36 protein-coding genes, 1 tRNA gene and 1 other RNA gene (1 of these 38 running past the window's edge) are annotated in these 46965 nt (G+C 54.4%); 14 read left to right on the plus strand and 24 right to left on the minus strand.

Features of this window, described 5'->3' with window-relative positions; translation table 11 throughout:
* The 4 genes from feoB to KG007_RS06945 all read left to right on the plus strand — a co-directional run.
* Positions 1–1173, plus strand: partial view of a ferrous iron transport protein B gene (gene feoB / locus KG007_RS06930; protein ID WP_213347839.1) — the 3' end only. 1380 nt of this gene lie to the left of the window's left edge; 1173 of the gene's 2553 nt are visible here — the last part of the coding sequence; its start codon lies beyond the left edge, outside the window; it ends in the stop codon at positions 1171–1173.
* Positions 1174–1432: 259 nt separating this feature from the next.
* Positions 1433–1804 (plus strand): CidA/LrgA family protein, encoded by a 372-nt coding sequence (locus KG007_RS06935; RefSeq protein ID WP_213347840.1) that lies wholly within the window; start codon positions 1433–1435, stop codon positions 1802–1804.
* The gene (locus tag KG007_RS06940) at positions 1797–2495 is read left to right on the plus strand and encodes an LrgB family protein (RefSeq protein ID WP_213347841.1); all 699 of its coding nucleotides are present in this window, start codon (positions 1797–1799) and stop codon (positions 2493–2495) included. The genes KG007_RS06935 and KG007_RS06940 overlap by 8 nt, the downstream gene beginning before the upstream one ends.
* A 156-nt stretch (positions 2496–2651) precedes the next feature.
* Positions 2652–3839, plus strand: coding sequence for a pyridoxal phosphate-dependent aminotransferase (locus tag KG007_RS06945; RefSeq protein WP_195460527.1), 1188 nt, complete (start codon positions 2652–2654; stop codon positions 3837–3839).
* A 118-nt stretch (positions 3840–3957) separates the two neighbouring features.
* On the opposite strand, the gene KG007_RS06950 is transcribed toward KG007_RS06945, so the two are convergent.
* From KG007_RS06950 to purT, 3 genes are read right to left on the minus strand one after another with little or no spacing between them, the layout of a single operon-like run.
* Positions 3958–5118, minus strand: coding sequence for an acyltransferase family protein (locus KG007_RS06950; protein WP_213347842.1), 1161 nt, complete (start codon positions 5116–5118; stop codon positions 3958–3960).
* A 23-nt stretch (positions 5119–5141) separates the two neighbouring features.
* A complete protein-coding gene (locus tag KG007_RS06955; protein WP_195460529.1) occupies positions 5142–5582 on the minus strand; it encodes a peptidylprolyl isomerase in 441 nt (146 codons plus the stop codon).
* Positions 5583–5595: 13 nt separating this feature from the next.
* Positions 5596–6765, minus strand: a complete 1170-nt coding sequence (purT, locus tag KG007_RS06960; protein ID WP_213347843.1) for a formate-dependent phosphoribosylglycinamide formyltransferase — start codon at positions 6763–6765, stop codon at positions 5596–5598.
* A 189-nt stretch (positions 6766–6954) separates the two neighbouring features.
* Here purT and KG007_RS06965 point away from each other — a divergent pair, with 189 nt between their 5' ends.
* Positions 6955–8820, plus strand: a complete 1866-nt coding sequence (locus tag KG007_RS06965) for an outer membrane protein assembly factor BamB family protein (protein WP_213347844.1) — start codon at positions 6955–6957, stop codon at positions 8818–8820.
* A gap of 155 nt (positions 8821–8975) precedes the next feature.
* Positions 8976–10958, plus strand: a complete 1983-nt coding sequence (locus tag KG007_RS06970; protein ID WP_213347845.1) for an LruC domain-containing protein — start codon at positions 8976–8978, stop codon at positions 10956–10958.
* 47 nt (positions 10959–11005) lie between these two features.
* Here the strand turns inward: KG007_RS06970 and KG007_RS06975 are convergent, their stop codons facing one another.
* From KG007_RS06975 to KG007_RS06990, 4 genes are all read right to left on the minus strand, one after another.
* Positions 11006–12022 (minus strand): acyltransferase family protein, encoded by a 1017-nt coding sequence (locus tag KG007_RS06975; protein ID WP_213347846.1) that lies wholly within the window; start codon positions 12020–12022, stop codon positions 11006–11008.
* Between the two features lie 410 nt (positions 12023–12432).
* Positions 12433–12836, minus strand: a transfer-messenger RNA (tmRNA) gene (gene ssrA, locus KG007_RS06980).
* Between the two features lie 104 nt (positions 12837–12940).
* Positions 12941–16024: an ATP-binding protein gene (locus tag KG007_RS06985; protein ID WP_213347847.1), complete on the minus strand. Its 3084-nt coding sequence runs from the start codon at positions 16022–16024 to the stop codon at positions 12941–12943.
* A 159-nt stretch (positions 16025–16183) separates the two neighbouring features.
* Complete coding sequence (locus tag KG007_RS06990) at positions 16184–19366, minus strand: ATP-binding protein (protein WP_213347848.1); 3183 nt, start codon at positions 19364–19366, stop codon at positions 16184–16186.
* Between the two features lie 225 nt (positions 19367–19591).
* On the opposite strand from KG007_RS06990, the gene KG007_RS06995 reads away from it, so the two are divergent.
* The 3 genes from KG007_RS06995 to udk all read left to right on the plus strand — a co-directional run bounded on the left by KG007_RS06995 (position 19592) and on the right by udk (position 23228).
* Positions 19592–20329, plus strand: coding sequence for a cell division ATP-binding protein FtsE (locus KG007_RS06995; RefSeq protein ID WP_195460536.1), 738 nt, complete (start codon positions 19592–19594; stop codon positions 20327–20329).
* Between the two features lie 119 nt (positions 20330–20448).
* Positions 20449–22407: a DNA topoisomerase (ATP-hydrolyzing) subunit B gene (gene gyrB, locus KG007_RS07000; RefSeq protein WP_195460538.1), complete on the plus strand. Its 1959-nt coding sequence runs from the start codon at positions 20449–20451 to the stop codon at positions 22405–22407.
* A 197-nt stretch (positions 22408–22604) separates the two neighbouring features.
* Positions 22605–23228, plus strand: a complete 624-nt coding sequence (gene udk, locus KG007_RS07005; protein ID WP_195460539.1) for a uridine kinase — start codon at positions 22605–22607, stop codon at positions 23226–23228.
* A 55-nt stretch (positions 23229–23283) separates the two neighbouring features.
* Here the strand turns inward: udk and KG007_RS07010 are convergent, their stop codons facing one another.
* From KG007_RS07010 to KG007_RS07025, 4 genes are all read right to left on the minus strand, one after another.
* Complete coding sequence (locus KG007_RS07010) at positions 23284–24150, minus strand: WG repeat-containing protein (RefSeq protein ID WP_213347849.1); 867 nt, start codon at positions 24148–24150, stop codon at positions 23284–23286.
* On the minus strand, positions 24147–26780 hold the full coding sequence (mutS, locus tag KG007_RS07015) for a DNA mismatch repair protein MutS (RefSeq protein ID WP_213348308.1): 2634 nt from the start codon (positions 26778–26780) through the stop codon (positions 24147–24149). Before mutS ends, KG007_RS07010 begins: the two co-directional genes overlap by 4 nt.
* 157 nt (positions 26781–26937) lie before the next feature.
* Positions 26938–27513 carry a uracil-DNA glycosylase family protein gene (locus KG007_RS07020; protein WP_213347850.1) on the minus strand — a complete coding sequence of 192 codons (576 nt, stop codon included), beginning with the start codon at positions 27511–27513 and terminating at the stop codon, positions 26938–26940.
* The gene (locus KG007_RS07025) at positions 27506–28921 is read right to left on the minus strand and encodes an ATP-dependent DNA helicase (protein ID WP_213347851.1); all 1416 of its coding nucleotides are present in this window, start codon (positions 28919–28921) and stop codon (positions 27506–27508) included. Before KG007_RS07025 ends, KG007_RS07020 begins: the two co-directional genes overlap by 8 nt.
* 47 nt (positions 28922–28968) lie before the next feature.
* On the opposite strand from KG007_RS07025, the gene KG007_RS07030 reads away from it, so the two are divergent.
* The 4 genes from KG007_RS07030 (at position 28969) to KG007_RS07045 (ending at position 30855) form a co-directional block, all read left to right on the plus strand.
* Positions 28969–29604, plus strand: coding sequence for a hypothetical protein (locus tag KG007_RS07030; protein ID WP_195460547.1), 636 nt, complete (start codon positions 28969–28971; stop codon positions 29602–29604).
* Between the two features lie 22 nt (positions 29605–29626).
* Positions 29627–30196, plus strand: coding sequence for a hypothetical protein (locus KG007_RS07035; protein WP_317194927.1), 570 nt, complete (start codon positions 29627–29629; stop codon positions 30194–30196).
* Positions 30187–30723 (plus strand): RsmD family RNA methyltransferase, encoded by a 537-nt coding sequence (locus KG007_RS07040; RefSeq protein WP_213347852.1) that lies wholly within the window; start codon positions 30187–30189, stop codon positions 30721–30723. The genes KG007_RS07035 and KG007_RS07040 overlap by 10 nt, the downstream gene beginning before the upstream one ends.
* A gap of 55 nt (positions 30724–30778) precedes the next feature.
* Positions 30779–30855 (plus strand) — tRNA-Asp (locus tag KG007_RS07045).
* 353 nt (positions 30856–31208) lie between these two features.
* Here the strand turns inward: KG007_RS07045 and KG007_RS07050 are convergent.
* The 7 genes from KG007_RS07050 to KG007_RS07080 all read right to left on the minus strand — a co-directional run bounded on the left by KG007_RS07050 (position 31209) and on the right by KG007_RS07080 (position 35761).
* Positions 31209–31832: an imm11 family protein gene (locus KG007_RS07050; RefSeq protein ID WP_213347853.1), complete on the minus strand. Its 624-nt coding sequence runs from the start codon at positions 31830–31832 to the stop codon at positions 31209–31211.
* A gap of 75 nt (positions 31833–31907) precedes the next feature.
* Positions 31908–32366: a hypothetical protein gene (locus KG007_RS07055; protein ID WP_213347854.1), complete on the minus strand. Its 459-nt coding sequence runs from the start codon at positions 32364–32366 to the stop codon at positions 31908–31910.
* Positions 32367–32655: 289 nt separating this feature from the next.
* Complete coding sequence (locus KG007_RS07060; protein ID WP_213347855.1) at positions 32656–33282, minus strand: hypothetical protein; 627 nt, start codon at positions 33280–33282, stop codon at positions 32656–32658.
* A gap of 208 nt (positions 33283–33490) precedes the next feature.
* Positions 33491–34102, minus strand: coding sequence for an imm11 family protein (locus KG007_RS07065; RefSeq protein WP_213347856.1), 612 nt, complete (start codon positions 34100–34102; stop codon positions 33491–33493).
* A gap of 30 nt (positions 34103–34132) precedes the next feature.
* Positions 34133–34675 carry a DUF4738 domain-containing protein gene (locus tag KG007_RS07070; RefSeq protein WP_213347857.1) on the minus strand — a complete coding sequence of 181 codons (543 nt, stop codon included), beginning with the start codon at positions 34673–34675 and terminating at the stop codon, positions 34133–34135.
* A 12-nt stretch (positions 34676–34687) separates the two neighbouring features.
* Positions 34688–35191: a M23 family metallopeptidase gene (locus KG007_RS07075; RefSeq protein WP_213347858.1), complete on the minus strand. Its 504-nt coding sequence runs from the start codon at positions 35189–35191 to the stop codon at positions 34688–34690.
* A 12-nt stretch (positions 35192–35203) separates the two neighbouring features.
* Positions 35204–35761 carry an RHS repeat domain-containing protein gene (locus KG007_RS07080; RefSeq protein ID WP_213347859.1) on the minus strand — a complete coding sequence of 186 codons (558 nt, stop codon included), beginning with the start codon at positions 35759–35761 and terminating at the stop codon, positions 35204–35206.
* 212 nt (positions 35762–35973) lie between these two features.
* Between KG007_RS07080 and KG007_RS07085 the strand changes: the two genes are divergently transcribed.
* Positions 35974–36513 (plus strand): hypothetical protein, encoded by a 540-nt coding sequence (locus tag KG007_RS07085; RefSeq protein WP_213347860.1) that lies wholly within the window; start codon positions 35974–35976, stop codon positions 36511–36513.
* A 1276-nt stretch (positions 36514–37789) separates the two neighbouring features.
* Here KG007_RS07085 and KG007_RS07090 read toward each other — a convergent pair.
* The 6 genes from KG007_RS07090 to KG007_RS07115 are packed head-to-tail and all read right to left on the minus strand — an operon-like array spanning position 37790 to position 46763.
* Entirely contained in the window at positions 37790–40615 is a 2826-nt protein-coding gene (locus tag KG007_RS07090) for a DUF4906 domain-containing protein (RefSeq protein WP_249413275.1), read from the minus strand.
* Between the two features lie 19 nt (positions 40616–40634).
* Positions 40635–41699, minus strand: coding sequence for a hypothetical protein (locus tag KG007_RS07095; protein ID WP_213347861.1), 1065 nt, complete (start codon positions 41697–41699; stop codon positions 40635–40637).
* Between the two features lie 15 nt (positions 41700–41714).
* Positions 41715–42737: a FimB/Mfa2 family fimbrial subunit gene (locus KG007_RS07100; RefSeq protein WP_213347862.1), complete on the minus strand. Its 1023-nt coding sequence runs from the start codon at positions 42735–42737 to the stop codon at positions 41715–41717.
* 2 nt (positions 42738–42739) lie between these two features.
* Positions 42740–44704, minus strand: a complete 1965-nt coding sequence (locus tag KG007_RS07105; RefSeq protein ID WP_213347863.1) for an Mfa1 family fimbria major subunit — start codon at positions 44702–44704, stop codon at positions 42740–42742.
* 20 nt (positions 44705–44724) lie between these two features.
* Positions 44725–46164 carry a DUF3868 domain-containing protein gene (locus KG007_RS07110; protein WP_213347864.1) on the minus strand — a complete coding sequence of 480 codons (1440 nt, stop codon included), beginning with the start codon at positions 46162–46164 and terminating at the stop codon, positions 44725–44727.
* Positions 46165–46175: 11 nt separating this feature from the next.
* On the minus strand, positions 46176–46763 hold the full coding sequence (locus tag KG007_RS07115) for a DUF3575 domain-containing protein (protein WP_213347865.1): 588 nt from the start codon (positions 46761–46763) through the stop codon (positions 46176–46178).
* Positions 46764–46965 lie beyond the last annotated feature (202 nt).

Consider the following 46965-nt stretch of genomic DNA (forward strand, 5'->3'; position numbering starts at 1 on the left):
GTGGGTTGGATCAGCACCGGGCTGGATACAATATTGCCCGCAGGACCGCTCCGCGACCTGTTGGTCGACGGCATCATCGGCGGCGTGGGAGCCGTGATCGTCTTCCTGCCGAACATCATGATACTTTATCTCTTCATCTCGTTCATGGAAGATTCGGGCTACCTGGCCCGTGCGGCGTTCATCATGGACCGCGTGATGCACCGGATCGGGGTACACGGAAAATCGTTCATCCCGCTGATCATGGGTTTCGGCTGCAACGTACCCGCCATCATGGCCTGCCGGACCATCGAGAGCCGCAGCAGCCGCCTGATAACCATACTTATTACACCGTTCATGTCATGCAGCGCCCGAATCCCGATTTACCTGTTGCTGGCGGGAACGTTTTTCGCCGCCAACGCCGGGATGGTGATGCTGGGACTCTACATACTGGGCGTCGTGCTGGCTGTAATTACGGCCCGGCTGATGCGCAGGTTCCTCTTCCCGGTGGACGAGACGCCGTTTGTGATGGAACTGCCGCCCTACCGCCTGCCGACATGGAAAACCACGCTCAGCCACATGTGGGACAAGTGTGCGCAGTACCTCAAAAAGATGGGCGGCATGATCCTGATCGCCTCGGTAGTCGTCTGGTTCCTGAGCTACTATCCCCGCACGGATGCGACCGCCGGAACCGAAGCGCACTACGAAAACTCCTATCTCGGCCGGCTGGGCAAAGGCTGCGAGCCGGTATTCAGCCCCCTGGGATTCAACTGGAAAGCCAGCGTGGCGTTGCTGTCGGGGCTCCCGGCCAAGGAGATCGTGGTCTCGACGCTCGGCGTGCTCTACTCCGAGGGCGCCATGACGGAAGCCGCCCCCGCAGGGACGGAAAACGTCATCGGCGGCGCAGAGGGTCCTACGCAGATCATCGTCGCAGAAGAACGGGCCGCGGCTCCCGAACCGGCCGAAGACGAGGAAATGGCGTCGCTTTCGCAGCGGCTGCTCGCCAGCGGCGACTTCACGACCGCCTCGGCGCTGGCGTTCCTGGTGTTCATCCTGCTTTATGTGCCCTGTATCGCCACGGTGGTGGCCATCGGCGCCGAAGCGGGGTGGAAATGGGCCACGGCATCGGTTATCTACAACACGGCGCTGGCATGGCTCGTGGCGTGGATCGTTTATCGCATCGCATCGATATTCTAACCGATGGGCTGGCAGAACTATGTTGTATGGGCCATCGGGCTGGCAGTCGCGGCGATCGTCGCGAGACGGCTGTGGTGCTTCGTGCGCGGACGGCGGCGGGGAGGCTGCGCGTCGTGTGCGTCGACACAATGTCCGCTGAAAAAGTTCAACGAAAAGAATTAAACCGTATCTTTGCCGCCGCAAACGACGGCGGTTTTCCGAAGCCGGCTGTAAAGTCCGGCTTCGAATGTATAGGCCGGCCGACGAAGTGCATACGACTATGGCAGGACTCTTCTATATTCTATTTTTCTGGCTGACAGGCAATGCGTTGAGCCTCCTTACCGGAGGTTATGTTTCAGGTAACATCATCGGCATGATCCTGCTTTTCGCGGCGTTGTGCCTCAAGTGGGTGCGGGCCGAGACGGTACGCCCTGCGGCGCGCTTCCTGCTGGGAGCCATGGCGCTGTTCTTCGTGCCCTACGGCGTGGGGCTGATGGACTCCTATCAGGTGATCCTCGAAAACCTCTGGGCCATCGTCGTCTCGGGAATCGTCTCGACGATTCTCGTGCTGATCGTCTCCGGCAAAACATTCCAAAGCCTGAACCGACGCGCCCGCCTGAGACACCTCAAACACCTCCGCCACGATGCTTGACGCCGCATTTCTCTCTTCGGACCTCTTTCTGCTGACCCTCACCGTGGGCCTCTACTGCCTCGGGGCGCTGATTTACCGCTGCGCGAGGCTGCCGCTGCTCCACCCGGTGTTGCTCACGTTCATCGCCGTGATCGTCTTCCTGCGCTGCGCCGGAATCGGTTACGAACGTTACCGGGACGCGACGGGCATCCTCAATTTCGCCCTCGGGATGTCGGTCGTGGCGCTCGGATACCTGCTTTACGAGCAACTCGAACGCCTGCGCGGAAGCCTGCTTCCGGTAGGTGTGGCGACCCTTGCGGGATGCGTCGCGGGGGTGCTGAGCGTGGTCTATATCGCCATGGCGTTCGGGACCGAGCGGCAGATTCTCAACTCCATAGCCCCGAAGTCGGTGACCGTGCCGATAGCCGTATCGGTCGCCGGCCCGCTGGGCGGCAACGTGTCGGTAACGTCGGTCGTGGTCTTCTGCGTGGGGATTTTCGGCAGTATCTTCGGCGAATGGATCCTGCGCCGCTGCGGGGTCCGCGATCCCGAGGCGCGGGGTTTCGCCCTCGGAGCCGCCGCACACGGCATCGGCACGGCGCGGGCCATCGAGATGGGCGCTGCCGAAGGAGCCCTGAGCGGTCTTGCAATGGCCCTGATGGGACTGGCGACAGCATTGCTCATGCCGCTGATGGAGCGGTATCTCTATTGAACCGGAGCGGATTTCGGCAGGCTGAAAACTCGACGAATATCCGGATCGCCCGCTATTCGGGCTCGATAGCGCACAATTTTTCACGCCGATTTATTAATTTTATTAATTATTTCCCTATCTTTGTCCGGAAGCATAATCCCAAACATAACTTATACTATGGCAAAAGCAGTCAACATCGCCCGTTCACACCGGTTGGACGGCATCGGAGAGTACTATTTTTCGCGTCGTTTGCGCGAGATCGCCGAGATTGAAGCGGCAACGGGCCGCCAGATCGTAAAACTGGCCATGGGCAGCCCCGACCTGCCGCCCCACCAGTCCGTGATCGACCGCCTGGCGAAAGAGGCACAGCGTCCCGACGTGCATAAATACATGTCTTACCAGGGTGAGCCCATCCTGCGCAAGGCCTTTGCCGACTGGTATAAGAAATGGTATCGCACAGAACTGGATTTCAAGTCGGAGGTGTTGCCGCTGATCGGTTCGAAGGAAGGTATCATGCACATCTGCATGACGTTCCTCAATAAGGGCGACAAAGTCCTCGTCCCGAACCCGGGCTACCCGACCTATTCGGCGGCCGTACGTCTGGCAGGCGGCGAGATGCTCCCCTATGCGCTGAACAAGCAGACCAATTTCTACCCCGATTTCGACGCGATCGAAAAGGCAGGGCTCGACGGTGTGAAGATGATGCTCGTCAACTACCCCAACATGCCGACGGGACAGACCCCTTCGATGGAATTGTTCCAGAAAATCATCGACTTCGGAGCCAAGCACAACATCCTGATCGTGCATGACAACCCGTACAGCTTCATCCGCAACGCCGAACACCCGATCTCGATCATGGAGGCCGAGGGTGCAAAGGACGTGGCTCTGGAGATGAACTCACTGTCGAAAGGCCACTCGATGGCCGGCTGGCGCGTGGGCGTCGTCGTGGGCAAGAAGGAGTGGATCGACTCGATCCTCACGTTCAAGTCGAACATGGACTCGGGTATGTTCTACCCCATCCAGGCCGCTGCCGACACCGCACTGGCGCTGGGCGAGGAGTGGTTCAAGGAGCTGAACGGCATCTACTATGCCCGTGAGAAGCAGGCTTACGAACTGCTCGACGCGCTGGGATGCCGCTATCGCAAGAACCAGGCAGGCCTGTTCATCTGGGCCGAACTGCCCGAGGGTTACAAGGGCGACAGCTTCGCGTTCTCGGACGAGGTGATGGAGAAGACCGACGTGTTCCTGACCCCCGGCGGTATTTTCGGTTCGGAAGGCAACGGCTACATCCGCATCACGCTCTGCTGCCCCGAAGCCCTGCTGAAGAAGGCTACCGAAAAGATCAAGATCGCTTTCGGCAAGTAAACGCCGATTTACAGATAGAGACAGCCGTCCTTTGGGACGGCTGTCTTTTTTGTGCCCGGACAGGCGGCAATAACAAAAAAGCCCCCTCTTGCGAGGGGACTTACAGGCCGGTCGGCGGTTATTTCATCAGCCAATGCCGCTTGAGCCATTCGCGGACAGGCAGGTCGTAAAGTTTCAGGCAGGCCCACGCCAACCCTACCGAGGCGACGAACACCGAAACGCTGACAAAAATATGCGTCCCGAGCGGTGCATCGGGATTGTTCGCCGCCCATCCCCACTGCATGTAGACAAGCGGATAGTGTGTGATATAGAGCGGGAAGGAGATTTCGCCGAGGAACTTGCAGACGGCTATCGACCGGGCGTCCGTGACACGGCTTCCGGCGCCCATCGAGACGATCAGCGGGAAGACGAGCAGGATGACCAGCGCCTGGTAGCCGCCGTCGATCCACGGCATCGAAACGCTGCCGACATGGGGCGTCACCAGTGCCGCGGCTACGAGCAGCGAACACCACCAGAATCCACCCCGCACCCGAATCGCCGCGCCGAGGCGCGAGAGCAGCAGTCCCGCGAAGAAGGGATAGAGCAGGCGCGAGAAGCCGATGTAGACTTGAGTCGGGGTGAGACTCCAGCCGCCGATGACGGTATAGGCCGCAGAGCGGTCGGCGGGAAGCATGCCGAACAGATCGAGGTTCAGCGTCAGATCGATCGTCAGCACCGCAGCAGCGGCCACGAACAAACCCAGCACGAATTTGGGAAAACGGCGGATGACAAGTGCATAGAGAATATTGGCGATGTACTCGTAGAACAGCGACCAGGCGGGACCGTTCAGGGGATAGGTTTCACCCCAGCCGCGGATGTCCCAGGCCATCGGGGCAGGGAGCAGCGTGCAGCCCAGCAGGAAAATCAGCAATACCTGCCACCAGGGCGTCGCCCCGATCGCCGGAAAAGCGCCGCAGGCTCCGAAGTAAAAGAATAGTGCGCCGACGAGCATCCCCATGACGACCATCGGATGCAGACGCACCAGACGGCGTTTGAAGAAGTCCTTGAGCGACATTTTGTTCCAGCGGTCGTCGTAGGCATATCCGATCACAAAGCCCGAAAGCACGAAGAAGAAATCGACGGCCAGGTAGCCGTGGTTGAGAATCTGGAAGGCAGGGCCTTTGGAGTAGGTTTCGAACAGGTGGAAGGCTACCACGATCATCGCCGCCACACCGCGCAATCCGTCGAGGATTTCGTAGCGGGGCTTGGAAGCCAGGTAACCGGTTGAAGCCGCAGTCATGGATTTGAGTTTGGGAACCGGGGCTACTCTTCGACGATGCGGATCGAGAGAATCTTATCGCCCGGACGGATGTCGTCGATCACGTCCAGCCCTTCGACCACCTGCCCGAAGCAGGTGTGGCGGCCGTCGAGGTGCTGCGTGTTCTCGCGGTTATGGCAGATAAAGAACTGCGAACCGCCCGTATCGCGTCCGGCATGGGCCATTGACAGCACGCCGCGGTCGTGACGCTGGCGCGGGGCCGAAGTCTCGCACTTGATCTTGTAGCCCGGGCCTCCCGTGCCGTCGCCCTTGGGACAGCCGCCCTGGATGACGAAATCGGGAATAACGCGGTGGAAGGTCAGTCCGTCGTAGAAATTATGTCCGGCCAGTTCGACGAAATTGGCCACTGTTCCGGGGGTTTCGTCGGCATACAGCTCGGCTTTCATCACCCCTTTTTCGGTCGAAATAATTGCGTACTTTTTCATGGTCGTATCGGTTTTACTCTTTAACAATGACTTTTGCAGCTGCGGCCTTTACCCGCTCGCGCAGGGCCTCGAGACTACTTCCGTGCGGCTCGTAACCCACGACGACGCCCATACGGCGGTTCACGCGCGCCGAGGGCTTGCCGAAGATGCGGATGTCGGTGCGCGGATCGGCGACAACGGCCTCGCCCACCCCTTCGTAATGCGGCGTTGCGGTCTCGACGCCCGAAAGGATTACGGCGCTGGCTCCCATGCGTTCGAAGGTAACCGCCGGAATCGGAATCCCCAGCACGGCCCGCAGGTGCAGTTCGAACTCGTTGAGATTCTGCGTCCCGGCCAGCGTCACCATACCGGTGTCGTGCGGACGGGGCGACAACTCGGAGAAGTAAACACCGTTGTCGCGGCTCAGGAAGAACTCCACGCCCCACAGGCCGGCCCCGGTAAGGGCTTCGGTGACGGCGGCGGCCATGCGCTGCGCCTCGGCGAGGTGTTCGGGAGCGACTTCGGGCGACTGGAAACTTTCGCGATAGTCGCCGCCTTTCTGCACATGGCCTATCGGCGGGCAGAAAAGCGTCGGACCGTTCTTCTGGGTGACGGTCAGCAGCGTGATTTCGCTGTCGAAGCGGATGAACTCCTCGATGATCAGTTCGCGGATATCTCCGCGCGACCCTTCGCAGCCGTAATGCCAGGCGTGCTCCAGTTCGTCGGGTCCTTTCACCAGCGACTGGCCCTTGCCCGAAGAGGACATCAGCGGCTTTACCACACACGGGAAGCCGATCTTTCCGGCGGCCTCGCGCAACTCGTCGAACGACGTGGCGTAGAAGTATTTCGCCGTTTTCAGCCCCAGTTCCTTCGCCGCGAGGTCGCGGATGGCCTTGCGGTTCATCGTGAAATTCACGGCCCGGGCACTCGGGACGACCTGTACGCCGGCACGCTCGAAATCGTAAAGCCGTTCGGTGCGGATGGCCTCGATCTCGGGAACGATGATGTCGGGGCGGTGCTTTTCGACCGCTGCGGCCAGCGCATCGCCGTCGAGCATGTCGAACACCTCGCAGGCGTCGGCCACCTGCATAGCGGGAGCTCCCGCATACTTATCGCACGCCACGACGGTCTGGCCCAGTCGCTGCGCCGCAATTACGAACTCCTTGCCCAGCTCGCCGGAACCCAGAAGAAGTATCTTTTTCATAGAAATTATGTAGTGTTATTAGGTTTTATAATATGTAAACCGGACCGCTCCCGACCGCAACGGCAGACGAGCGCAACGGATCGGGCATTAGCCGAAAGTCCGGAGTATCGCTTTCTGTTTTTTTGCGACACAAAGATAGTTTTTTCCCGTCGAATTTTGTACCTTGCAGCAATAAAACTACCCGAACCGATGAAATACCCTAAAATCTTACTGTGCTTTAGTGTGTTGTGGTCAACGATCGCTTTTTCGACCGTAACCGCGGCAACCGCTCCCTGCGACACGCTCCGCGTCGCTTTCCTCACGGACATTCACGTAACGCCCGGCAATGTGCAGGACTCGCTCTTCCGCGTCGCGGTCGCCGAGGTCAACGTCTCGCCGTGCGATGTCGTGATCTTCGGCGGCGACCTCACGAACCTGGGCAGCGACGCCGAACTCAGGCATGTCCACGACCTGATCTCGCAGCTCGAAAAGCCGTGGCATGCCGTTCCGGGCAACCACGAAAGCACGTGGTCCGAAAGTGCCTGCACGACCTTTGCCAAGGTGTTCGGCCACGACGGACGCACCGCTTTCCGTGCCGGGGGCTACCTCTTCCTGGGGTATGCTTCGGGACCTTTCATGAAGATGGCCATGGGAGCCGTGCGCACCGAGGACCTCACGTGGCTGGCCGAAGAGGCCGCGAAAGCCCGGCCGGGGGAACGGATCGTGAGCCTCTGCCACTATCCACTCAACAAGGATCTCACCAACCGGGCCGAGGTGACGGCGACACTCCGGCGGCTGGGCATCCCGCTCACGCTGTTCGGACACTACCACCAGGCTCCGTCGCTCTATAATTTCGACTCCGTGGCAGGAATTCAGGGGCGCGCCCTGCGGGGTAAGAACGACACTGACGCGGGTTACACACTGCTCGATTTCTGGGGCGACTCGGTCCGCGTCCGGGAGAAGGTGCTGGGAGCGGCTCCGCGCACCTGTTTCGCAATCCGCTTAGAGGACGATCCGCAAGTGCTCGCCATCGCCTCCGACCCGATGCCCGCTGCGCCTGACTACGAGGCGCACGCACAATTCGTCCTGCAAGACAGCGCTACGGTCTACACCGGAGCGGCATTTTACAAAGACATCGTATATTATGGTACTACGCAGGGCGTGCTGCGCGCCTACGACACGCGCCGCGGCCGGGAACTCTGGCAGAAACGCTTCGGCGGAGCGCTCTACTCCACGCCGATCGCAGCCGAGGGGTTGGTTATCGTCGGCACGACGACCGACGGACTGCGCGCCTACGACGCCCGCACGGGCCGCGAACGGTGGCACATAGATACCCCGACGCCGATCGTCGGGCAGGGACTCGTCGACGGCCGGGGCCGCAACACGGCACTCTACATCGGACTCGGAAACGGCACGATGGCTAAAATCGCGGTGCGCGACGGCAGCATCCTATGGCGTTACGACTACGGACGCGGCCAGTCGCAGGGGCAGCCCGCGCTGGCGGACGGAAAACTGGTATTCGGGGCCTGGAACCGCCGCCTTTACTGCCTCGACGCCGCAACGGGAACCCTTTGCTGGAAGTGGAGCAACGGCTCGAAAAGCTCGTTCCAGTCTCCGGGCAACATCGTCCCCCGGATCAGCGGCGGACGCGTTTTCATCGACGCTCCCGACCGGGCCATCACCAGTATCGACCTGGCGACCGGGCGCGTCGTCTGGCGCTGTACGGATTACAAGGCCCGCGAATCGTCGGGCATAAGCGCCGACGGCAAACGCTTCTACGTCAAAACCATGGACGGAGAACTGCTGGCCATAGACACGGCTTCGGACTCGTTTCGCCAACTATGGCTCACTCCCGTAGGCTTCGGCTACGACTACACGGCCTGTCCGGTAACCGTAAGCGACGGCATCGCCTACCTGGCCGACCGTTCGGGCAACGTCGCAGCCGTGCGCGAGGACGGCACATTGTTGTGGTGTGTCAAGTGCTGCAATTCGGCGGCGAACTTCATCACCGCGGCTCCCGACGGTTCGCTGTGGGCGACTTTCGCCGAAGGAAAACTCTTCAGAATCCCTAAATAGTTGGCGCTAAAGCAATATTTGTAAAAAACGGACCGGATAATTTGTATCGGTCCGTTTTTTTCGTACCTTTGTCGCAGGATTTACATTTCCGCCCAAAGACAAAACATCTTGGCCCACGGCGGACGCGCACTGCAACACCATACATGCAAACAAATATGAAAAGAGCAGTCTATGCACTTTTGTCACTGACACTTCTGGGCGGTTGTGTCAAGGACATTTCGGACAACGGTTCGACAAAACCCGGGGAGGAGTTCAACAAATTCGACTTCTCGACGGTAAAAGCTACCACCCTTTCGGTGGATTACGGCACACAGGCCGAAGTATACTTCGAAGTCTACGACGCCGCACCCGTACGGGAGAACGCCGAAGGCACGGCGTATGAAAAAGTCGAAGGCATCGAGCCGCTTTATGCGGGCTATACCGATGCAGAGGGCCGTTTTTCGGCAAAGATCGACCTCCCGGCCTATCTCGCCAAAGCCTATATCTACACCCCCAACGTCCACGCCCGGACGCTGCTGACCGCCGACAAGAACGGTGCGGCACTGACGGCTTCGGCCCTCGATACCGAAACTGCCGCCGCAGCGAAAGCTACCCGCGCCGGTTACGAGTCGGCAGCCGTCACCGGCGACGGCTGGAAGACGTGGCTCGGGACTTACGACGACACCTACGGCCGCATCGACTATGCCTATACGGGCGACGAACTGCGCGAGAAGAACTGGAAGAAGCTCTACAACGCCGCCAACAAGGTTTTCGACACTTCGAAGGCCTGCCCCGAAGAATATCGCTCGTCGAGCGACCTCTACCTGGAAAAGGACGCCGAGGTCGCCATCACGTTCCTGATGAGCAACACTTGCTGGAACTGCTCGATGGGCTACTATTATTACGATGCCGCGGAACATCCCGCATCGCTCAAGGACGTGCATCCCATTATGATCTTCCCCAACACGCAGGACGGAAAATGGAGCAACGACCCCAAAAAGGCCGCCAAATACAAAGGCGTGGACCGCGGAACCGCCGTGCAACTGATGTTCTACCCGAAAATCGCCGAGGGCAGCAAAGAAGGCGCCACCACGGTCTTCCCGAAGGGCTACCGCATCGGATTCGTCCTTGCCACCAACGCCTGGGGCAACCGGCTTCCCGGATTCACGGGAGTCAAAAAATACCGGGCGGCCACGTCCGACGGCCTGAGCATCAACGACAAGGGCGTCGCCTACAAGCAGCCCCGGACGGCCGTTTACCGCTACACCAACTCGTCGCTTGACCTCAATTCGGTGATCTGCTCGTTCGAGGACTACACGACCGACCAGAACTTCAGCGACGTGATCTTCACGATGAAATCGAATCCGGTGGACGCCGTGGTCGACATTCCGTCGGTCGACGAGAAACCCGGAGCCGACGACACCAAACGCGAAGTGCGCCTGCTGAAGGGCATCTATGCGTTCGAAGACCTGTGGCCCAGCCGCGGCGACTACGACATGAACGACGTGATGGTGAAACTCGACTACACGAAGACGGTCGGCAGCAAGGGTATTTACGAGGAATCGTATCTCTTCAAGACCTTCAACAACCTTGCAGGGCTCGAAAACGGACTGGCCTTCACCCTCGGAGGCGACGCCGTATCGTCCGAGCTGGAGTTCTCGATACTCCGTCCCGCCGGCAAGGACAATCCGTCGCCGGAATACGAATCGTATGCCGTTGAGCGCGAGGGCAACGTATTCCTGCTGACCCCCAACGTGAAGCAGGATATGGGTGCGACCTACAAGATCACGGCAAAGTACGCTTCGCCGATCGCCGAAGGGAAAGCCGCTGTCGTCAAGCCTTTCATCTATCGCACGACCGACGACGACCTCACCCCGGGCCTGCGCAAGGAGGTACACCTGCCCTTCGAAGCGCCGACCGCCAAAGCGGATACGAAATTCTTCGGCACGAGCGACGACAAGTCCGATCCGGCTTCGGGACGCTACTACGTTCGCGCCGAGAGTTACCCCTTCGCCTTCTTCCTTTCGGGTGCGACGGAGGTAGACCTCTCCAAGCTGCTCGACCCCGTAAACGAGAAGACGCCCATCGACAAGCTCTACCCCGCTTACATGGGCTGGGCATCGTCGAACGGCGCCGACAATGCCGACTGGTACAAATAGCCCAGGCAGGCATCATACAAAACAGGCTCCCGAAGGAGCCTGTTTTTTTATGGTTTGCGGTTAAGCAGGTCTTTCTGGGCGACGAACTGCGGAATGAGCCGGATGATGACGGGCGTCAGCGCGAGGCAGACAAGGAGCGTCAGCACCAGCAGAACGACCGACTGCACCCAGCTGTCGGCCAGAAACCGCGACACGAGCGGCCGCAGGAAAAAGAGCAGCGGACCGTGGATGCCGAGCGTGATGATCGAATAGCGGCCCAGGTAGGTGACGACGGGGACACTCTTCAGTTCCTTGCACAGGAGCATGACGGCAAAGATGCCGGCGAAAGCCGCGAGATAGACCTGAAAGATATTTCCCGGGTAATTATTGGTCCGCATCCCCAGGGGCGTAGCCGTGAAATACATCGCCGCAACAGCCAGCACGACGAACACCGGAATCAGTTTGTCGAAACGGTGGTGCGGATAGAGGAAAAAGTTGTAACGGCGAATCCAGAACCCCGCGAAATAGAACGGCATGGCCGTCATGGCCACGTCGATATAAAACGGCAGCTCGATCCGCTCTTTGCCCAGCCAGAATCCGGCGACACCGATCAGCAAGGTCACGGCGAACAATGCCGGAACGTGTTTGTCGCGCAGGTAGTGAACGATGTAAAACAGGATGTTGCAATTGAAGAGCGCAACCAGGAACCAAACCGGGGGATTGAAGCGGATCAATTCGTGCCCCCGGAAAACCAGCAGGAGTTCGCTCCAGCGTACCGGAAGCTGGAACGTTCCGGGCAACGCCTTCGAAATACCGTACATCAGCAGGAACGAACCCAGGTAAAAGACCAGGAAGGGAACGAGCAGTTTGTCTGTTTTACGGAGAAGGAAGCCCGCAAATCCTTCGTAGGACTTGAAGAAAAGCCCCGAAACGAAGAAATAGAGCGGCATGACGAAACTCGACAGGATTCGCCCGGTCGTGGGACCGTCGAAGATTCCCCCGACATGCACCATCACAACCAGCATGATACACAGACCCTTTGTAAGGTCGATGAAATCAATCCGCCGAGTCAGTTGTTCGTTCATTGCGGCAAAGATAATAATTTCGGATTGACGATATAGACCATTCCGGTGGAAAAAAACGCATTAAAACGTCCAAACACGCCACAAAAGAGGGATGCCCCGGCGAGAGGATGCCGGATTCTGCGGAAATGGGCGGGAGTCGAACGTGGCGAAGCCATCCTCACCGACCGAGCGCCGTTGTCGCCCGCAGGGCGGTACGGGGTTTCGCGACGGAGGTAACCCGCATCCAAAAAAAACAGTGCCCCGGAGAACCGGAACGCTGCGTTTCAGTGGAGGTGGCGGGAGTCGAACGTGGCGAAGCCATCCTCACCGACCGAGCGCCGTTGTCGCCCGCAGGGCGGTACGGGGTTTCGCGACGGAGGTAACCCGCGTCCAAAAAAAACAGCGCCCCGGAGAACCGGAACGCTGCGTTTCAGTGGAGGTGGCGGGAGTCGAACCCGCGTCCAAACAGGGAACCCGAAAGCTTTCTACACGCTTAGCCACCATTTGATCCTTCTCCCCGTGCCTGGCAGGCAGCGACCGAACGCGGGGCCCAGTTCCTAAATTTTCGCGCACCGGCCGGAACACTCCGGCGCACTATCTCTAAATGGATGATACCCCGTATGAAGAGCCGTTAAAGAGCGGAACGTCCCTTCGGGATACTCGTCGCCAAAGCGCCTAGGCTTCAGCGATTAAGCCAATTTTCCTTGAAAATTAGGCAGCGAGTGCAAGGCTGTTATTGCCATTTGTAGTTCGAGCATCGGGATTAACGAGCCGCCACACAGCGCTCGGCGTGCTTACAATCAAACTCTGCCTGCTGTCAAAACCAGGCACCCCCGGTCTTTCCGTGCAAAGTCAATCGGAAACTGATGCAAAGATAGTGCATTTTTTCGGATTTACGCCCTTCCGTCCCGGGAAATTGCATGCGGCGCTCCCCTCCCGCTACCTTTTCGATAACAGGTGGCGGAGTTTCTGCCGCAGTTTGTCGCCCGTAAGCGGCTTGGGGAGGTAGTCGGTGCACCCTGCGTCGAGCGCCCGCTGCCGGTCCTGGTCGTAGGCAAACGCCGTCACGGCAATGATCGGAACCGAAGTATTGCACTGCCGGATTTGCCGTGTAGCCTCCAGGCCGTCCATGCCGGGCATCTGGATATCCATCAGCACCACATCGGGCTGCAACTCGCGGAACAGCCGCACAGCCTCGATCCCGTCACGTGCATGCACGACCTCGTACTCCTTTTTAAGCGTCATCATGACGAGCAGGAAACTGCTCTCGGTATCTTCGGCTACCAGCACTACCGGCCGTTTTCCCGATGCGGGGATAACCAGAGCTTCCATTTCCGCGGCTTCGTCCTCCATTTCGGAGAAATCGCCGGTCCCGACGGGAACCGTAAACCAGAAACACGATCCCTTGCCGACTTCCGACTCCAGGCCGATCTGCCCGCCCATCTGCTCGACGATCGATTTGCAGATCGAAAGTCCCAGCCCCGTTCCCTGGACAAAACTGTTGAGTTTGACGAAGCGTTCGAAAACGGCGGCCTGCTTCTCCGGGGCGATTCCCGAACCGGTATCCGCGACCTGAAAACGAATCCGGTCGCCGGTCACTTCGTAGTCCAGCGAGATAGATCCCTTTTCCGTAAATTTCAGGGCGTTGTTGATGAAGTTGGTGATAATCTGCGTCAGCCGGTTTTTATCCCCGTAAATCATCCGCCGGGGCTCGCGACGGACAAAACGCAAGTCGACCGGACGATCGCCGACCTTCAAACCGAGCGCACGTACCGCCTCCTCGCACATCAGGTTGACATCGAACACGCTGTAATTGAACTCGAAGGTTCCGGCTTCGATCTTCGAAAGGTCCAGGATATCGGAGATCAGTTTGAGCAGCAGGTCGTTGTTCTCCTCGACCAGGTGCATGAACTCCCGCCGTTCCTCGATGTCTTCGGTCTCGGTCAGCAGGTTCGAGAAACCCACGATGGCGTTGAGCGGCGTACGGATTTCGTGGCTCATGTTGGCCAGGAAGGCCGACTTGAGGCGGTTCGACTCTTCGGCTTTCTCCTTGGCTTCGCGCAGGTCCTGTTCCAGGGCCTTCTGCACGTTGATCTGCAACGATGCGCCCACAAGCATCTGCGGCTTATGGCCGGCATCCCACTCCATGACGATGGCAAAACTCTTGACCCAGTAATATTCCGTCGCACCGGGGACATAAAAGACACGGTATTCCTGCTGCAGGATGTCCGTTCGCCCTTCGTGCAGGTCTACGTATGCCTTGCGGATGCGTTCGCGGTCGTCGGGATGGATCAGGTCGTAATACACGTCCGACGGGACGATCAACTGGTTATTCTCGATGTCATAGGACCCGGGGGTATATTCGAAATCGCAGTCGATCAACTCCGTGCGCTTGTCCCAGGTCCACGGCGTAAGTCCCGTGGCGCGCAGGACCAGTTTGTATTTCTCATAGAGTTTTTCACGCTCCCTGTTGTGCTCTTCCATATGCAGCTGCCCGAGGTGCTCCTCCGTACGGTCGATGCAGAAGATGTCGTCGACACCCGCTTCGCTGCTACGGAACGTCAGGCATTTGAAATAGCGGTCGCCCGTTTCGCCCGGCACGACGAAGATGTCGGATTCCAGGCTGAGACAGCGCATTTCCGCATGGGAAGGGAGCAGGTCGCTCAGTTTTTTGCCGACGACCTCGTCGCCGCTGCATCCGAAAGCGTGCTCGAAGGCGGTGTTCACATCCAGGAAAACGAAGTCCCCGCCGGCCTCGAGCGGTTTGCGGCGGATATAGATCACCGGCATGTTGTCCACCAGGCGGCGATACCGGGCCAGAAGGTTATACTCGCGGCGAAGCTGGCTTTGCCGCTGGAAGGAAAACCGCAGCCACAAACCTCCGCCGATCACAACGAGCAGCAACAGCGACAGCGCAGAGATGAACTGGAACTTGTATTTTTCGAAAAATCCCGGCGGAACCTGCGAATAGACCGCATCGCCGGGAAACAGTTCCTCGGGCACGTTGTGACGGTCGAGGTGGGCATAATTCAGGTAAAGGGCCGGGGTTCCTCCGTCGCGCCACGGGATGTCGCGGGCAGGGGTCCCCGAGAGTATCTCCTGCATCGTGGCGATTACTTCCGGGGCGAAATCCGCGGCGGCGATGTAGTAACCGCCCGCAAAATCCCCCACTTCGGAACTGCGGTCGGCAATCGAGAAAACCGGCGTACGGGTGAACGCAAAGAGTACTTTTTGAACGTTGTCGTCGAGGTAGCTGTGCGTCGACCTGCTGCCGGTCACAAACCACGAATAATAGATCAGCCCGACCGTATCGTCGAACTCGGCAAGCCGGTCGAGCAGTTGCTCGGTGCTCAGCTCGGGCGTACTGAGCAGTTCGAGCGTCAATTCCGGAAAATCCTCCCGGAAGGTTTTTTCGACCTCTTCCCGCACCCGCAGGCTGATGTAACGGTGATCGGAGATGAAAGCCACGCGCCGCATCCGGGGCAGGAGCCGCTGCATGGAGGCGACCGTTTCTCGAATATAGGACGGCTGGCGAAGCACGGTCACATTATATCCTTCGGTCACCTGCTCGGCAGGCAGCATCGTCTTTTCAGTCAGGTTTCCCGACAGCAGGTCTTCGGTGCGGGCAGGCATCCGGCTGCGGGAATAGAGGATGAGCGTCGGAATGTCTTTCCATTCCGCATCGAAAAGCGGCCGCGTGACCAGCCATCCCGGATCGCCGATAAAGATAATGGCACGCGGGGGCACAGGGTACTTTTCGAGCAGCATCCCGCACTTTGCCTGTGCATCGCCGAGCGTGGTCATTTTCGGGACCTGCAACACGTCCGTTCTGATCGCCACGCCCTGTTTGGTGAGGCCCTTGACGAGCGATTCGAGAATCACATCCGACCACGATTCGCCGAAGTTGGCCGAATTGAGCAGCAGGACGTAATTGCCCGACGCCGGCGGAACATCGGCACGCACAGGCAGATAGAGCCCGGCAGTCAGCAGGCATATTACAACGACGCAAATATTTCTTCTCATACAGTTTTGCAGCGGACGCATAAAATCCGGTTAAAAGTAACGAAAAACATCGGATTTTAGCCATTTCGGCCGATAATTATTCTGCCGGGCACGGTCCGGGATTCAAAAAGAGAGCCGGTCTCCCAACGGAACCGGCTTTCAAAAAACAGCGTTCACGGCCTACTCGCCTGAAAGCAGCACGTGCAACGTGTGTTTCAGCTTGTCGCCCGTAAGGGGTTTTGCAAGGTATTCATTGCACCCGGCATCGAGTGCCCGCTGGCGGTCGCGGTCGTAGGCGAACGCCGTCACGGCAATGATCGGAATCCGGCTGCCGCTGCTGCGAATCTGCCGCGTGGCCTCCAATCCGTCCATCACCGGCATCTGAATATCCATCAGCACGGCATCGGGACGGGCCTCCTCGCACAGCCGTACAGCCTCCTTGCCGTCGGCAGCATGGAGTATGTCATACTCCTTCCTGAGCATCAGCGACACCAGCAGGTAGTTGCTTTCGGTATCCTCGGCAACCAGCAGCAGGGGGCGTTTGCCGTCGCGGGCCGCCGCCAGGAACGGAACCGGAGCTTCGGCAGGCTGTTCCGGGGTGCACTCGCATGCACCGATCGGAACCGTAAACCAGAAGCGCGAACCCTTGCCGAGCTGCGATTCTACGCCGATATGACCGCCCATCTGCTCGACGATCGACTTGCTGATCGACAATCCCAGTCCTGTGCCCTGCACGAAATTGTTGAGCTTGACAAACCGTTCGAAAATATTCTTCAGGTGTTCCTGGTCGATACCCGTTCCGGTATCCTCGACCCAGAATCGCACGTCCTCCCCTTCGACCGCATAATCGAGCGTAACACTACCCTCGGCGGTGAATTTCAAGGCGTTGTTGATAAAATTGGTAATGATCTGTGTCAGGCGGCTCTTGTCACCCGACAGGTAGCACTGCTCCCCGTGGCGGGTAAAACGCAGTTCGACGGGCCGATCCTGCACCTTGATGCTCAGCGACCGCACGACCTCTTCGCACATCTGGTTGACATCGACCGTGCCGTAGTTGAAATCGAACGTTCCGGCCTCGATCTTCGAAAGATCGAGAATGTCGGATATGAGTTTGAGCAGCAGATCGTTGTTCTCCTCGACCACATGGATGTAATCGCGCCGTTCCTCGGGATCGTCGGTTTCGGCCAGCAGGTTCGAGAAGCCCACGATAGCATTGAGCGGCGTTCGGATTTCGTGGCTCATATTGGCCAGGAAAGCCGATTTGAGGCGGTCGCTGACTTCGGCTTTGTTCTTGGCCTCGATCAGGCGCTTCTCGGCCATCTTCAGTTCCGTAATATCGTAGTTGACGCAGACCATTTCGATCTTCTTCGGATCGTTGTTCATCGGGTTGCGCACCACGTTGATCCGGGTCCAGTTCTCCGAACCGTCGTCGTTCAGGATATGCAGGTCGAGGTTGAAGCTGTCCGACTCGTTGGCCTTGACGCGGGTAATCTCCCGGATGATGGCATCGCGGTCGGCCGGGTCGACATGCGGATAGATACCGATAATTTGGTTGAGCGGCGTCTCGGGCTTCTCGCCGAGGTTCAGGAACCACTGGGGAACGCCGTCGCCCTCCTTGGTCAGCAAATCGAAACGGCAGTACCCCATTTTTCCCAGGCGGCTCACCAGCGAGAACGAGGTCTCGAACTCCGCAAGCCGCGTATGGGCCCGGTTGATCTCCGTATTGTCGATGTTGATCAGCATGAAGTTCGCCAGCCGCCCCTGCGTGTCGTAGAGCATGTTGACCGTGGTGTATATCTCCAGGAACCCGGTTTTTCCGGACGTATAGTAACCGTCCAGCCGGTCGAAGGGATAGTTGAGCCGGAAAGCCTGCTCCCGTCCTTCGCGAACCCCGTCGCGGATCTCCTGCGGCACGAGCGGATTGTCGTAGAAATTGAGTCCGAGGGCGGCCTCTTTCGTGACGCCGAAAATCTCCATGTCCTTGTTATTGATGTCGACCAGTTTGCCGTCGGGGGTGTAAAGTTCCACGCCGACCTGGATGTTGTCGAAGATGTTGCGCAGCAGCTTCTCGTTGCGCTGGATCGTTTCGTGCGCCTGGTGAATATCGGTCTGGTCGAGGAAAAAGCCCGTGATTTCATCCTCTCCCGTGGAGTAAAGGACATAGTGCAGGTAGCGGTTTACAGGCTCGGCGACAATGTCGCTCGCTACGTAATTCCCCGTCCGGATCACCTCCGTAAGCCCCCGGATATGCGTCTCCAGGTTAACGCCCAATTCGGAAGCGGTGCGCCCGACATAGGTTTCGCGGGGGAAGCCGACAATCTCGTCGGCCGCATCGTTCGAGTCGATAATACGATAGTCACGCACATCCCCGGACTCGTCGTAAAGCATCTTCATCCGGATATAGCCCAGCGGCATGTGGCGGTAAAGGCTTTGCAGGTAAAGTCGGTCGTCCTGCGCCGCCTGCTCGGAGCGTTGCAGTTCGAGGCACAGACCGATGATATTGACCAGCGACGCAAACCACTGGCAATCCTCGTTGGTCCAGTTGCGGGGCTCCCCGACGATGTCTATCCCGGCATATCCCCATACCCTATCGCGGGAAACCAGCGGCATGATGATCAGCGATTTAATGTCCTGCACCTTCAGCAAATCGTGCTCGCTGGCCGCTTCGGGCGGCAGTTCGTCGAGGTTCGAAAGGATGATCGGCAGGTTGCGCTGAATATGATCCGTCCACCAGGGAAAGTCCTCCATCGGAAGCGAACTGAGCCGGTCCTGCTCGCTCGAAACGCCGTCCGCCGTCACTTCATACGTACAGTCGTGCGTGCGGCGCTCCCAGTCGAACTCTATAATATAGGCGCGTCCGCCGCGGAACATCGTAAGCACGTCGAACAGGATTTTGTTCACCGTATCTTCGGTCCTTCCGGTATGCAGCAGCGACAACAGCGTATGCGAAATACCGGTAAGGCGGAAAAGCAGGTCGTCCATCCGCGCCGATTCGACCCCGGCCGCACCCTCCCGCGCCGTCTCCGCGGGACGTACGTAGCCGATCAGGATATCGCCCTCCGGAGTCGCCTGGCGGCGAACGAGTTTCCACACGAGCCACAACTGCCGTCCGTCGGGCACGACCAGCGGAACCGTCCGTTCGAGCGTATCGTAACCGTGGAATATGCACTCCGAACCGGAATAGCGCAGGTAAGGCTCCGGAATATGGCTTTTGAATTCGTCGAAACCTATCTCCGGCGCCGGGAACTGAAGCAGGTTCTGCAAAAAATCGGACATGCGGATTATCCGGCGGGACATGTCCGCTTCCCACCAGCCCGTGTTCATATCCCGCATTATCGTTTGCAGAATCTCTTGTTCTTTCATAAGTCTATCAAATCCATGTAACAAATGGCGTGAACAAAAGTAGGTATTGGGGTCGGGATATGCAAATTATGGACACCGTTTTTCTATACACATGCGCTCGCCCCGAGGCAAATTCCGGCCAAACACACTCTCCCGGCACAAAATAGCCCGCATTTTTACCGCACGCGAAGGGTCGATCCGGATATTTTGCTTATCTTTGTTTACGCGAAACCACAACGATAAACCATGGATGAAAAATATGTAGTGAATCTCCGCGACGTGGCCATATACCACGCCGACAATCCTTTCGGCAGTTGCTCGGAAAAGAAACTCATGCAGCAGGGCGAGATGGTTCTCTCGGAAGTCAACCTTGCGGTGGCTCCGGGCGAATTCGTTTACCTGATCGGCCGTGTCGGGAGCGGGAAAAGCAGTTTACTCAAAACTTTATATGCCGAGGTGCAACTCCTTACGGGAAAGGGATATGTAGCGGGATACGACCTGCGCAAACTGCGCCGCAGGGATATCCCCTATCTGCGCCGCCGCATCGGCATCGTCTTTCAGGATTACCAGTTGCTCACAGACCGCAACGTCTTCATGAACCTCTATTACGTGATGAAGGCCACGGGCTGGAAACGCGAACAGGAGATCCGCGAACGGATCGACCGGGTGCTGGGACTGGTGGAACTCGGGGCCAAAAGCTACAAGATGCCCTTCGAACTCTCGGGCGGCGAGCAGCAGCGCCTGGTGATCGCCCGCGCACTGCTCAACGATCCGCAGGTATTGCTGGCCGACGAACCTACGGGCAACCTCGACCCGCTGACCGCTGACGGCATCATGCAGTTGTTCCAGAAAATCGCCTCGCAGGGCTGCGCCGTAGTCATGTCGACACACAACACCGCACTGATCGAAAACTACCCCGCCCGCGCCATCCTATTCTCCAAAGGCCGGACCCGCGAAATAGACCTCAAGGCCGAGCTTGCGTAAGCTCCGCACCCGGCCGCAGAGGAAACAAACAGGCGAAATAATCGACTATAAAGTCTTTTCCGGACACTTGTTTTATCCGGAAATATTTTGTATATTTGTACGATATTTTAAAGACTACGATGAGTACCGAATTAGAAAACGTTAAAAAACAAGAAGAAGAATATTCCGCGTCGAATATCCAGGTCCTCGAGGGCCTCGAAGCGGTGCGCAAGCGTCCTGCCATGTACATCGGCGACATCGGCGAGAAGGGTCTCCATCACCTGGTTTACGAGGTCGTGGACAACTCGATCGACGAGGCGCTGGCGGGCTATTGCACCGACATCGACGTGACGATCAACGAGGATAACTCCATCACGGTAAGGGACAACGGCCGAGGCATTCCGACCGACTACCACGAGAAGGAGGGCAAATCGGCGCTCGAAGTCGTACTGACGGTACTTCATGCCGGCGGTAAGTTCGACAAGGGCAGTTACAAGGTCTCGGGCGGTCTGCACGGCGTCGGCGTATCGTGCGTGAATGCGCTTTCGAACCTGCTGATCGCCGAAATCCACAGCCGTGACGGCAAGATTTACCGCCAGACGTACAGCAAGGGCGCCCCGACTTCGCAGGTCGAGGTGGTCGGCGAATGTACGGACCGCGGTACGACCATCACGTTCCGCCCCGACGACACGATCTTTACGCATACCACCGAATACAAATACGACATCCTGGCCAACCGTCTGCGCGAACTGGCGTTCCTGAACAAAGGCATCCGCCTGAACCTCATGGACCTGCGTAAGGACGAAGAGGGAAAGACGCGCGAGGACCACTTCTACTCGGAAGAGGGCCTCAAGGAGTTCGTCAAGTATCTCGACGCGACACGCGGCACGCCGATCGTCGAGCAGATCATCTACCTCGACACCGAAAAGAACGGCGTCCCGGTGGAGGTGGCCATGCAGTACAACGACTCCTTCTCGGAAAACGTGCACTCCTATGTAAATAACATCAACACCATCGAGGGCGGTACGCACCTGACGGGTTTCCGCCGCGCGCTGACCCGTACGCTCAAGAAATACGCCGAGGATTCGGGCATGCTCGCCAAGCTCAAATTCGACATCAACGGCGACGACTTCCGCGAAGGTCTTACGGCTGTCGTTTCGGTGAAGGTGCAGGAGCCGCAGTTCGAAGGCCAGACCAAGACCAAGTTGGGCAACGACGAGGTTTCTGCCGCCGTCGACCAGGCTATGGCCTCGGCGCTGGGCGACTACCTGGAGGAGAATCCGAAGGACGCCAAAGCCATCGTGCAGAAGGTGATCCTCGCCGCTACGGCGCGCCACGCGGCACGCCACGCCCGCGAACTGGTGCAGCGCAAAACCGTATTGTCGGGAGCCGGACTTCCGGGAAAACTCGCCGACTGTTCGAGCCGCGACCGTTCGATCGCCGAAATCTTCTTCGTCGAGGGTGACTCGGCAGGCGGTACGGCCAAATCGGGCCGTGACCGTAACTTCCAGGCCATCATGCCGCTGCGCGGTAAGATCCTGAACATCGAGAAGGCCCAGGAGCACCGCATGTGGGAGAACGAGGAGATCAAGAACATGTTCACCGCATTGGGCGTCACGATCGGAACCGAGGAGGACTCCAAAGCCCTGAACCTCGAAAAACTGCGCTACGACAAAATCATCATCATGACCGATGCCGATGTCGACGGAAGCCACATCGCCACGCTGATGCTGACGTTCTTCTTCCGCAAGATGAAGGAGTTGATCGAGAACGGCCATATCTACATCGCTACCCCGCCCCTGTACCTCGTAAAGAAGGGCAAACAGGAGCGTTACTGCTGGACCGAAAAGGAGCGTGACGAGATCACCGCCGAATTCGGAAAAGGCGCGCATGTACAGCGTTACAAAGGTCTCGGTGAGATGAACGCCCACCAGTTGTGGGAGACGACGATGAACCCCGACACGCGCATCCTGCGCCAGGTGAACATCGACAATGCAGCCGAAGCCGACCGCATTTTCTCGATGCTGATGGGCGACGAGGTTCCGCCCCGCCGCGAATTCATCGAGCGCAACGCGCATTACGCGAACATCGACGCATAAAACGACAGACCGAAAAAGGATTGCCCCCACGACAAGGGCAGTCCTTTTTTTGCGTAATTCCGGCCGCATTGCGACAAGCCCCTCCCGAGGGAGGGGTTTGGGGTGGGGTCAGATTTGTAAACGACGCCGAAGGCGGCGAATAAGAACAATCGGATATGCACAAGCGGTCCAATAACCGCAAAACTTACTGATAGATTATGAAAGTTACGGTAATCGGCGTTGCCGGAGGAACCGGCTCGGGAAAATCGACGCTCGTCAAGCGTCTGCAGGAAGCATTCGTCGGCGACGATGTCGTGACGCTCTGCCACGACTATTACTACAAGGCACACCCCGAACTGACCTACGAGGAGCGCACGAAACTCAACTACGACCACCCGCAGGCATTCGACACGGAGATGCTCGTGGAGCATATCAAGGCACTGAAAAACAACGTTCCCGTCGAACACCCGGTCTACTCGTTCGTGGACCACGACCGTACGGCCGAGACCGTAAGCGTGAAACCGTCGAAGGTAATCATCGTCGACGGCATCCTGATCTTCGAGAACAAGGAACTGCGCGAACTGATGGATATCAAGGTTTACGTCGACACCGACGCCGACATCCGCCTGGCGCGGCGTATCCTGCGCGACGTTTGCGAGCGCGGACGTACGATGCAGTCGGTCATCACGCAGTACACCTCGACCGTTAAACCGATGCACGAGGAGTTCGTCGAGCCGTCAAAGAAATACGCCGACGTGATTATTCCCGAAGGCGGTTTCAACTCGGTTGCCGTCGCCATGCTGATCCAGAACATCCGGTCGCTGATCCAGAGCAACAAATAAGGCGGAAGCCTAATAAATAATTCCCGGGCCTCGCAAGAAGTCCGGGAATTGTCATTTATTTCACCCTTACGATTTCAGACGGCCCTTTGACCAAATACCGCTGTTTTTCAACACCTTTGTCGGCAACGACATAATCTTCGTCGCCAAGTCCGTAAACCGAGATAAAATCGAACTCGAAAGGCATGAGGAGCTTCCCGGCCTTATTCAACAGGCCATAATGCAGTTTTCCGGCTTCATCTTCAAGCGCCCCCGACAGGAAACCGTATTTACCGCCCCAGGAGAAATTATGAAGTTTCACGCCGGGAACCGGAGTTCCTGTTTTGTCAATCCGGAACATCTCTCCGTCCTTCTCCACCCAGGCGTGATCGCCATCGAAATCGAGCGCCGCATCATACCGGCACGGAACGATTACACGCCCCTGTTTGTCGATATAACCGAAACGCAGTTTATCCGTCCTGATGCCGACAACGGCTATATCGGACGTGAAGCAGAAGGAGTCGTCGAACTGCGGTTTTATAACCATATTGCCCTGCCGGTCGATACCGCCCCATTTCCTGTTTTTGAAAACAGCAGCAATGCCTCCGGAAAAACTGCCGACATCCTCATATTCGCAAGGGATGACCTCCTTGCCGTCGAGATCCACGAAGCCGTATAACCCGTCGATTTCCGTTTCCGACCGCCAGTGGCCTGTAACAACAGCGGCAAGCCCGCCGCTGAAAGGCCGCGCATAAGCATAACGCAACGGAACGACGACATTTCCCCGTTCGTCAATGAAGCCGCATTTACCGCTGCGCACCACAATGGCACGCCCTTCGGAAAACGAATCGACGTAATCGAACTCCTGTTGCACGACGGGTTGCTGCGCAAAGGCCGCAAACGTTATCGACGCCACAGCAATGAACGTAAAGCAATACTTCATCATATACCGGTTATCTTCTTGATTTCATTGAGTTTATTGAGTGCCTCGATCGGAGTCAGCGAGTTGATGTCGAGGCCCTTGATCTGGTCGCGAATCTGCACCAGCACGGGATCGTCCAACTGAAACATCGACAACTGCATGTTCTGCGGACCGGCACTTTCGGCCGCTTCCTTCACGGCCTGCGCCGTGGGCTTGCGGCCCCGCTCCTTGAGGCTGCGGCTCGGCACGATCTCGTTGCTGCCGTAGACCAGTTCGAGGTTGCGCAGGATTTCGTCCGCACGCGAGACGATCGACGCCGGCATGCCGGCCATACGGGCCACGTGAATACCGAACGAGTGCTCCGTACCGCCGCGTTCGAGCTTGCGCAGGAAAACGATCTGATTGCCCATCTCCTTGACCGAAACGTGGTAGTTCTTTACCCGGGGGCACATCTGCTCCATCTCGTTCAGTTCGTGGTAGTGCGTGGCAAAGAGCGTCTTGGCATGGGCCGAGGGGTGGTTGTGGAGATACTCGACCATCGCCCAGGCGATCGAAATACCGTCGTAAGTCGACGTTCCGCGTCCGATTTCATCGAGCAGCACGATGCTGCGGTCGGAAATATTATTGAGGATGCTGGCCGATTCGAGCATTTCGACCATGAAGGTCGATTCGCCCTGCGAAATGTTGTCCGAAGCCCCGACGCGCGTAAAAATCTTGTCCACATAACCGATGTGGGCCGATTTCGCAGGCACGAACGATCCCATCTGGGCCATCAGAATAATCAGCGCCGTCTGGCGCAGCAGGGCCGATTTACCCGACATGTTGGGACCGGTGATCATCATGATCTGCTGCTGCTTGTCGTCGAGCATCACGTCGTTGGGAATATACTCCTCGCCGACGGGCATTAGCGTCTCGATGACGGGATGGCGGCCCTGGCGGATGTCGATGCGCTTGCCGTCGTCCAGCACGGGACGCACGTAACGGCGCTCGCAGGCGATACGCGCGAAGGACTGGAGGCAGTCGATACGCGCCACGACGGCCGCGTCGCGCAGCATCGGCGTAAGCGAACCGCAGATATAGGCCATAATCTCGGCGTAGATGCGCTGTTCCAGCACGAGCATCTTCTCCTCGGCGCCGAGGATTTTCTCCTCGTATTCCTTCAGTTCCCCGGTGATATAGCGTTCGGCGTTGGCAAGGGTCTGCTTGCGAATCCATGTATCGGGAACCTTCTCCTTATGGGCGTTGCGAACCTCGATATAATAGCCGAAAACATTGTTGTAGCTGATCTTGAGCGACGAAATCCCCGTCGCTTCGCTCTCGCGCTGCTGAATACGCGACAGGTAGTCCTTGCCGTGGAGCGCGATACGGCGCAGGTCGTCCAGTTCGGGATCGACGCCGTCGGCAATCACGCCGCCCTTCTGAATCTGGTTGTTCAGCGGATCGGGATAAATTTCGCGGGCAATGCGCTCGCGAACGTCGGCCAGTACGTCGATCTGCCCGGCAAGCCCGTGCAGGCGGTCGTCGTCGGTGGACTCCAGCGCCGCCTTGAGGGTCTCGATAGCCCCGAGCGAATTCTTGAGCTGCACCAACTCGCGGGGCGTAACCCGCTGGGCGGCAATACGCCCGGCGATACGTTCCAGGTCGCCGACCAGCGCCACCTGCTCACGGATGGCATCGGCCAGATCGGCATCCTTGACAAAGCGTTCGACCACGTCCAGCCGCTCGTTGATCCGCGCGGGGTCCTTGATCGGCATGGCGATCCAGCGTTTCAGCAGGCGGCCGCCCATCGGCGTCAGCGTACGGTCGATCACATCGGCAAAGCCGCATTTTTCGCGTGCCCCGTTCGAGGTAAAGAGTTCCAGGTTGCGGATCGTAAACTTATCGACCCACACGTAGTCATCCTGGTCGATGCGCGCGATCGAGGCGATATGCCCGGTCTCGCGGTGCTCGGTGAATTCGAGGTAATAGAGGATAGCTCCGGCAGCCGAAATGCCGCTGGTGAAGTGGTCCACACCGAAACCCTTGAGGGATTTGGTCCCGAACTGCTTGCAGAGTTTTTCCCGGTTGACATCCTCCGAGAAAACCCATTCGTCGAGGCGGTAGGTGTAGAGTTTCGATCCGAACGAACCGGAAAAGCGGTCCTCATAACCGCGTTGGTAAACGACCTCTTTGGGCGAGAGGTTCGAAATCAGTTTATCGACATAAGAGTCCGACCCTTCGGCCACGTAGAACTCGCCCGTGGAGATGTCCAGGAAGGCGACGCCCGTGGTCTGGCGGCCGAAATAGACCGAGGCGATAAAATTGTTCTCCTTGTTGGCCAGAATATTGTCACCCAACACGATACCCGGGGTAACCAGTTCGATGACACCGCGCTTGACAAGCCCCTTTACCAGCTTAGGGTCTTCCAACTGCTCGCAGATAGCCACGCGCTCGCCGGCCCGCACCAGTTTCGGGAGGTAGGTGTCGATGGCATGGTAGGGGAATCCCGCCAACTCGACATACGTCGCGGAACCGTTGGCGCGGCGCGTGAGCGTGATGCCCAGAATGCCGCTGGCCTTGATCGCATCGTCGCCGAAAGTCTCGTAGAAGTCGCCCACGCGGAACAGCAGGATAGCGTCGGGATGTACTGCCTTGATGGAGTAATACTGCTTCATCAAGGGCGTCTCGACATATTTTTTGTCGATTTTCTTGTCTGATGTCAAAATAAAAAATTGTATAATTTATACAACAAAGATAGGCCTTTTTTGGATGCCGTGCAAAGTCGGCAACCAAATTTTTTCGCCTATTTCGTCTGTTTCCCCTGCCGGGAGGTCAGATGATCCCGTTCTCGGAGAATACTTTGCGGTAAAACTCCGCTTTCCACTCGACGGGACGGGGATAAGCCCGCGACGAGGAGGGCATACGCCACAGCCGCAGCTCCCGGCCCGCAAAGGGCATCGGCACGCTCTCCCCCACGGCTGGTTCGTCGCAGCCCGTGATGGCGCGCAGCGTGTCGGTGGCTTTCTGCCCCGTCGTAACGACGGCCCGGCACGCGGGAATACGGGCCAGCAGAGCCTCCAGATCCACCTCACGCACTACTTGAAGAAAATTATCCGACGCATTGTCTTTCAATCGGATAACCTCTACCGCCGTGTCGTACAGCGCAATCCCCCGTTCGCGGCAGAAAGCCTCGATGCGTTCCCGGTCGAAGCGCTTTCCGCCGGGACAAAGGAAGTGCGTTTTATCGCCCGTCGCAAGGTAGCCCACGATCCGCCACATGTCGTTCTGCAAATTGGGATAGAAGAACTCCATCGACCAGCGGATGCGCTTGGGCGGGAAACTGCCCAGCATCAAAACATGGGCATTGGCAGGAAGGAAAGGCTCCAGGGGGTGCTGTTCGCTATTCATAGAATTTTTCGTCGAAATTTACAAGATACAGTTTATCGGTGGCGCGAGTCAGGGCCGTATAGAGCCAGCGAAGCATGTCGCGCGACATCTGCTCGTCGCCGAACAGACAGCGGTCGACAAAGACCGCCCGCCACTGGCCGCCCTGCGCCTTGTGGCACGTAACGGCGTAGGAAAACTTTACCTGAACGGCGTTAAAATGCGGATTTTCACGAATTTCCTTAAAGCGTTTGAGCTTGCTCTTGATGTCCGTGTAATCCTTCTCCACCTCGTAGAAAAGGCGCGAAGATTCGTCCCGGGTGAGCGACGGCGACTCCGAAGCGATCGTATCCAGCAGGATTTTACACTCGATTTCCGCCTCGTTGTAGTCGGGGAATTCGAGCACGGCATCGGCGAAACGGAAGCCGTAGAAGTCTTCGAACCGCCTGAGGCGTTTCAGGCGCGCAATGTCGCCGTTGGCGATGAAATTCATCGGACAATCTTCGGTATGTTCCGGAAAATAGTAGTTGTTCTTGACGACCATCAGCATGTCGCCGCTCTCGATCTCCTCCTCGGCATAGAGCACGTTGCGGCGGATACCCTCGTTATAGCGGTTGGCACGCTTGTTCGAGCGGGTAATGACGATCGTCTCGTCACGACCGTATTTGGCATAGCAATCCTGCAATTTTTCGAGAAACTCGCCGCCTTCGACCGCCTCGATGTCGGGATATTGCATTTCGAAATGCGGAATTTCATAGAGGCCGTTTTCGAGCATGCAGCGCACCAGCGTAGCGTTGAAAAGGATGCCCGACTGGGCCTCCTGCCGCACCACCTCGTCCATCGTACCGTAAACGATGTCGCCATAGGCATCCATCGACGCAGGGTCGAGCGCCGGGCTGAAATCGGCCCCGACAGGCGGCAACTGCGCACTGTCGCCGACTAATACCAGGCGACACCCGCGGCCGCTGCGGACGTACTCCACGAGATCCGAAAGCAGCGATCCGCTGCCGAAAACCGCCCCGCCCGAAGTGTTGTCGGAGAGCATCGACGCCTCGTCGACGATGAAAACCGCCCCGCGCTCGGCATTGAGGTTCAGCGAAAATTTCGATTCATAATCGGCATTCGTCCGCTGGCGGTAGATACGTTTATGAATGGTAAGTGCTTTTTCCTGAGCGTATTGAGCCAGCACCTTGGCGGCCCGGCCCGTAGGGGCCAGCAGCACGGATTTGATTCCCAACTCCTTAAGCGCACCGACGAGTCCGGCGATCAGCGTCGTTTTTCCGGTTCCGGCATAGCCGTTCAGCACGAAAATCTTCGAAAAATCGTCATCTGCAAGATATTCGGACAATTTTTCTATAATTTTTTTTTGTCCGGGAGTTGTTTCGAAACAAATTTTAGCGTAAATTTGGGTCGCGATACGTGTACTGAGCATGCGTCGGTTTTTTGCTGCACAAAATTAATAACAAATATTTATTTAAAATGAAAAAACTCTTTCAAATCATTCTTGCCGTAGCGATCGTGGCCCTGATCTACGTCATCTATGTTCAGATCTCGACACCGATCCGGTTCGAACAGGAAACGAAGGCGAAGAAAGCCAAGGTTATCGACCGCATCAAGGACATCCGTACCGCGCAGCGCTCCTTCAAAACGAAGTATCAGCACTTTACCGCCAGCTTCGACTCGTTGCAGTCGTTCATCCTGAACGACACCCTCGAACTGGAGCGCAAGATTGTCGACGAGGACGACTCGGCAGCTCTGGCTATGCTGCTGAAATCGGGCAAGAAGAATGTGGAAAAGTTCAAGATTGCCGTTATCGACACGATTTTCGCGCCTAAAAAACTCTCGCGCCAGGATGTCGAGAACCTGCGTTTCATCCCCGGAACCGACAACAAGGCCCAGTTCATCATGGAGGCAGGCATCATCACTACCGAATCGAAAGTCGTGATTCCGGTCGTGGAGGTTCGCGCACCCTACAAGATGTTCCTCGACACGGTAGCCTACCGCCAGGAAGTGATCAACCTGATCGACGACGAGCAGAATAACTTCAACCGTTATCCCGGCGTCAAGTTCGGATCGATGGAAGCTGGTAACAATGAGGCAGGCAACTGGGAGTAAAACTCCGCAAACAAATAATAAGGTGTCCATTCAGCTATCGTTGGATGGACACTCTTTTTCGGACCCGGCGCTCTCGGAGCTTCCTGTAAGCGGAGCTTCGGTGACAGTCGAATTGCTGCTGCCCCGTACGATGCTCGTTCCGGCTGAACTCTTCGACACAGAAAAAGGAGCGGACCTGCTGGCTGCGAACGGCATGCCGCCCACGGCGGAGGAATGCGTGGTCCACAGCGACCCGGAAGCGGCATTCGTCGCCGTCACGGCCATCAACCGCGAAGCGCTGCGGCAGGTAGAGGAGAAACTGGGCGACAGGGCACGGTTCACAACCCCGTTGCTCCATTCGCCCGCCAATACGGCTAAAACCGTATGGATGAGCCGCAGGGCGGGCATCTTATATATAAAGGTATACGATGCCGGCGAATTGCAGTTGGCCGAAGCTTTGCCCGCAGCGACGGAGACCGACATGGCCTACTTTTTCGAACGGCTGGACAGCAGTTTCCCGCTCAAAGGTTACGAACTTCGCATCGCAGGCGACGATCCGAAAGCGGCACGCAAACTGCTCGGCAAACGATTCAAACAGGTGATATGCGAATAGTCAGCGGAAAATACAAGGGCCGGGCGATCAATCCGCCCAAGAACCTGAGGGCGCGGCCTACGACCGATTTCGCCAAAGAGAACCTTTTCAACGTACTGGGCAATCTGGTCGATTTCGACGAATGCGACGTGCTGGACCTCTTTGCCGGAACGGGGTCGATCAGTTACGAGTTTGCATCGCGCGGGGCGCGGAGCGTCACGGCTGTCGAGATCAACGCCGTACACTACAACTTCATCAGGCAGACGGCGGCACAGTTGGGAATCGAAAACCTCTATCCGGTCAAAGCCAACGTTTTCCTCTACCTGAAAAGCTGTGCCAAACAGTTCGACCTCATTTTTTCCGACGCCCCCTACGACCTGGAGGGCAGCCAGGAGGTCGTAAAATTGGTCCTGGAGCGCAATCTGCTCCGTCCGGGCGGCATCCTGATTTTCGAGCACTCGAAAAAAATGGATTTTTCAGGTTATAATGAGTTCTGGCAATTAAGAAGTTACGGAAGCGTACAATTTTCTTTTTTCAAAAAGCCGTAAAACCATTTGCTGATTAAAAAAATTACACTATCTTTGCACTCGCAATAACCAGAATGGTGCGTTAGTTCAGCTGGTTAGAATACGTGCCTGTCACGCACGGGGTCAGGGGTTCGAGTCCCCTACGCACCGCCACCTTTAACGGCAATTTGAAGAAAACCTCTGTATATCAACATGATACAGAGGTTTTTGTTTGCCTCCACCCTGCAAAATAACACACTCCGATGCACTTCAACGTGTGATAATTCGTGTGAGATTTTTTAGGGCCGAAAATCTCACACGAATCGTCGCGTATCTCATTGTTTTTCATCATTTTTCAGGCTCTCCTTTTGTGCGGGAATTCTCACCTTTGAAAACCTAAATTGATCTTCATCTCTCATATAATCCTTCCGGTTTTTTCGAACTTCATTTTGTTGCTCTTCAGGCATGAACTTAAATATCATCAAATAGAGAGCGGTGGAATCCACCACCGCTCTCAGAAAAAGAAACTATTCCTTATGAAATAAAGAATAGGATAACTCCATGTCGGACAACCGCTCGAATTCAAGTGCCGTAATCTTATTTTTCTTCAAGAGTTCGACGACACGTGCCGTTACAATGACCCAATATGAATTGTCAAGTATAAAAAAATCACTGCCATCCCATGTATCGATGTCAAAATAGCCCCCTTTATAGACCTTACGGACAGGACCATCCTCGCGATACCTCTTTTCGCCGATCGGTTGATTGCTCATGTCCATTGCACCGGCACGGCCTGTAATCGAAAATCCGTGATAGCCTGTTACCCGAGCATTTTTCTTATCGTATAATTCGATGGGATAGCAAGACCAGCCGGTAATGCGATGTTCTTCGAGAAGGCTTTTCATCCGATCGGAAATCAAATAGGCCGGCGGATAACGGGTGTCCAATACATCCCGAAGGTTACGCCCCGATTCAGTTTGCCTGAAAACAAGAGGAAAGGTATACTCGACATATCGTCCTTTGATTAAATCATCCATTATCTGCCCTGCCAGATCACGATTACCACTGTTCAACGCATCATCAAAAAGAGCAGTTCTTGCAGAGAAGGTCGTTAAGTACCCCTTACTTGAGAAGTCATAAAAGTCTTTCATCGTTTTTGTTGTCATAATTAAATATAGAAAAAAGGCCAAAGATATAATCCTGGCCCCCGATAAATTGATTGTTACTCATGGATTATTCGAAATTTCCTGCTCTCCATAATTTTCCATCATATATGAAGTCTTATACAGACCTTCAATATAACGAAAAGCCTGTGTATCGGAATAATTATTTCGTTTAATAAATTCCAAAATCTCACCTAACAACTTTGTATTAACCCCGTGATCATATATTTTATATCCGGTGCTATCATACCACATAATCCACTTGGGAATATCGTCGCCATATTGTCCGAATTCATACAAACCGTATTTATGTTCAGCAATAGACTTTCGCGTGGAAATATCGTCAATATAAAAACTAACATTAAGTTCGGTTGGTTTTGATAAAAAATCTTCTGATGAAAGATTTGAATTTATAGTATCAACAACAATCTGTATCAATCTATTCACCGATACTACTTGTGCATTGCCCTGTTGTACAATAATGCAACATGAAACAAGAATAAAAAAGATCTTACTTTTCATAAATCATCAAATTTAACGTCTATATCATCCGCAATAATAGGTTTTTTCCTATCTACTTCGTTCAAATCAGGTCTTATATATTCAGGCGAGTATCATTTTCTCCCTCGGCAGCTTTCGTCCAATTTCCATTTTCCCACATCACTCGACCGTGTACATCAACAATTTTAGGTCCCTGATAGTCGATATATCTCACAGGATTATTCTTGGTATATGCATATGGTCCTGTTGCATAAGAATCTTCAATCCAAAAGGGAAGAATTAGCGAACTAACTCTTCCCTAATAAAAAAATTAATCCGAATACTTAAAATCAAGAACCCATCCGGAAGGAGATTTACGCATTTCAAACGCTTTATCGTCACTATAATTATAGTCAACAAATAACATTTCCGAAGAAATTTGAGTATCAAAATCTGTGTTATCGAACAGGTTTGAACCAAAAGAAATATAGCCTATTTTCAGAGAATCGATAAATCGCTGCATAAATTCGATATCCGGCATGCAGATGTTTTCAGTAGTCAATTGCTCTTTCCCAATCCAGGCAATCGACATTTTGTTTAAGAATCTATCATCACCTAACAATTCTATCCCTTCATATTGCAATTGTATGGGTATGGATTGTTGTGGTTCTATCTCAAATTGAGAAGAATAGCTAGAATATAAACGAACTGTATCTTGTCCATCAATTAAAGTAAAACAGCCATATTTACTATTTTTCGGATCAAAACGATGATTATAAGCCCCCAATATCTGATTTTCATCCGTATTATTAATAACATCCATGTCAATATACATAATGATCGGCGTAAGACGCATAGTATCCCCTGATACTTGAGGTAAACGGCAGTCAAACCCTATACCGTTTATTCGAATCGTAAAAACCTTGTCGTCAGAACATCCTGATATACACGAATTCATGCATATTAATATGAATCCAAATAGGAGGCATACACTTTTAAACTTAATATTATTCATCTCCATATTCTCTTTTATAACGTGATGGATCTTCGTCTCTCATATAATCCTTTCGGTTTTTTCGAACTTTATTTTGTTGCTCTTCAGGCATGAACTTAAATATCATCAAATAGAGAGCGGTGGAGTTCACCTCCGCTCTCAGAAAAAGAAACTATTCCTTATGAAATAAAGAATAGGATAACTCCATGTCGGACAACCGCTCGAATTCAAGTGCCGTAATCTTATTTTTCTTCAAGAGTTCGACGACACGTGCCGTTACAATGACCCAATATGAATTGTCAAGTATAAAAAAATCACTGCCATCCCATGTATCGATGTCAAAATAGCCCCCTTTATAGACCTTACGGACAGGACCATCCTCGCGATACCTCTTTTCGCCGATCGGTTGATTGCTCATGTCCATTGCACCGGCACGGCCTGTAATCGAAAATCCGTGATAGCCTGTTATCCGAGCATTTTTCTTATCGTATAATTCGATGGGATAGCAAGACCAACCGGTGATGCGGTGTTCTTCGAGAAGGTTTTTCATCCGATCGGAAATCAAATAGGCCGGCGGATAACGGGTGTCCAAAACATCTCTGAACTTAGACCCTGCATCATCTTTAATTTTATTAAATTTCAAAGGAAAAATGAAATTGTCATAATTTCCTCTAATGAGGTGATTCATTTCTCTTCCATACCCTGTTTCATTTTCGAAAATTGCAGGAAAAGCAGCAAACGTTGTTAAGTATCCCTTACTTGAAAATTTATAAAAATCTTTCATCGTAATTAACTCTTTAGAATGACAATCTGATTACTCCATGTCGTCTAGTATTTCTTCTCTGGCAGAAAAATGGCCTAAACTATCTATCGACAACAATATAGGACAACAAATATCTGTATCTGGAACGCAGATATTAATTAATATAACAATATTTTCATCATTATGCTCCCAGATAATCCCAGTATAAAGTTGAACTTTATTAAAAAATTCCCGAGGAATTATCGAGTCAAAATTTTGCTTACGAATTTCTTTATTCGAAATCAGAATTTCCCCCGCTTTTTCCACGGACAATATAATTGAACGGTCTGCTATTGCATAATGGTCTGTTGCGATAATATCATCATTATCTCGTATAATATACGAGATATGAAATGGGTGAATAATAGTGTCGATAACAAATGGAGGTGACTGTATAATACTATCAAAAATATTTCCCTGTTGATTATGCATAGGTTGAATATCAACCAATAATGAAGTAGAATCACTATTCAATATGATCGCATTTCTTCTTCCTGTATTAGAAATACAGCCAATAAAGAGAATGGCAAATGAAATTAAAAAAAGTTGTTTCATAATTTATCTTAATTAGAAATTGGAATCGAACATTCCCTCTAGTTCATCCTGATTAATATCCAAGTGTTTATTGGGGAAATTAATACGTGGCCTTTGAAACTTAGACTCGCCTAGAATAGTAATTTCAGGAATAGCTATATTTATCTCGGGAATAATGAACTTCATTGGATCAATAAGACTTTTAGAGCCATCGGTCGGATCAATTCTGCTTCCATTTACAAACATTTCATAATGAAGATGTGAATTAAAGGCATCTTCACGGCCATAACCAGATCCTCCCATTGTGCCTATTTGCTGTCCTTCACTAATGGGAACATTGGGTTTTATATCAGAGTTAATGGAATTTAAATGCATATAAAATGTTGATACAGTTCCATCATTAGCCATAATTTTCACTCTATTTCCACCTGCATTTCTACCTTCATCATATCGAGTAACACTTGTTACTAGGCCATCATGTGTAGCGTAAATTGGAGCCCCTAAATCATCATTTCCTGAACCAAGATTAATATCCACACCACTATGTGCTCATCCTTTGGGTCTCGATGCTCCATAATTATTCTCATGTCGTCGAGAACATCCATTATATGTTTCATTTACAGGCCAAATTCTCATACCATCCGGATCAGCATGCATAATTGGATTGTTTCGCACATAAGCATACGAACTTGTCCCATAATATACCTCGGCCAACGGATCAGGCACAAACCATCGTCCGAGTTCCGGGTCATACATACGTGCTCCGTAGTCGAGCCAACCGGTAGCACCGATAATCTGCGCTTCCTTGCCATTAAACAGGTAGCGGTTATCGGAAACCGGACGGTCTGGATCATCCCATCTTTTCCCGAACGCATAGTAGTCGTTGCGCTCCCGAACCATTCCGCATGAATCGACTACGACACGAGTCAAACCCAGATGGTCGGAGATATGGTGAAGAGCAAGCATACGCCGAGAATCAGTCTGAGCAGCAACAAAACGGCCGCCGCTGAAAGGGGTACTCTCCAAACGAAGATGACCACCTTTGCGCTCATATACCAAAGAACCCAGATTCACCCTGGGAATCCAGGCATGAGAGTTTAGTGCCATCCGAAAGATAACGATAATTTACCAAAATCATACCTTCCCGACAAACTTTCTCGGGAAGATTCAAGACATTATATTCTACATCCAGATTCCGGCGGCCATCGTGGGTCATATTGCCGTTAAGATATTATGTTTACTCATACACAGGGAATCAACTGACATCCTTACTTCAAAATGGAGACTCACGAACGTACCTCTATGATGGCAATGGGAATATGATACAAGATGGTCGAAATAATCTGTTTCTGACATATAACAACCTGAACCTGATTGAAAAAGTCGAGCAGGACAATGTCAATGTTGCAAATTATTCGTATCTTGCAGATGGAACTAAACTTGCTGCTACGAATGTGGCAGGCAATGGGTTGATTTACATGGGTTCTTTGGTATATCGGCTGCAAAACGATGTATTAACGCTGGAAAGTCGCAGTTTCAGCGATGGCCGTATCTTAAATACGACCAATGGTTATGATATTCAGTATCACCTTACAGATCATCTGGGTAGTATAAGGACGATCGTTGATGATGACAGCGATATATATAATATTGCAAGTATTTTCATTCATGAAAGGCAACATGTCCTAGATGGATGGCAAATGGGATATAATGCCTATAATAATTTAGGAAAAAACATACAAGAAATACGTGCATATGAAACTCAAATCTTTAATAACCCATTTTGGTTTTCCATTTCTCCACGACTCCAAATATTATTAGTTAAGGGATATTATAATTCATTATCTAAAAATGAGTAGATTAAGCTTCATAATAATAATTACAGTGTTATTTCACGGTTGCATTTCTCAACCTAGAGTAATATTACAACAGGACCTACGGATGACGATAGACAGCATTATCCTGGTAAACTATGACACTATCCGAGATAAAGCCAGAGGGCAAATTAATATTGTAGACTCTATTCCTACCATGATAATTTACTCTACCATTACCAATACAGGTCCCGATAGTATTCAGTTTCTACGGCGAGGGGATGATCGGCATTTTCTGATACAGTATGATTATCATGACACACAATACTCCCAAGCCGTAAGATGGCTTGATCTGAGGGCAAATGTCCACCATGGCTTTTATATAGAAGCCCCAAGCGAAGAAGACCGATTGTTATTATTACCCCCGGAGGCTTCTGTCCAATTCATTGTTTGGGCTCCGTCCCCAGAAAAAAACAATCGGACAGACCCTCGTTGGATTCATAAGATATCCGATTATTCCGAATGGATGAATGAAATCCTTCCCAATTTGCGAGTGGTTATTCCCAACTCTTGGACCCAAGCGCTATTATTGTCAGATTCAATAGATTTAAAATCAGTCATTATACATCAATATGTTCGCTCACCAAATAGATAAATTAGGCGGACTTACACAATAAAAGATTTGAGAAATGGTCAATCCTCTTGATTATTTATATTACAAAGTGTATAAAGGTTTATCCTATATTAGTGGTGGTGGCAATCCATTGTCGCAGATCGGAGCTACAATGGCTCTTTTATTGATAAATTTTTCTACAATATATTACTTGATATCAGGAGAATTGCCAAAGTCTGTCCTCGCAGTTGCAATAACTGTTATAATCTTGTTTTGTCCTATTTATTTTTTGATTAAAGAGGATAAAATCTTAGCCAAATACGATCAGGAATCGGAACAATCTTATAGAAAAGGCAATATGATCGTGACTATTTATGTGATATTGACTTTCGTTGCCGCCTTTTATGTTTTAAGACCCCGATAACCCTTAATCTACCGTTAAAACACTCTGGAGCCCTAATCGGTTTCGGGGTGTTTTTAATAGAAGAGAGGGTCTCTGACGTTACTCAATAGCAATACTGGCTTATAGCGACAAGCTCCAGACATTTTCAACCAACTGCAACCGACTGCGCAACTCTGTCTGTTCAGCCGATATCTGAATAGATTGCAAAATAAATTACGCATGGGTGTAAATCAAGCAATAGCAAGATTTACACCCTTTTTCGTATTCGGTGATATTCCGGCGGCACGAACACCGGCCTCCGCCCGTCAGTCGTCAACGCGCCGCAGGAATGCGGCATCGGATGAGAGATTCGAGGAGGTGTTCCCATCCAAAAACATGACATTAGTCTGATAACTTTCAAAACCGAAAGTGAAATAATTGATATCGAACCCGTAATCGAAATCATTATCGTTGGTGGATGTGGGAGATTTTCCCGCTTTCAGGCTTCGCAGGCCGTAGTAATAAAGAGCCCCTGTACTTGTATAAAGATCGTAAAAACAAGGCATCCCTATGGCGGTCGCCTCATCCATCTCCTCTGCACGATTGGCGTATTTCAACACGCCATTTCCTCTCAGCGGAGTATTCGTAGCGGTCTGGTCCTTATGCTTGCGCCGTCCATAACCGGTGTTACCAACCGGGAAAAAGAGATGCCGCTGCGTCTTAGTGTCATAGACGAAACAGCCTCTCATTCCGCGTTCCTGGCCTACGCTGGTATAGGTATTCGTAACCGTATTTGCATCGAGCGTATGGTCGCACTCATCCCCATAGAGAATTCCGTAATAACGGATGAACTGCGTTGGATTCAACAATGATTTCCAATCCTCGGCAGTGGCTACATGACACGCTTTGTCACCGTCCTTTTTCATCCCAGCGTCCGAGAATCCGGTCCGATAAGCGGCGATCGCTTTGAATGTCTTGGAACTTTTCCCTCCCGAAGCGTTATAGACATCGAACGTTTTGTCATAACAGGGAATATCGAATCCGTATCCATCCTTCAAATTGTTGGAGGATGCGATCGCATCCGTCGAATTGCCGAACTTGAACATCGCCCCTTCGAGCAGCGGATTGGCCGTGTCAGTACCGCAGTATTCGACATTGGTCATGTGCCACTTGCGGCCCTCGATTTCGACCGGTCCGAGGCCTTGGCTCACCAACACGACGTGCGTGCAGGTATTGTTGTGGAACGTGATTTCGATACGGCCGAAACGGCTTCCGTCCCGATACTCCGTGGCCGGTTTATAATCGAACTCGATATTCGATCCCGTACCTCCTATAACCGGCTCTGTACCCCACTCGTCAGACTCAGCGTCCTTGATACGCACCCACTCGCTGCCGTCGAGAATCTTCGCAGTCCAGGGTCCGTCGGAAGGCAGGGCTTCGAATTCGTGGGCTACGTTGGGGCTGGAATCGGAATTCTTCAACGTGATGCGGAACGCCTTGGTCGATGTCCCCGCACGCCAGATACCTTTGGGATTAACCAGTCGCCGCGACTGAATCACCTCGACGACCTTTTCCGTCAATTTCCTCTCGCCGTTCCATGCCGTAAACCGTACCTTTGCATAGCGCCGGCGTCCGACGGAATAGTTGTTGCCGGAGAACCCTTTGCCGAGCGTCATCGGACGCGTGTAAACGGAAATGTCGAACCGGTAGCGCTCGTCGTCCACACTCACCGGATTATTGTAGGTCTGCTTGCCTACATATTCTTTCGTCCGATCGCCTACCGAAGTCTTATCAATGAAACCCAGCGACAGGAATCCGTCGGTCAAAGCGTTGGCGGCCTTATCAATATAGGGATGATCGTAATAGCCCCAGTCGTTGCCGATAATCTCGGCCGTAACCTTCGTGACCTCCGTGATGTTTTTGTCATAATAGACCGTCAGCGGAATCGTCAGCTGCTGGTTCGAGAGGTAGGAAATGTACATCGGACTGGCCACGACGATCTCCGGCGGCTGCGGAACATACTCATAGTCGATATGCCAGTCGGGGTTGTTGGCGTCCTTGTTGAACACCAGCGTCAGTTTGTAGTGCGCATTGCGCTCGGCGTCGAAATCGTCCTCCATATTACGCCCCAACATACAGCGGTAGGTAATGTTGCCGTAGGAGGGATTGTCGACCGAGCGGTTGATGTAATACCCCTTGACTTCGAGGAAAGTGCCGTTGAGCACATTGTCCTTGTCTGGGCCCTGATACAGGTGCTTGCCGGGATGCTGCCCCTGCATGTTCTCGTAGAAGAACAGCGACGGAGCGTCTTCGGCATGGTTTCCGAAGGTGTTCGCGCCGCGACCGCACGAGAGCTTCGGCCAATTCGCGTAGTCGTCACCCTTACCGTAAAGGATCGTATCGCCTTCGGCAATCAATTCATCGGTTGAAGTGGGCGTATTGTCATCAACGAGCGAACAATGCGACGGAATATCCCTGATCTGCGCCGATTTGAGATAGATAAAGATGTTTTCGTTGAGATTCTTCGCGTCGAACGATACGGTGACCTTCGACGCCGCACGGCGGATCCAGGCATGGAGCGACACATTCGGTCGGTCTATCGTCACCAACTGCGGCGTGCCTTTGCCGTAGGCCGTGGAAAGTTCCTCGGTGAAGTAACCCGACATTTGGCAGTTTTTCGCCACATCCTCCTCGATCCACTTCAACGGGATGGCCCGAAAACTCTTCTCGGCACGGACGGCCTCGTCGTCGCTCAGATCGCCCATATTGGCCACGGCATAGATACGATAACGCCCGAAAGGCACTTCGCAGGAGAACTCCGCATGTTTGGTTTCGCGCTCCGTCTTGCTCTCTGAGCGCGGCACATCGGTCAGCGTCAGTTCGCTGCGGGAAAAATACCGGCATCCGGCCATCACGCCGTTATCCAGATACCACACGACGAAGATATCGTCGATCTCGCCGATGGCATCACCCTTGACGCTTCGCGTCTTTCCGAGCGAAGCGTCCCTCAGCGGCCGGAACATCGCACCGAACGTAACGACGCTTTCGCCCTGTCCCGACGAGGCGCCGTCCGCCAGCGGATCGTCCGTACATGCAGACAACCCGAACAGCGCCATCCCCGCCCAAAATATATAGAGAATAGTTCGATTCATTTTCTGCGCATTATTCGCCTCAGACACCGAATCCCGGTTCCAAGGACACCTCGTCGTACGGGACGACATCCACCTGCCATTCCACCGCCCCATTCCCGTACCGGGGGATGCGGGCGTTGACAACCACATGCGTATTGCGCGGCAACTGCGGCAACGAAGGGAACGCCTTGCGCTGTTCGATGCCATTGATCGCAAGGCTCGTCGCATACGGCTCCGCGGACTTTCCCTCCAACAGATAGATCGCCGGCAATTCCACCGTTTTTCCGTGCGGCAGTGCAATGCCGGCATCGGAAATCGCGTCGTCGGCATAAACGAACGTATAGTAATCGGCCGGTACGGCATCGTACTGCACGATCTCCCGGATGCCGTCCTCATTGTCCGCGTATACGGTCCCGTGAGGCAGACAGTACTCTCTGCGGGCCATCCGGTCTATGGTAAGTCCGGTCAGCACGAGATTCCGCTCACTCTGATTCGTAATCCGGTAAGTGAACTTCACCGCCGCGCGCGTCACGAAGAGTTCGAAACTGCAATCCGTCGCCCCCACCTCGATCTCGTGGCTCTCGTTCATGGGCAGCGCTCCGGAAAGCTGCGCCGAATCGCCATCCAGGCGAATGACCAGCGAGGCCAGCACGCCCGCAGGGAACGAATCGCCCACCCCTATCGCCGTAAGATACTCCGACAGCTTTCCGCCGGCCGACACCGGCGTTCCGTCCATCGTCTCGACCACGGTATTGCCTTCGTTCACGAAGAGATAGACCTGTTTTTTCTCGCGGCCTACGACTTTGAACCGTTCCTGCCGATCGTACACCAACGCCACGGAGGGTTTGACGAAGCGGTTGGCCTCTACCGTTCCATCGGGCCGGACGACGATGATGCGCAGCGTCTGCATCTTCTCGTCGTCGTTCGCCGGAGCCGCATCCGAGGAAACCCGCGACCGGGGAACGGCGATATCGGACAATGCGACGTTCAGATCGAGATTCACCAGAAACGGCTGCTCTTCGGTAGATACATCCGCACTCCGCCTGCACCCCGACGCCAGAAGCGCAAGACACACCCATACGACAACATATACCGATCGTCCCATTCCGCAAATTTCTCGTTACATCTCCGCATCGTTGATCCGCACCACCCAATCGTTCACGACGATCCGCGTATCGATCCACGAACCGTCGGGCCGCAGGAAGAAGAAGAGTACGAAATCGCACTCCCGATCCAGGTACTCCTGATCGTCCATGTCATAGCGATCGCTGCGCAACATAAGCAGGTATCGTTTCAACGGCATGTCCACGACCGCCCCGCCGTCGGAATGCCGGCGAACGACGAGCCGCGGAGCACTCTTGGTCATCAGCCGCGAGGTGCTCAACTCGGCGTAGGCCACTCCCACGGCCTCGGGAACGACATTGTCGCCCACGATCGTCACGCCGGTCTGCGCCCGCCCCGTCTTCCACGGCGTGTAGGTCACCGTACCGGCGGAGAGAAGATCGTTGTCGGAACCGAACAGCGTATTGTCGTCGGTAATCTCGAAATCGAAGTCGTCGGGCGACAGCGTCCCGCCGTTCTCCTGTTGGAGTACGATGCGGATATTGTTCGTGTTCTTCATCATCCCGACAGTGCCTTCCGCATAGAGATCGGCGGTCGAAAGCGTCAGCGTACCCCAATAGAGATCGTGCAGCCGTTTCCGATCGGGATTCGACAGACAATCGGCCTCCATCCGCACCCGCAGGTCGGAAAAACTCACTCCCCGCACAGGTACGGACATCATCGAGAACGAACGCCGCCCGCAGGCAAGGCCTCCGTAAGCCACGAATCGGTAAGTCCCCGCCTCAAGGTCGAGGGTCATCCGGTAATTCTCGTCGCGCAGCTCAGCTCCCATGACCGTCTCCGTCGCAACGTAGCGGCCTTCATCGTCGAAAACCAGAAGCGTCAGACAATCCACCTCCCGGGGGAAGGCGTTGGAATATGTCATGTTGTAATCGTAGACGAAACGCAACGACACACCGTGAGGACACGGTTGAAGGTCCTCATAGATGCTCTCGCACGCAGGCAAAGCGGCAATCATCAGTGCGGCGCCGAGCACCGCACCGATGAACCGTAAAACCGGATTTCGTCTTTCGGCCCGCATTTTCAGAATTCGATCTCGTTCACACGAACCACCCACGGCAATACCTCGACGGATACCGAGATATAAACGTCGCCGGTCTCGTCTGGATCTTTGGGATCGACGGGGTCGGGATCGTTCTCCGAAAGGCGGGGATGTCCGAGGCGGTTGATCTTCGTCACGGCGAGTTTGTAGACGTTGTTACGCACGACGGCAAACTCCATATCCCCCATCACGCCCGCATTGTCGTTGTTGTCGTGACGGTTCCAGTAGAAATAGTAGCAGTAGTAGCCCCACTTGCCGTCATCCTCGCTGGACTGGTAGAGCGTGATGCCGTTTTTGGTCGCGGCCTTTTTGAACAGTTGAAGCGCATCGTCCGTCTTTCCTTCGTCGTTCCACTTATGCCACAGATAGTTGGGACTATCCACATCCTGTCCTTCGCCTTCGTGGGCGCCTTTGCCGAACACCGCTTCGTAGAAACTGTTGGTCGTAACGATCGTGCCGTCCTCCAGCGTCGCAGCCTTCAATGCCGCCTTAGCCACATTGGGCCAACGCAGATAGAGATTGCCGCCGAACGTGTAGAGAATGGGATCGGTATTGGTGTTGTGATTGAGCTCCAGCGAGGCATCACTCATATCGTAGTCGAGCACTTTGGCCAGCGTTGCGATCTGCTCGTCGGACGAGGTCCGTGCAGCCTCCGTAGGTATCATCCGGCCTTTGAATACGACTCCCGTCGACAGGCCGGCGGTCATACGCTTGGTTTCGTTCACCGTATTTTCAGTCACATAACGCCAGATTTTGTAGGATGTAGCGCCATCGCCCGTGTACTCGTCGTTCTCTTTGTCCGTACCCAGCACCTCTGCGATCGGCGAGGTGTACCACTGTTCGCGGGCCGTTGCGTCGATGACGCCGTTGTCGCTCTCGGAGCCCACGCGGAACAACGGGAAATTGTAAGCCGCCGGACCCGGTGCTTTCGTATCGTAGTCGACATCGACGACATAGTTGCCCGGCGCCGTTCCCCACGGAATCTCAGGACGGCAAACACCGCCCTCTATGGCCCCGGCAGCGGTAACACGGCGAAAATAGTAGAACTTGTTGCTCATGTTGACCAACGCCATGCGATTGAGCTCGATGTCGACGATGTCGACGGGCTCCGCCTCGGCGGTCAGCTTCGTGGCAACCACATGATATTTATTGCCGCCCAGCTCGCTGCCGTCGCGGAAATCGAAACGCGCCACCGAGCGCTCGACACGCACGGGACCGTTGTTTTCGAGGCGGTCGCCGCTGGAAGTAGAAGAATTGATCGAGAGATCGAGAGGTACGGAAGCCGATGAATAGAGATCCCACTCTTTAAACGTGCGGGGCAGCATCTTCGTGGCGATGGTGGCATTGGTCATCAACATCGCGCCGCGGGCCCAGATCGACGTGTTCTTACCGGCGGTCTCCGACACTTCGCAGACCTTGTCGATCCACGACGTATCGCCGAGAGCGAAGCCGCTCTGGCTGTCGTCCGAGGTTTTGAAACTCGCCAGCAGGTCGTCGGTATAGTTGCAGATGACAAAGACGTTGACCCGCTGATCGGAAAGAGCATTGTTGTTATAATAAGCGGCCAGTGCAGTCTTCGAGAGTTTGGAGGTCGCCCTGACCGAGGTTTGCGACATTTCGAGACCGGTATCTACCGTCCCGGAAGTGATGTAACCGTTGTCGCCGGGACGGGCCAGCACGATGAGCATGCGCTTGACCGTGTTCTCATGATCCTTGCCGACCTCGGTCTTATCGTCGCTTGCCGAAGAACCATCTTCGGGATCGACGGTAGTGCTTCGCGTACCCTTACCCGCAGTAGGTAGTGACACAGATACGGACACATAAACTTTGTCACCCGGATTAACGACGCTGCCGCCGTCCACGTCGTTCTCGACGTCATCGTTGCTGCACCCCATCGCCATACCCACGGCAAGAAGGGCTGCTAAAAAATTGTTCAGAAGCTTCATTGCATTATGTATTAAGTGATCTATTTCGGTTCATTCGTCAACTCTACGACCTGTCGCAAAGCCTCCCCGGCTTCACCGATGCCGCGATTGCGGGCCTCTTCGAAGATCGCCGCCGCCACATCGTACCTCTCCGACAGCGCCGCCAGCACACCCCTGGCATAGAGCGCCTCGGCCCGGTCGCCGGCTTTGGACAAATAGCGTTCAGCACGTTTCAGGTCGCCGCGCATCATCGCCGTCGTGGCGGCATTGAGGTTGGCCGTCGGATCGTCGGGGAACATGCGCACGGCGATCTCGAACGTCTCGGCATACTCGTCACTGCCCGGCTCCATCTCCTGTGCGGCCATATACATCTCCTGCAAACTCAGCTTCTGCGGCTGCGTCTTCAACAGGCGCCGGATCTCGGCCACGTCGGTATAGGCGCGAACCTCGTATTTCACGGCATAGTCCGAATGACGCAACCCCGGATAGACGTTTGCAAGCAGGTAGGCATAAGATTCGGGGTAACTCTTTTTGATCCGCCACTCTTTCGCGTCGGGCGCCAGATCACTGCGGATCACCACAAGAATCGCCGTCCGGTCGGCGAGCCCCGATGTCTCGACGAAGCGTTCCAGGCCGGCCCAATCTTCCGGTTCGTAATCGGTGGTGAGCAGCGACTCGGGGAAATCATATTGCCGCTGCACATACTCTTTGAGCGTCTGCGTACGCCCCTTCGCCAACCGTTCGTTGTTGGCATACGTGCCTTCCGGTGAAGCATACCCCTTAATCGTCACACCGATGATCTTAGTGTCGGCGTCGGCTTTGACGGCATCGATCGTGGCGAGAATCTTCCGCAGCTCGGCGGGGTTATTACGATAGGTTTCGTAGATTTTCGTGCGGTTGACCGGGAAATCGATGTTAGCAGAACCTTCCACCGTAAGGATTTTCGCCTCCGCTTCGGGACGGACATAGACCGGAACCGGAACGAAATAGCGTTTCTCAGGTTCGAACCCAAGTGCCGTCAGCCGCTCATCGGCATCCGACAACGGAGCGCCGCAGCAACCTCGCACCTGACTCCTGGCGCTGAGTGTCGCCGTATTCATCCACGTTTCATAAGGGATCACCGCCCGGTATTCGATCACCCCGATACGCCCCTCGCGGTAGAGTGTCGCATCGTCCGGCGTCAGGCCATTGCGCAAATGATAATAATAGCGGTTACGGCCGGCGATCAGCGCCGGCGGCAGCGTCACACTCGCAGTACCCTGCGTCAGCGTCGGGGTCAGCAGCACCTCCAAATTGGTTTTAAGATCCAGTGCCGAAACATCGATGTCCATCGCTACGAACAGTTTCTCGTCAGCACGCGACACGGCCAGATTCGATACAGTCACCCGACCGTCGAGGATCGGCTGCGCCTTCGTCGGCTGTTCCGCAAGCAAAAACGACAATCCGAAGAAAAGAATTTTCGAAATATTATTTGCCTTCATGACTGCATGAATTAAAAGGTATAGACCAGATTTACAGCCGCTTTGGTCGGCCCCACATAATGGTGCGGCCGGTCTTCGGCGAGCTTTCGTCCGCATCTGGCGCACGGATAACTGTCGAATCGCGTATAGATCCATCCGACACCCAATTCGGCCTCCAGATTCCAGTGCGTACCCAGAATCCAGGCATAGCCATAGGCGACGCCAGCTCCGGTGAACCAGCCCTGATAGCGGCGCTCCGAGATTTTCGAGAAATCGGTTCCCAGAAACGAAATGCCGTTTTTCAGTCCACCTATATTATACTTGCCGCCCAGTATATGCATTCCCAGAAAATGCCCTGCAAAGCGGTCGCAAAACCAATAGCGCGCCTCGGGCTGCACGAGCCAATGTTTCCACCTCCGTTCATGCGACAACGTCCAACCGTTGTAATTGCCCGATACGTCGAGTGTCCACCGCGGCGCCATTCCGACCTCTACTCCGATGTTTATGGTATAAAGGGCATCGTAAAGCAGATTGGTTTTAACCGCGATCCGCTGTCCCTGTGCACAAACGCCGCAAAACGTCAGGCTCAGGAACAAGAATCCTTTAATCAAATTTTTCATTATCACATCCGATATTTCAATATAAACGAATCTTCGGTGGGAGTATATCGCAACCATGCCAGAATGCATTCATATACTCTGATATTCAGCCATACACCAAGCTGTCCCAAGTATTCCCGGAACAATTCTCACTCTCAATAATCTGACGCTGATACTGGAAATACGAGTTATGCTATGAATGGTTTCTTTCTAAGAAACCACA

This window comes from Alistipes montrealensis (assembly GCF_018362775.1).
In the GTDB taxonomy this organism is placed as follows: domain Bacteria; phylum Bacteroidota; class Bacteroidia; order Bacteroidales; family Rikenellaceae; genus Alistipes; species Alistipes montrealensis.

What these genes read in the sequence shown, in the direction of transcription:
- KG007_RS06935 (WP_213347840.1), top strand. Translation starts at nt 1,433, where the DNA reads ATGGCAGGACTCTTCTATATTCTATTTTTCTGGCTGACAGGCAATGCG.
- KG007_RS06940 (WP_213347841.1), top strand. Translation starts at nt 1,797, where the DNA reads ATGCTTGACGCCGCATTTCTCTCTTCGGACCTCTTTCTGCTGACCCTC.
- KG007_RS06945 (WP_195460527.1), top strand. Translation starts at nt 2,652, where the DNA reads ATGGCAAAAGCAGTCAACATCGCCCGTTCACACCGGTTGGACGGCATC.
- KG007_RS06950 (WP_213347842.1), bottom strand. Translation starts at nt 5,118, where the DNA reads ATGACTGCGGCTTCAACCGGTTACCTGGCTTCCAAGCCCCGCTACGAA.
- KG007_RS06955 (WP_195460529.1), bottom strand. Translation starts at nt 5,582, where the DNA reads ATGAAAAAGTACGCAATTATTTCGACCGAAAAAGGGGTGATGAAAGCC.
- purT (WP_213347843.1), bottom strand. Translation starts at nt 6,765, where the DNA reads ATGAAAAAGATACTTCTTCTGGGTTCCGGCGAGCTGGGCAAGGAGTTC.
- KG007_RS06965 (WP_213347844.1), top strand. Translation starts at nt 6,955, where the DNA reads ATGAAATACCCTAAAATCTTACTGTGCTTTAGTGTGTTGTGGTCAACG.
- KG007_RS06970 (WP_213347845.1), top strand. Translation starts at nt 8,976, where the DNA reads ATGAAAAGAGCAGTCTATGCACTTTTGTCACTGACACTTCTGGGCGGT.
- KG007_RS06975 (WP_213347846.1), bottom strand. Translation starts at nt 12,022, where the DNA reads ATGAACGAACAACTGACTCGGCGGATTGATTTCATCGACCTTACAAAG.
- KG007_RS06985 (WP_213347847.1), bottom strand. Translation starts at nt 16,024, where the DNA reads ATGAGAAGAAATATTTGCGTCGTTGTAATATGCCTGCTGACTGCCGGG.
- KG007_RS06990 (WP_213347848.1), bottom strand. Translation starts at nt 19,366, where the DNA reads ATGAAAGAACAAGAGATTCTGCAAACGATAATGCGGGATATGAACACG.
- KG007_RS06995 (WP_195460536.1), top strand. Translation starts at nt 19,592, where the DNA reads ATGGATGAAAAATATGTAGTGAATCTCCGCGACGTGGCCATATACCAC.
- gyrB (WP_195460538.1), top strand. Translation starts at nt 20,449, where the DNA reads ATGAGTACCGAATTAGAAAACGTTAAAAAACAAGAAGAAGAATATTCC.
- udk (WP_195460539.1), top strand. Translation starts at nt 22,605, where the DNA reads ATGAAAGTTACGGTAATCGGCGTTGCCGGAGGAACCGGCTCGGGAAAA.
- KG007_RS07010 (WP_213347849.1), bottom strand. Translation starts at nt 24,150, where the DNA reads ATGATGAAGTATTGCTTTACGTTCATTGCTGTGGCGTCGATAACGTTT.
- mutS (WP_213348308.1), bottom strand. Translation starts at nt 26,780, where the DNA reads ATGAAGCAGTATTACTCCATCAAGGCAGTACATCCCGACGCTATCCTG.
- KG007_RS07020 (WP_213347850.1), bottom strand. Translation starts at nt 27,513, where the DNA reads ATGAATAGCGAACAGCACCCCCTGGAGCCTTTCCTTCCTGCCAATGCC.
- KG007_RS07025 (WP_213347851.1), bottom strand. Translation starts at nt 28,921, where the DNA reads ATGCTCAGTACACGTATCGCGACCCAAATTTACGCTAAAATTTGTTTC.
- KG007_RS07030 (WP_195460547.1), top strand. Translation starts at nt 28,969, where the DNA reads ATGAAAAAACTCTTTCAAATCATTCTTGCCGTAGCGATCGTGGCCCTG.
- KG007_RS07040 (WP_213347852.1), top strand. Translation starts at nt 30,187, where the DNA reads ATGCGAATAGTCAGCGGAAAATACAAGGGCCGGGCGATCAATCCGCCC.
- KG007_RS07050 (WP_213347853.1), bottom strand. Translation starts at nt 31,832, where the DNA reads ATGAAAGACTTTTATGACTTCTCAAGTAAGGGGTACTTAACGACCTTC.
- KG007_RS07055 (WP_213347854.1), bottom strand. Translation starts at nt 32,366, where the DNA reads ATGAAAAGTAAGATCTTTTTTATTCTTGTTTCATGTTGCATTATTGTA.
- KG007_RS07060 (WP_213347855.1), bottom strand. Translation starts at nt 33,282, where the DNA reads ATGAATTCGTGTATATCAGGATGTTCTGACGACAAGGTTTTTACGATT.
- KG007_RS07065 (WP_213347856.1), bottom strand. Translation starts at nt 34,102, where the DNA reads ATGAAAGATTTTTATAAATTTTCAAGTAAGGGATACTTAACAACGTTT.
- KG007_RS07070 (WP_213347857.1), bottom strand. Translation starts at nt 34,675, where the DNA reads ATGAAACAACTTTTTTTAATTTCATTTGCCATTCTCTTTATTGGCTGT.
- KG007_RS07080 (WP_213347859.1), bottom strand. Translation starts at nt 35,761, where the DNA reads ATGGCACTAAACTCTCATGCCTGGATTCCCAGGGTGAATCTGGGTTCT.
- KG007_RS07085 (WP_213347860.1), top strand. Translation starts at nt 35,974, where the DNA reads ATGATACAAGATGGTCGAAATAATCTGTTTCTGACATATAACAACCTG.
- KG007_RS07090 (WP_249413275.1), bottom strand. Translation starts at nt 40,615, where the DNA reads ATGAATCGAACTATTCTCTATATATTTTGGGCGGGGATGGCGCTGTTC.
- KG007_RS07095 (WP_213347861.1), bottom strand. Translation starts at nt 41,699, where the DNA reads ATGGGACGATCGGTATATGTTGTCGTATGGGTGTGTCTTGCGCTTCTG.
- KG007_RS07100 (WP_213347862.1), bottom strand. Translation starts at nt 42,737, where the DNA reads ATGCGGGCCGAAAGACGAAATCCGGTTTTACGGTTCATCGGTGCGGTG.
- KG007_RS07105 (WP_213347863.1), bottom strand. Translation starts at nt 44,704, where the DNA reads ATGAAGCTTCTGAACAATTTTTTAGCAGCCCTTCTTGCCGTGGGTATG.
- KG007_RS07110 (WP_213347864.1), bottom strand. Translation starts at nt 46,164, where the DNA reads ATGAAGGCAAATAATATTTCGAAAATTCTTTTCTTCGGATTGTCGTTT.
- KG007_RS07115 (WP_213347865.1), bottom strand. Translation starts at nt 46,763, where the DNA reads ATGAAAAATTTGATTAAAGGATTCTTGTTCCTGAGCCTGACGTTTTGC.